Annotated in this window: 47 protein-coding genes (2 of these 47 cut by a window edge); 23 read left to right on the top strand and 24 right to left on the bottom strand. The window is 32.7% G+C overall.

Annotated features, from left to right (window positions below; translation table 11 throughout):
* Nucleotides 1-703, top strand: the 3' portion of a protein-coding gene (locus Q4Q40_RS12375; protein ID WP_303302148.1) for an Lcl domain-containing protein. 1,598 nt of this gene lie to the left of the window's left edge; the window shows 703 of its 2,301 coding nt (coding positions 1,599-2,301); the start codon falls outside the window, past its left edge; the stop codon is at nt 701-703.
* A gap of 60 nt (nt 704-763) precedes the next feature.
* Here Q4Q40_RS12375 and Q4Q40_RS12370 read toward each other — a convergent pair whose 3' ends face one another.
* The 6 genes from Q4Q40_RS12370 to bshC form a co-directional block, all read right to left on the bottom strand.
* Nucleotides 764-994 (bottom strand): DUF3820 family protein, encoded by a 231-nt coding sequence (locus Q4Q40_RS12370; protein ID WP_303302147.1) that lies wholly within the window; start codon nt 992-994, stop codon nt 764-766.
* 4 nt (nt 995-998) lie between these two features.
* Complete coding sequence (locus Q4Q40_RS12365) at nt 999-1,478, bottom strand: DUF922 domain-containing protein (protein WP_303302146.1); 480 nt, start codon at nt 1,476-1,478, stop codon at nt 999-1,001.
* A gap of 196 nt (nt 1,479-1,674) precedes the next feature.
* Nucleotides 1,675-3,606: a PBP1 and LysM peptidoglycan-binding domain-containing protein gene (locus Q4Q40_RS12360; protein WP_303302145.1), complete on the bottom strand. Its 1,932-nt coding sequence runs from the start codon at nt 3,604-3,606 to the stop codon at nt 1,675-1,677.
* A 291-nt stretch (nt 3,607-3,897) separates the two neighbouring features.
* Nucleotides 3,898-5,436 (bottom strand): glutamine-hydrolyzing GMP synthase, encoded by a 1,539-nt coding sequence (gene guaA, locus Q4Q40_RS12355; RefSeq protein ID WP_303302144.1) that lies wholly within the window; start codon nt 5,434-5,436, stop codon nt 3,898-3,900.
* A gap of 245 nt (nt 5,437-5,681) precedes the next feature.
* A complete protein-coding gene (locus Q4Q40_RS12350; protein ID WP_303302143.1) occupies nt 5,682-7,052 on the bottom strand; it encodes a pyridoxal phosphate-dependent decarboxylase family protein in 1,371 nt (456 codons plus the stop codon).
* Between the two features lie 80 nt (nt 7,053-7,132).
* A complete protein-coding gene (gene bshC, locus Q4Q40_RS12345) occupies nt 7,133-8,725 on the bottom strand; it encodes a bacillithiol biosynthesis cysteine-adding enzyme BshC (protein WP_303302142.1) in 1,593 nt (530 codons plus the stop codon).
* A 306-nt stretch (nt 8,726-9,031) separates the two neighbouring features.
* Here bshC and Q4Q40_RS12340 point away from each other — a divergent pair, with 306 nt between their 5' ends.
* From Q4Q40_RS12340 to Q4Q40_RS12330, 3 genes are all read left to right on the top strand, one after another.
* A complete protein-coding gene (locus tag Q4Q40_RS12340) occupies nt 9,032-10,558 on the top strand; it encodes a PhoX family protein (protein ID WP_303302141.1) in 1,527 nt (508 codons plus the stop codon).
* A 3-nt stretch (nt 10,559-10,561) separates the two neighbouring features.
* Nucleotides 10,562-12,361, top strand: a complete 1,800-nt coding sequence (locus Q4Q40_RS12335) for a cytochrome-c peroxidase (protein WP_303302140.1) — start codon at nt 10,562-10,564, stop codon at nt 12,359-12,361.
* Between the two features lie 532 nt (nt 12,362-12,893).
* The gene (locus Q4Q40_RS12330; RefSeq protein WP_303302139.1) at nt 12,894-14,183 is read left to right on the top strand and encodes a carboxypeptidase-like regulatory domain-containing protein; all 1,290 of its coding nucleotides are present in this window, start codon (nt 12,894-12,896) and stop codon (nt 14,181-14,183) included.
* 339 nt (nt 14,184-14,522) lie between these two features.
* Here the strand turns inward: Q4Q40_RS12330 and Q4Q40_RS12325 are convergent, their stop codons facing one another.
* The 3 genes from Q4Q40_RS12325 to Q4Q40_RS12315 are packed head-to-tail and all read right to left on the bottom strand — an operon-like array spanning nt 14,523 to nt 17,661.
* Nucleotides 14,523-16,499 (bottom strand): hypothetical protein, encoded by a 1,977-nt coding sequence (locus tag Q4Q40_RS12325; protein ID WP_303302137.1) that lies wholly within the window; start codon nt 16,497-16,499, stop codon nt 14,523-14,525.
* A gap of 12 nt (nt 16,500-16,511) precedes the next feature.
* On the bottom strand, nt 16,512-17,162 hold the full coding sequence (locus Q4Q40_RS12320) for an outer membrane beta-barrel protein (protein WP_303302136.1): 651 nt from the start codon (nt 17,160-17,162) through the stop codon (nt 16,512-16,514).
* Between the two features lies 1 nt (nt 17,163).
* Nucleotides 17,164-17,661: a T9SS type A sorting domain-containing protein gene (locus tag Q4Q40_RS12315; protein ID WP_303302135.1), complete on the bottom strand. Its 498-nt coding sequence runs from the start codon at nt 17,659-17,661 to the stop codon at nt 17,164-17,166.
* 990 nt (nt 17,662-18,651) lie between these two features.
* On the opposite strand from Q4Q40_RS12315, the gene Q4Q40_RS12310 reads away from it, so the two are divergent.
* Nucleotides 18,652-19,767, top strand: a complete 1,116-nt coding sequence (locus Q4Q40_RS12310) for a hypothetical protein (protein WP_303302134.1) — start codon at nt 18,652-18,654, stop codon at nt 19,765-19,767.
* Nucleotides 19,768-20,048: 281 nt separating this feature from the next.
* On the opposite strand, the gene Q4Q40_RS12305 is transcribed toward Q4Q40_RS12310, so the two are convergent.
* The 6 genes from Q4Q40_RS12305 to Q4Q40_RS12280 form a co-directional block, all read right to left on the bottom strand.
* Nucleotides 20,049-20,261, bottom strand: coding sequence for a hypothetical protein (locus tag Q4Q40_RS12305; RefSeq protein WP_303302132.1), 213 nt, complete (start codon nt 20,259-20,261; stop codon nt 20,049-20,051).
* The gene (locus Q4Q40_RS12300) at nt 20,251-21,090 is read right to left on the bottom strand and encodes a class I SAM-dependent methyltransferase (protein ID WP_303302131.1); all 840 of its coding nucleotides are present in this window, start codon (nt 21,088-21,090) and stop codon (nt 20,251-20,253) included. The genes Q4Q40_RS12305 and Q4Q40_RS12300 overlap by 11 nt, the downstream gene beginning before the upstream one ends.
* Before the next feature lie 673 nt (nt 21,091-21,763).
* A complete protein-coding gene (locus tag Q4Q40_RS12295; protein WP_303302130.1) occupies nt 21,764-24,424 on the bottom strand; it encodes a DNA gyrase/topoisomerase IV subunit A in 2,661 nt (886 codons plus the stop codon).
* 29 nt (nt 24,425-24,453) lie between these two features.
* Entirely contained in the window at nt 24,454-24,633 is a 180-nt protein-coding gene (locus Q4Q40_RS12290) for a hypothetical protein (protein WP_303302129.1), read from the bottom strand.
* A 2-nt stretch (nt 24,634-24,635) separates the two neighbouring features.
* Nucleotides 24,636-26,492, bottom strand: coding sequence for a DNA topoisomerase IV subunit B (locus tag Q4Q40_RS12285; protein WP_303302128.1), 1,857 nt, complete (start codon nt 26,490-26,492; stop codon nt 24,636-24,638).
* A gap of 110 nt (nt 26,493-26,602) precedes the next feature.
* On the bottom strand, nt 26,603-27,514 hold the full coding sequence (locus tag Q4Q40_RS12280) for a DMT family transporter (RefSeq protein ID WP_303302126.1): 912 nt from the start codon (nt 27,512-27,514) through the stop codon (nt 26,603-26,605).
* Nucleotides 27,515-27,805: 291 nt separating this feature from the next.
* Here Q4Q40_RS12280 and Q4Q40_RS12275 point away from each other — a divergent pair, with 291 nt between their 5' ends.
* Nucleotides 27,806-29,092: a transglutaminase domain-containing protein gene (locus Q4Q40_RS12275; RefSeq protein WP_303302125.1), complete on the top strand. Its 1,287-nt coding sequence runs from the start codon at nt 27,806-27,808 to the stop codon at nt 29,090-29,092.
* 349 nt (nt 29,093-29,441) lie between these two features.
* Here Q4Q40_RS12275 and ychF read toward each other — a convergent pair whose 3' ends face one another.
* Complete coding sequence (gene ychF, locus Q4Q40_RS12270; RefSeq protein WP_303302124.1) at nt 29,442-30,536, bottom strand: redox-regulated ATPase YchF; 1,095 nt, start codon at nt 30,534-30,536, stop codon at nt 29,442-29,444.
* 219 nt (nt 30,537-30,755) lie between these two features.
* Between ychF and Q4Q40_RS12265 the strand changes: the two genes are divergently transcribed.
* Together Q4Q40_RS12265 and Q4Q40_RS12260 are read left to right on the top strand one after the other, a co-directional pair.
* Complete coding sequence (locus Q4Q40_RS12265; protein WP_303302123.1) at nt 30,756-33,446, top strand: TonB-dependent receptor; 2,691 nt, start codon at nt 30,756-30,758, stop codon at nt 33,444-33,446.
* Between the two features lie 375 nt (nt 33,447-33,821).
* Nucleotides 33,822-34,514, top strand: a complete 693-nt coding sequence (locus Q4Q40_RS12260; protein WP_303302122.1) for a carboxypeptidase-like regulatory domain-containing protein — start codon at nt 33,822-33,824, stop codon at nt 34,512-34,514.
* Nucleotides 34,515-34,720: 206 nt separating this feature from the next.
* On the opposite strand, the gene Q4Q40_RS12255 is transcribed toward Q4Q40_RS12260, so the two are convergent.
* Together Q4Q40_RS12255 and Q4Q40_RS12250 are read right to left on the bottom strand one after the other, a co-directional pair.
* On the bottom strand, nt 34,721-35,356 hold the full coding sequence (locus Q4Q40_RS12255) for a hypothetical protein (RefSeq protein WP_303302121.1): 636 nt from the start codon (nt 35,354-35,356) through the stop codon (nt 34,721-34,723).
* A 164-nt stretch (nt 35,357-35,520) separates the two neighbouring features.
* The gene (locus tag Q4Q40_RS12250; protein WP_303302120.1) at nt 35,521-37,182 is read right to left on the bottom strand and encodes an FAD-binding oxidoreductase; all 1,662 of its coding nucleotides are present in this window, start codon (nt 37,180-37,182) and stop codon (nt 35,521-35,523) included.
* A 400-nt stretch (nt 37,183-37,582) separates the two neighbouring features.
* Here Q4Q40_RS12250 and Q4Q40_RS12245 point away from each other — a divergent pair, with 400 nt between their 5' ends.
* The 3 genes from Q4Q40_RS12245 (at nt 37,583) to Q4Q40_RS12235 (ending at nt 40,587) form a co-directional block, all read left to right on the top strand.
* On the top strand, nt 37,583-37,900 hold the full coding sequence (locus Q4Q40_RS12245; RefSeq protein WP_303302119.1) for a helix-turn-helix domain-containing protein: 318 nt from the start codon (nt 37,583-37,585) through the stop codon (nt 37,898-37,900).
* 66 nt (nt 37,901-37,966) lie between these two features.
* The gene (locus tag Q4Q40_RS12240) at nt 37,967-38,527 is read left to right on the top strand and encodes a carboxymuconolactone decarboxylase family protein (protein ID WP_303302118.1); all 561 of its coding nucleotides are present in this window, start codon (nt 37,967-37,969) and stop codon (nt 38,525-38,527) included.
* A 140-nt stretch (nt 38,528-38,667) separates the two neighbouring features.
* Nucleotides 38,668-40,587 carry an alpha-L-fucosidase gene (locus tag Q4Q40_RS12235; protein ID WP_303302117.1) on the top strand — a complete coding sequence of 640 codons (1,920 nt, stop codon included), beginning with the start codon at nt 38,668-38,670 and terminating at the stop codon, nt 40,585-40,587.
* Nucleotides 40,588-41,107: 520 nt separating this feature from the next.
* On the opposite strand, the gene Q4Q40_RS12230 is transcribed toward Q4Q40_RS12235, so the two are convergent.
* Both Q4Q40_RS12230 and Q4Q40_RS12225 read right to left on the bottom strand, forming a co-directional pair.
* Complete coding sequence (locus tag Q4Q40_RS12230) at nt 41,108-41,674, bottom strand: Crp/Fnr family transcriptional regulator (RefSeq protein ID WP_303302116.1); 567 nt, start codon at nt 41,672-41,674, stop codon at nt 41,108-41,110.
* A gap of 174 nt (nt 41,675-41,848) precedes the next feature.
* On the bottom strand, nt 41,849-42,202 hold the full coding sequence (locus tag Q4Q40_RS12225; RefSeq protein ID WP_303302115.1) for a 4Fe-4S dicluster domain-containing protein: 354 nt from the start codon (nt 42,200-42,202) through the stop codon (nt 41,849-41,851).
* Nucleotides 42,203-42,278: 76 nt separating this feature from the next.
* On the opposite strand from Q4Q40_RS12225, the gene Q4Q40_RS12220 reads away from it, so the two are divergent.
* The 10 genes from Q4Q40_RS12220 to Q4Q40_RS12175 all read left to right on the top strand — a co-directional run bounded on the left by Q4Q40_RS12220 (nt 42,279) and on the right by Q4Q40_RS12175 (nt 53,189).
* A complete protein-coding gene (locus tag Q4Q40_RS12220) occupies nt 42,279-43,337 on the top strand; it encodes an acyl-CoA reductase (RefSeq protein ID WP_303302114.1) in 1,059 nt (352 codons plus the stop codon).
* A gap of 76 nt (nt 43,338-43,413) precedes the next feature.
* On the top strand, nt 43,414-44,478 hold the full coding sequence (serC, locus tag Q4Q40_RS12215; RefSeq protein ID WP_303302113.1) for a 3-phosphoserine/phosphohydroxythreonine transaminase: 1,065 nt from the start codon (nt 43,414-43,416) through the stop codon (nt 44,476-44,478).
* Between the two features lie 134 nt (nt 44,479-44,612).
* Nucleotides 44,613-45,563, top strand: a complete 951-nt coding sequence (locus Q4Q40_RS12210; RefSeq protein WP_303302112.1) for a D-2-hydroxyacid dehydrogenase — start codon at nt 44,613-44,615, stop codon at nt 45,561-45,563.
* 116 nt (nt 45,564-45,679) lie between these two features.
* Nucleotides 45,680-46,318 (top strand): DUF937 domain-containing protein, encoded by a 639-nt coding sequence (locus tag Q4Q40_RS12205; RefSeq protein ID WP_303302111.1) that lies wholly within the window; start codon nt 45,680-45,682, stop codon nt 46,316-46,318.
* 251 nt (nt 46,319-46,569) lie between these two features.
* Entirely contained in the window at nt 46,570-46,989 is a 420-nt protein-coding gene (locus Q4Q40_RS12200; protein ID WP_303302110.1) for a hypothetical protein, read from the top strand.
* Between the two features lie 70 nt (nt 46,990-47,059).
* Nucleotides 47,060-47,503 carry a DUF6146 family protein gene (locus Q4Q40_RS12195; RefSeq protein ID WP_303302109.1) on the top strand — a complete coding sequence of 148 codons (444 nt, stop codon included), beginning with the start codon at nt 47,060-47,062 and terminating at the stop codon, nt 47,501-47,503.
* A 36-nt stretch (nt 47,504-47,539) separates the two neighbouring features.
* Nucleotides 47,540-47,842: a DUF6787 family protein gene (locus Q4Q40_RS12190; RefSeq protein WP_303302108.1), complete on the top strand. Its 303-nt coding sequence runs from the start codon at nt 47,540-47,542 to the stop codon at nt 47,840-47,842.
* Between the two features lie 374 nt (nt 47,843-48,216).
* A complete protein-coding gene (locus Q4Q40_RS12185; RefSeq protein WP_303302107.1) occupies nt 48,217-50,616 on the top strand; it encodes a TonB-dependent receptor in 2,400 nt (799 codons plus the stop codon).
* Between the two features lie 18 nt (nt 50,617-50,634).
* Nucleotides 50,635-51,207 carry a type 1 periplasmic binding fold superfamily protein gene (locus Q4Q40_RS12180; RefSeq protein ID WP_303302106.1) on the top strand — a complete coding sequence of 191 codons (573 nt, stop codon included), beginning with the start codon at nt 50,635-50,637 and terminating at the stop codon, nt 51,205-51,207.
* Between the two features lie 1,025 nt (nt 51,208-52,232).
* A complete protein-coding gene (locus Q4Q40_RS12175; RefSeq protein ID WP_303302105.1) occupies nt 52,233-53,189 on the top strand; it encodes a sensor histidine kinase in 957 nt (318 codons plus the stop codon).
* On the opposite strand, the gene Q4Q40_RS12170 is transcribed toward Q4Q40_RS12175, so the two are convergent.
* Nucleotides 53,186-53,467 (bottom strand): hypothetical protein, encoded by a 282-nt coding sequence (locus Q4Q40_RS12170; protein ID WP_303302104.1) that lies wholly within the window; start codon nt 53,465-53,467, stop codon nt 53,186-53,188. The genes Q4Q40_RS12175 and Q4Q40_RS12170 overlap by 4 nt on opposite strands.
* A 58-nt stretch (nt 53,468-53,525) precedes the next feature.
* Nucleotides 53,526-54,113 carry a GTP cyclohydrolase I FolE gene (gene folE / locus Q4Q40_RS12165; RefSeq protein WP_303302102.1) on the bottom strand — a complete coding sequence of 196 codons (588 nt, stop codon included), beginning with the start codon at nt 54,111-54,113 and terminating at the stop codon, nt 53,526-53,528.
* Between the two features lie 444 nt (nt 54,114-54,557).
* Between folE and Q4Q40_RS12160 the strand changes: the two genes are divergently transcribed.
* Entirely contained in the window at nt 54,558-55,220 is a 663-nt protein-coding gene (locus tag Q4Q40_RS12160) for an ABC transporter ATP-binding protein (protein WP_303302101.1), read from the top strand.
* A gap of 35 nt (nt 55,221-55,255) precedes the next feature.
* Here Q4Q40_RS12160 and Q4Q40_RS12155 read toward each other — a convergent pair whose 3' ends face one another.
* Complete coding sequence (locus Q4Q40_RS12155; protein WP_303302099.1) at nt 55,256-55,675, bottom strand: hypothetical protein; 420 nt, start codon at nt 55,673-55,675, stop codon at nt 55,256-55,258.
* Nucleotides 55,676-55,854: 179 nt separating this feature from the next.
* Between Q4Q40_RS12155 and Q4Q40_RS12150 the strand changes: the two genes are divergently transcribed.
* On the top strand, nt 55,855-56,619 hold the full coding sequence (locus Q4Q40_RS12150) for a TIGR02757 family protein (RefSeq protein WP_303302098.1): 765 nt from the start codon (nt 55,855-55,857) through the stop codon (nt 56,617-56,619).
* A gap of 409 nt (nt 56,620-57,028) precedes the next feature.
* On the opposite strand, the gene Q4Q40_RS12145 is transcribed toward Q4Q40_RS12150, so the two are convergent.
* Nucleotides 57,029-57,671 carry the end of a M61 family metallopeptidase gene (locus Q4Q40_RS12145; RefSeq protein WP_303302096.1) on the bottom strand. 1,250 nt of this gene lie beyond the right edge of the window, so only the last 643 of its 1,893 coding nucleotides appear in the window; its start codon lies off the right edge, out of view — the gene reads right to left on this strand; the stop codon is at nt 57,029-57,031.

Here is a 57,671-nt window from a genome sequence, read left to right as displayed (position 1 = left end):
TAACAGTCGAGATTGGGAAGCATCTTTAGCCTATGCCGAAAATCTTGAACTTGCCACGTATTCCGATTGGCGTTTGCCTAATGCCAAAGAGCTTCAGAGTATCGTAGATTACTCAAGATCTCCACAAACAACAAACTCTCCTGCTATAAATTCTATTTTTGAAACAACAGAAATTAATGATCCAGAAGGAAACGCAGGGCAATATCCATTTTTTTGGTCAAGTACAACACATTTAGATGGTGTAAATCCGTATGCAAGTGCTGTTTATGTTGCATTTGGCGAAGGACAAGGGAAAATGCATGGAAGATTAATGGATGTACATGGCGCTGGATGTCAAAGAAGTGATCACAAAAGTGGAAACATTAACAATTACCCTCAATTCTTTGGACCTCAAGGTGATGTTAGGTATGTTTATAATTTTGTTAGAGCCGTTAGAACTATAAACGCTCCTGTAAAGGTTGATACGATACAACAATCAAATCAGCAATCAAATCAACAAACCGAGCAAAAACCTAATCAAAATCCTAATTTAAATGGACCGCCTTCATTCGCAAACATGCTGAAAAAAATGGATGTTAATAATGATGGAAAGATCTCAAAATCTGAAGCTAAAGGGAAATTAAAAGAAAATTTTGAAAGACGAGATGTAAATAAAGACGGCTATATTACTGATAATGAAATGACAAAAAGAAGAAGAAGATAAGAGATTCTTACAAACTTTTATATGTAGCGATTATAACATGTTAAGAAAATTAAAGAAACACTATCGCTTAGGATATTGTTTCTTTATATTCCGAATTAAATCCTCTAATCCGTTTAATTTCAGCTCATAAACTTGAGTAAGCATATCCCCTAGTTTTCCTTTGGGAAATCCTTTATTATGATACCAAACCACATAATATTCTGGTAAATCAATTAAATAACGGTCTTTGTATTTACCAAAAGGCATTTTAGTATGTGCCAAATCTATAAGAAATTGTTTGTCTGGAAGCATGTATTTAATCTATCGATTTGTATTTAGATAGTTTCTTTAATTCATCTGCAATATATACTTTCCATGTTGCTTGACCATCAACATTTCTGGAATAATTGGTTTCCGAATCGTATCTATTTTGCATCTGTGAAAGTTCTTTATTAATAGCATTGTGCAGCTTTTTTAATTGACTTCTCACATTGTTAGACACTTTTATCTGTTCTATTCGTTGCCTAAACTTACGGGCATGTAATTCGGTAATATCAAAATGTAATTGTTCGTGCCCTAAAACATGGGCATCTGCTTGTTCTTTTTTATACCAAGATTTTTCTGGATAAAAATGGGCATGTACTTGAGATGTATAGCCTACAACCCGATCGTCTTCTTTACTTACCGAAAAGCCGAATGTGATACCCGATGCCGTTATAGCTACCGCACTAACATCCTTATCGGGTACATCTTTAAAATCTTTCCAAGATAACTTATAAGATTCGTTCCAAGACATGGCAGATTCGTCTTGTTGGATACAAAGAAAACAACATAAAATAAATAAAACTCTAATCACAGGGCTTAGTAAAATTAAATTCGTTGCTGTAACTCCGTAGTGTTTACCATTTAATCAACCTACAGATTCTCACAGCTGTACTTCCTTAACAATAGACATGTACATTTGATATAAAAACGAATGGTTATAAAGTTTATTACTTAACCTCAACAATAGTTAAATCATCATACTTTACTAAATACACTGTATTGTTATAATAACCACCAAAAAGCTTCTGCTTGTAAGCAAATTTGTTTTCTACATACTCGGTAAGTAGTGCTTTATCAGCAGACATGTATAAATCTTCTGATGATACTAAACGCAATACAACATCCATAGTTAAATCGAAACCTTTTACTGCTCTGTTGTTAGGCGTAACATTGTAAATTTTATTATACTTTTTTACAAAGGCATTATTATCATTTTCATTATACGTTTTTGAGATTGTCGTAAAATGAAATTGCAATTTTGATAAATGGGTATTATTTATTTCATCACCTTCAAAAGCAGAATTAATATTAGTAGTAACTAACATAATTTCTATAGCTTCTTTTTCTTCTTCCTTGTTTTCTTTTTGAATTAATGATGCTAAAATACTTGTTACATTAGAAGCAAATCCACCGTCTTGCGTTTCTAAAAACACAATGTTTTTTCCTGGTTTTAATTCATCTTGAATGTCTTCTTTACTCACAAAATACTTGTCTACACCCTCTTTATCCTTTCTAGAACGTATTTGCCTCGCATGAAAAAACTCTTTCTTAAGGTCTTTTGATACTGTTTCATTTTCAGTATCCGAAATAATTATAATATTAGTTGCTAGCGTATCTGTTTTTACAAAGTTTACTATCTTCTTTTTTAATAAATTATTAGACGGTCTAGACTGAAATACGTTTTCGTATAACTTTAATTTTGTTCCTATAGGCGCTACAACTGGTGTATTATATTTTCTTAATTCTGAAGCAGCTTCTTCAAAGTTTTTAACTATTAACGGCCCAATAACGGCATCAACATTTTCAAAATCATTTTCATCAATAATATCTTTTACTTCACTTAATTCATTTTTAGTATCATATACATCTACTTTAAGTGAAATCCCTAATGTTTTTAAAGAATCTATTGCCATTAAGACTCCAGAATGAAAATCTAGCGAAGCATTTAAATATGGATCTTTTTCAATACTTTTCTTTATGTCTGGGATAGAATCAAAATCTACGCGATTTAATCTAAAAGGCAGCATAACAACAAGATGCTTTGTATTAAAATCGACAATACTATCTGTAAGGTTAACACTTTCAACATTAAATTCTGTAACCTCATCAGCTAAATCAGAGTATGGTATTTTTAGTACCATGCCCGCTTTTAATCCGCCCTCTTTTAAAATGGGATTCAAAGCTTCCAGTTCTGCCTGTTCTAATTCTAATTTAATCTTTAGTCTATAAAATCCTTCTTTTGGTAATACTTTATAATAACTATACTTTTCGTCTACTTCCTTTTCTTCGTCATCTTCTATATTTGGTACATTTAAAATAGCGCCTTCTTGTAAAACGGCTCCCATCTCAGGATTAAGTTCTTCAAGTTCTTTTACTGTAATGCCAAATTTATAAGCAATACGCCATTTTCCTTCTTTAGGAAGTACAGTATACGTTTTAGTAAGTCCATTTGGTTCCTCAACTTCTGTAATTTTAAATATTGGTATTTGAAGTTTATCTCCTTTTCGTAGCGGATTTTCATATAAAAACTTATTATACTTCTTAAGATCTTCCACTGTGATTTCATAGCGTTTTGCTAGACCAAAAAGGGTTTCTTTTTTTTTGGTTCTGTGTTTTTTAAAACCCTCTAATTCTTTAACAATAGTTATTTTAGGCTCGGGAAGTTTAGATTTTGGAATAATTAAAACAGAGTTAATTCTTAGCTCCTTTTTAGCATCAGGATTTAAGCTATAAATATCTGAAGGAGTTACTAAGTATTTTTTGGCAATACTCTCGATGGTTTCTCCTTCCTTAACTTTATGTGGACTATAATTTTGGGCTTCAACTGTATTAAAACCAAATAATAGTATTAAGCATAAAACGGAAAAAAATTTATTCATGTAGTAATCTGTTTTTAAATTGCGTTTATGGGAGCAATCCCGCGATTTCATTCAAGGCAAGCAACTTTTTACTTTATGATACATATAGTATGCCAAAAAAAGATACAGCCAATAACCTGATACTGTTTTAAAACCACTTATTTATATACGACTATTTGTAATAAATAAGATGATTTCAAAAATTAAATATAGTTTATAAATATTATATCATGCAACTTAATAATATTATTTTGCCTTATCGTAACCTGTTTTTAATATGATACAAAACAGTACAAAAAGGCATTATAATTATTATTCCCACTCAATAGTTGCAGGTGGTTTAGAACTAATATCGTAAACTACTCTATTAACGCCTTTTACTTTGTTTATTATATCGTTTGATGTTTTTTGCAGAAATTCATACGGTAAATTTACCCAATCGGCTGTCATACCATCGGTACTTTCTACAGCTCTAAGCGCCACACATTTTTCGTATGTACGTTCATCTCCCATAACACCTACGCTATTAACAGGAAGTAGCATAGCTCCTGCTTGCCAAACGTTATCGTATAGGTTCCATTCTTTTAAACCATTTATAAAAATAGCATCAACCTCTTGTAAAATGCGCACTTTCTCTGCAGTTATATCTCCCAAAATACGAATCCCTAGTCCTGGTCCAGGAAATGGATGACGTCCTAAAAGTTCTGGATCGATTCCTAACGTAGCTCCTACACGTCTCACTTCATCTTTAAAAATAGCTCGTAACGGTTCTACTATGTTAAGTTTCATAAAATCTGGTAAGCCTCCCACATTGTGATGACTTTTTATAGTCGCAGATGGACCTCCAGTTGCAGAAACACTTTCAATAACATCTGGATAAATAGTACCCTGTGCTAACCACTTTACGTCTTCTAGTTTATGAGCTTCATCATCAAAAACTTCAATAAAGGCATTTCCTATGGCTTTACGTTTTTTCTCTGGGTCTTCTATCCCTGCCAAGGCATCTAGAAAACGTTGCGAAGCATCAACTCCTTTTACGTTAAGTCCCATACCTTCGTATTGATCTAAAACACTTTGAAATTCATTTTTACGAAGCAAACCGTTATTTACAAATATGCAATACAGATTTTTGCCAATAGCTTTGTTAAGCAACACTGCTGCTACAGTAGAATCTACACCTCCAGAAAGACCTAGTACCACTTTATCGTTTCCTACTTTTTCTTGAATCGCTTCAACAGTTTCTTCTACAAAAGAATCTGGTGTCCAATCCTGGTGAAGTCCAGCAATATTGACTAAAAAGTTTTCTAATATTTGTTTCCCATCTGTTGAATGATACACTTCAGGATGAAATTGAATGGCATACGTTAACTCGCCTTCAATTCTATATGCTGCGTTTTCAACATCATGTGTGCTAGCTATTAAAACACTACCAGTAGGTAATTTTTTAATGGTATCACTATGGCTCATCCAAACCTGACTACCTTCACTAACATGTTCGAAAAAAGGGTCTTCTGTTTTTATGAATGATAAATTGGCACGACCATATTCTCTGGTATTTGAAGGCGCTACTTCGCCTCCACCCGAAAAATGTGCTAGATATTGCGCGCCATAACAGACTCCTAAAAGTGGTTTTTTTCCACGTATTTGAGATAGATCTAGGTGTAATGCCTCTTCGCCTCTTACAGAGAATGGGCTACCAGAAAGTATAACTGCTTTATACGCATCTATATCTGTTGGAATTTTATTGAATGGGTGTATTTCGGAGTAAATGTTGAGTTCCCTAACTCGACGGGCAATAAGTTGTGTGTATTGCGATCCGAAGTCTAAAATTAGTACCTTGTCATGTTGCATGCGCAAAAGTAATCATTTGCTATTTTTTTGCAACTTTTAAATTATAATTTTTTACAACGAATAAAAAATTCTTGAAACTAATTAGCTCCACCTTTGCTGGCAAACAGACTATAGGGATGTTTCGCCAGTTTCATACCCAATCATGTTGCGCACAGGTTTTGCCTCACTCAGAACAGCAAAAAAGCAGTTCTGGTGGCTCTAAAGGAACGATATAATTAAAAATAGTCAAGAGCCGACTATCCATTTTACACCATAGAATCTAAAATGAGTTTTATATCTTGTTCTGTAGTATCGGGGTTTATAAAACAAAAACGAGACACCGTCTCAAAAGTATCTCCATTTTTCCATTTTGTTGGTGTCACTAATGCAAACCCTTTACGGTGGTTTTCGTAAGTCCAATTAGTATAATCTTCTGGTTGCCATCCTATTCTTCTATATAACACACAAGACAGGCTTGGTTCTCTAACAAGTTCTACATTAGGATCTTCGGTTATCAGTTTTCCTGCTATTTGAGCTAATTCTAAACCGCGCTCTACTGCTTCTTTATAGCGATCTGTTCCATGAGTTGCTAATGAAAACCATAAAGGCAACCCTCTTACACGACGTGTTAATTGTATTTGGTAATCTGTTGGGTTAAAACCTTGAGACCCTTCATCTTTAAAAATATCGAGATACGACCCTTCTTGTGAATGCGCCTGTTTAGCCAGTTCTGGATTCTTATAAATAACAGCGCCACAATCGTAAGGTGAAAACATCCATTTATGTGGATCGATGGTGATGCTATCTGCTTTTTCAATACCATTAAATAAATGCCTTACAGAATCGGCTGCTAATGCACCGCCTCCATAAGCAGCATCTATATGAAACCATAAATTTTCTTTTTCGCAAATAGCGGCAATACCCTTTAAATCATCAATAATACCAGCATTGGTAGTACCTCCTGTAGCTACCACAGAAAATAAGCGTTTACGTTCACTTTCTGTTAAATTTTTAATAGCATTCTGTAATTCTTCTCCTCGTAATCGATCCTCTGTATCTACTAATAAAACGTCCACATCAATCACCTTAGCCATGGCTTTAATGGAAGAATGTGCCCCTATTGAAGTAATTATAAGTCCTTTTTCTCTTTTAAAAGCATCATTCTTTCTCCAATGTTCCCGAGCAGTTACCATGGCCGAAAGATTTGCTGCCGTACCACCACTTGTAAACACACCAAATGCCCCTTCTGGTAATCCTGTTAATGACACAATCCATCGCATAGCTTCATTCTCGCAGAAAATACCACCAGCACCTTCCATCCAATAGGCTCCATGTATACTAGAAGCAGATGTTACTAAATCAAACATGATGGATGCTCTGGTTGGAGATGCAGGTACAAAAGCTAAATTCCTTGGATGGTCTACTGGTACAGTTGCCTTCATTAAATGTTTTTTCCACAAATTAAAAGCGTATTCACCTCCCACACCTTTTCCTGTAACGGTTTCCCCTATTAGCTCTTTAAGTTTGGCTTCACTTTTAGGTTTTCCAATCTTACTTTGGGTTGAAGAAAGCCTATCGATGGCATATTTCATGACGTCCATAGTCATTTCAACTAATTCTATATCAATTTTATGCATTAATTAGATATTTAATATTAATAACTTGTCTTTTATGAGTATCTGTTTTAAAATATATTGTAAACCTTATAAAAGACCTCTTATAAGATTAATATGATAAAATCTTTTTTTAACGGCTCTAAATTTTCAACAAGTTTAGGAATTAGCGCTTCTCCATATTCCAAATAAATCTCAGAGAAATTAGCATTCCGTTCTTGTAAACTTTTATTAGGAAACAATTGTTCTTGCAATTCGGTAATTCTTGAAACCTGATCTGCTAACACTTTTTTTTGAGCCTTAAGTAATCTTTTTTCTAATTTTTCTAAGCCTTTTAATTGTTTTACTTCTTGAGCTTTTACTGTTCCCAAAAAAGACTTATCTGTTTGTTCAGCCAACTTAAATAAACCTTTAAATTGGGCTTCTAAATGTGCTTTTTGATCTGAAAAATCAATATCAATATTTGATATCTCTCTCACTTTTTTATTGATAAACGCATCTCTTTTTAAAAAGATGTCTTCATTAGAAATATTCAGCTTTTTTAATTTATCAGCCTGTTGTTCTGTCTTAATTAAAACTGAATTACGTAATAGTAATATTGGAAATGGTACATTAACAGTGTTAAAGAATTGTTTTAACTGAAACCAATAAGCTAATTCGCCACCACCGCCAATATAACATAGATTGGGTAATATGACTTCTTGATATAAAGGGCGCATAATCACATTTGGTGAGAATCTTTCTGGCATCTCATAAAGATGTTTTAACAACTCATCTTTGCTCCATGAGATATCGGTATTGTTTACCTTAAATACATCATCTTCAAAAACAATCCGTTCCCGTAAGTTTGCTTTTATATAAAATACATTAATCGCTCTTGGATTTACCTGAATACTATAATTTTTAGAAAGACTTTTGTTTGTTTCAGAAACTGACTTAAAAGATTTTTGGCTCAACAATTCATCTTCCACATAAGGAGCAAATTGTTTTTTTAAATCAGAATCGTTAGCATCAATTATCACTAAACCATAATCTTTAAATAACTCATTAGCAAGATAGCGTGTGGCATCTGCTAAATTAGTATGATTTAAATACGCATTACGAAATAAATGCCTTAAGTAATCTGCATTTTTACTAGCTCCTAATTCTTTTGAATATAAATTAAATACGTCCTCTAAACCTTCTACCGATAATTCCCCTACAGCACCTAGAGAATCTCTGTTCCACTGTACCTTCTTGCCTTTAAAATTAAAATAATTGATTTCATCAAAATCATGATCCTCTGTCGCCATCCAATAAACTGGTACAAAATTAGATTCTGGATGTGTTTCTTTTAATTCTTTTGAAAGGTTAATAGCAGATACTATTTTATATAAAAAGTATAAGGGACCTGTAAATAAATTAAGTTGATGTCCTGTAGTAATCGTAAATGTATTCTCTTGTTGTAAGCTATCAATATTTTGCTGCGTCAAATCTGATGCCTCAATATCCTTATATTGTTGTTTTAGACTATTTACTAAAACAGTTCTGGAATGCGCTTTAAAAGACACCCTTTTTTCTTTTATCTGATTTTCAAAATTTTCAAGCTTAGGGAAGTGATGATAAAACGCTTTTAACTCTGGTTTCTCTTCCAGATAATCACAAATTAGCGATGAAAAGTAGCCTGTTTTTTTAAATAAGATACCGTCTGATGACATAAATAATATTGAAAGATTAGATGTGTAAAGATACAGATATTCAATTTCGGAAATCTAAAAAATTCGTTAAGAGTTTATACTTAATCCTAGTTATTGCATTAGTCCTTTTAATTTAAAAAAGCATTACAAAAAACCTTATTTAATTAGTTGATAATATTAGCCCAATTCTATTAATACTTTTTTAACCTTGTTAACATTATTGTAACTCTAAATTAATAAAACAACATTAATCCCTTAACAAGTTTTACACGGTCTAGTAATAGTTTTGAGAACTAATAATAACCACAAAAATTATAATTTTAGATTATGAAAAAATTACTTAAACTTTTTTTATTACTACTAGTTTTAACGACTCCCTGTTTAACAGTAATAAGCTGTGACATTGAGGATGGAAAAGATGGCGCTAACGGTGCTAACGGTGAAGATGGCATTGACGGAGAAAATGGAGAAGATGGTGAAGATGGCCAAGACGCTTCTGTTTATTTAATAGCATCTAAAACACCAAACTTTTTAAAAGTAACGAGTGAATTTTCTAACTTAAAAATTACTCCAATTCTATCTTCTGAAGATGTTATCCCTAATTCACCAGATTTTGTTTACGGTTCTATGGCAGATGGGGCTGGTTTATTAGCAGAAGACGATGGAACTTTTACACTAATTAATAATATTGAAGCAGACTTTTCAATCGCAAGAATTACATTAAATAAACATTTAAGACCCGTTTACGGAGAGTATATTTTAAATGCAACAGCTACGGCGTCTACTGCTCAATGTTCTGGTTCTATGATTACTCCAGAAGAGCACGGATTTGGTCCATTATACCTTTCTGGAGGCGAATGGGGTGGTTCTTCACAAGGCGTTTTTGTAACAGATCCATATAAAGATGCTGCTAACGCTGATATAGCTGAAATGCTACCAACTATGGGACAATGGACTACAGAAAATGCAGTAGCAATCCACCAAGATGCTTATGCTGATAAAACAGTTGTTTTTATAGGAGACGATCAAGGTGAAGATGATATTCCTTCTGGGCAATTAGGCATGTATGTAGGTGATAAAGGGGACTTAAATGGAGGTAAGTTATACGGCTTAAAAGTAACTACAGCAGGTATAACTTATGAAGTTGACATGGCAGAAGGAACTGAATATGATGCTGAGTTTGTTGAGTTAGAAGAAACAGAAATTAATGCTTTAGATGCAGAATGTAAAGCAAAAGGATTAATGGGATTCTCTCGTTTAGAAGATATTGACTGGAGAAGAGGTTCTGCTGCCAATAATAGAGAAATTTATTTTGCTGTTACTGGTCGTGACAAACCAGATTTACACGGTAAAGGCACCATTTCTGGTCGCATTTATAAAGTAACTTTAAATGATACAGATCCAACTGGTGCTGCAAAAATTACTTGTGTATTAGACGGTGATATTGTTGGAGGAACTGCTGAAGAATTCCTCTCGCCAGATAATATTTTGGTTACCGAAAACTATGCATACATCCAAGAAGATCCTGCCATCGCAGGAACTGGTAATAAAGCACATTATGCAAGATTATACCAGTATAACTTAAATTCAGGAGAGTTAAAAGTAGTTGCCGAATGTGATCAAATAACTGCAGAAACGAAAGGATATGGTTTTGCTGCCAATAGATGGGAAATTACAGGAATGATTGATATTACAGATATTGTAAACAATGGAAAAAACACATTTTTGGCTATGACACAAAATCACAATTGGAATCCAGCAGATGGAACTTCATTTACAGATCCTTTGGCAATCACTGAAGCATATAGAGATGAAGGCTCAATTTTACACTTAATTACAGGATTAGACAGATAGAAAATGACTCATAAAATAATAGGTCAAGCTAAGACATGCATTTATGTATGTCTTTTGCTTTTATTAGTAGCTTGCAATAAAAAAGAAGATAAAAACAAATACAAATCAATCAATAATTCTGCAAAAAAGATTGAAAATTTGTATATCAATTATTTAACAAATACCATCAATAACTTAGATAGTATAGATGGAAAATCAATAACAGAACAAAAGAAGTATTACGTTTTAGCTAGAAAAAACTTTAAACTATTAGAGCCCATTTTAGCATATTCTAATAAGGGTAACTACAAATCTTTAAATGCACCTAACATTCCAATAATCAAAGAAGATATCAATGATGTAAAAGTAATAAATCCCATAGGGTTTCAAGTAATCGAGGAAGCACTATATGATGAAAATTTAGATACAATGGCATTAAATCATGCACTTCATGTAACAAGAGATCGATTAAAATTGATTAAAAAAAATCCTTTACTTAATTTAAAAAATTATCATATAATTTGGCTGCTTAGAGATCAATTGGTTAGAATTGGAACTACTGGTATTACTGGTTTCGATTCTCCTGTTTTAAATCAATCTTTATTAGAAAGTAGTTATACATATCAAACAATTATTGATATTTTACAATTTAATGAAGCCAACTTCACATCAAAAGAATTATTAAATACATTCATTACATTAGTAAAAAAAGCACAAAAAGATTTACAATACGATTTTGATGCTTTTGATAGGTTTGAATTTATAAAAAATCATATTCATCCCCAATTGGAAACATTAGTAAACATCCAAAAGGATTGGAATGTTAAGTTCCCTTTTGAAATGGCATTGTCTAATGACCTGACATCTCTTTTTTCTAAAGAAACTATAAATCAAGATTACTTTACAGATCATTTAAGTGATACCACACAGATACAAAAGAAAAGAGCTTTAGGTAAAGAGTTATTTAATGACAAATCACTTTCTAAAGACTATTCTATGGCTTGTGCCACATGCCATGTTAAAGATTTAGCGTTCACCGATGGAAGAAAAACCTTTGATAATCGCCAAACAAGAAACACACCTACCGTTACCTACAGTGCTTATCAAAAAGCATTTTTTATGGATGGAAGAGCAGGAAGTTTGGAGGGACAAATATTAGGCGTAGTAAAAAATCACAATGAGTTTAATATCTCCATGGATTCTATTATAAACCGATTGATGAAAAACGAAAAGTATAAAGAGAAAATAACTACCCTATACAGTAATAAAAGAGTAGATTTTAATATCCGTCATGCAATTTCATCATATATACGAACTTTAAATACGTTCAACTCTAAGTTTGATAGAAACATAAGAGGCGAAGAAAATACTTTAACTGCTCAAGAAAAACTAGGGTTTAATCTATTTACAGGAAAAGCTTTATGTGCAACGTGTCATTTTGCGCCTGTTTTTAACGGAACAGTGCCTCCTTATTTTAATGATACAGAATTAGAATTTATAGGAGTACCTGCAACAACAGACACAATTAATCCAAAAATTTCTCCAGATTTAGGACGCTATAACTTGTTTAAAACAGAAGAGCGCAAACATTTTTTTAAAACTCCAACCGTTAGAAACATAGCAAAAACAGCCCCATACATGCATAATGGTGTTTATAACACTTTGGAAGAAGTCATGGAGTTTTATAACAAAGGAGGAGGTACAGGTTTAGGTATTGAAAATAAATATCAAACCCTGCCTTTTGATAATTTACAGTTGTCTGAAGCAGAAATACAAGCTATTATCGCTTTTATGAAAACACTCACCGATGATAATAATATCTGAAAAACATTAAACAACCTGATTTCGATTTAATAATAAACATATCTAAATAAAAATCAACACATTAAATTTAGATGTCTGAAGCGCAGTTGAAACCTCTTTATTTGTTAGAATGATGAGTTTTCGACTGCAAACAGACATAAACAGTTTGGTCATTATATCTAAACTAAATAGGTACAAAATTGAACTAAACCACTCCTGGACTTCCAGTCCATAGGTTCGTTTTGGCAGACTGAAAGTCTGCTTCGTGAAATATGGTAAAACTGAATTCGTGTGAATTCGTGAAACCTGCCAGCCGGCAGGCTGGTTCGTGTCAAAAGTTTTTAGAAACTGAAAACGAAATACACTAAAACACATAGTTTTAACTCCATTTAAAACCAATAAAAAAGAACGCTTTGTAGGGAATTTATGAACAAAATATGACGTGAAAAGAAATATACTTTTCTTAATTTATACCGACTACAAAACACTTAAGATCAAATAGATAACAATTATTCATGCTTTTTTTGTATCTTTCAGTATAAATTATAAAATCATGAAAAATTTTCCCCTACTAACATTAAGAACTTTAGCCACTCTTTTTATTTTTAGCGTGTTCACTATAAACGCACAAGATAATCAGCTCGGAAAAGAGATTAAAGGCACCGTTGTTGACCAAAATACTAATGACATTTTAGTTTTTTCAGACATCGTTATTACTAATTCTAATATCAGCACTGTTACTAATACAGATGGTGAATTTCTTTTAAAAATACCTCAAGATTTATTAGATGGTACGTTAATTATTTCTCACTTGGGTTATGAAAAGAAAGAAATTAAAATTTCAACCATAAAAAATAAAATAAAAGTAACATTAACACCAGCAATTACTGAGTTAAATGTTGTTGAAATTGATACATACAAAGACGCCAAAGCACTTTTAGAAGCAACACTTAAAAACAAAAGTTTGTTATACAATAATGACAATACGTTAATGACGGGTTTTTATAGAGAAACTATTAAAAAAAGAAAAAATAATGCATCGCTATCTGAAGCTATTGTAAAAATACATAAACGCCCATATAGTAGCAATAAAAGAGATGCTATAGAACTCATTAAGTCTAGAAAAAAAACAAATTATGCCAAGCTTGATACCCTTGCTCTTAAATTACAAGGAGGTCCCTTTAGTAATTTGTACACAGATATTATAAAGTACCCAGAATATATTTTTACTAAAGAAGATATTCCGCTTTACGATTTCACTTTTGGTAAATCAACTCAAATAAATGAAAACTTAATTTATGTTATTCATTTTAAACAAAAACCAAATGTTCTCACCCCATTATATTATGGTAAACTTTATATTGAGTCAAAAACGTTGGCACTTACAAATGCTGTTTACAGTTTAAATGTTGAAAATAAAAAACTAACCAGCGAAATGTATGTACGTAAAAAACCTGGAGCAGCACAGGTATACCCAACCGAAGCTAGTTATAGGGTAAATTACAGAACTAAAAATGGCAAATGGCAGTATGCATATAGTAATATTTCATTAACCTTTAAAGTGAATTGGAAAAGAAAACTATTCAACAATATCTATACTCTTAATAGTGAAATGGCTATTACAGATTGGCGTATTAAAGATGCAGATATTGAAAAACCCAGAAATAAAATGATGCGTCCAACAACAATCTTAGTTGATGCGACTTCTGGTTTTACCGATCCTAAATTCTGGGGGGTGTATAATATTATAGAACCAGAAAAATCTATAGAATCTGCTATAAAGAAAATACAAAAACAACTCTTAAAAAAAGCTAAAAAAAACAAGGAAGCAAACAAAGTATAAATAAGAGTCTTCAATTTGTTCTTAATGAAAAATGCTATGACAGCCTTTGAACAAAAAGGAGTTCCCATCTCGTCCTATTGTTTGCAAAGGCTAGTCAGAGGGTTAGTGTCATTCAGAAGGAGGTACGACTGAAGAATCTTTAGAGATTAATAATAAAGATTCTTCGCTGCGCTCTGAATGACAAACAATTGGAAGTTAGCTATTTATAGAACATGTCAATGGTAGGCTATCGAAAACAAAATATATTTTGTTTGAAGATATAAGCGAAGCTTAGGACTGAAGAATCTCTTAAATTTTAACGCTATATTTTAGAGATTCTTCACTTCGTTCTGAATGACATTACCGTTTTTTAAGTGCATTAGGATACCTTTTCTCAAATGATTTCCATAAAGCTGGTAAATACGCTCCAGAATTCATTTTCTTAATCGTTTCTATGGGATTATTTACAATAGCTTCAACTTCTGGAAACAACTTTAAATTAACATTTCTATTTTTAAAATTCTCTTTTAATTGATTCATAGAAATTTCAAAAATGTAGCCATATTTAGAAACCCATTCCTCAAGCTCTACATCTGTTAATTTAATAGAATCCATTGATTTAGTAGGTGATTTTGCTTGCGTAGCCACTAATCCTTTATTATCTGTATCAACAGATTCTCCATTTAGCTTTTTTAAAACAAGATTTAATTGATGCTTTATTTCTTCAATTTCTTTTTCTTGTTGTAATACTTTCAAAGCTATATCGTTAGTATTTATTCCAATAGCTACATTTATATAGCCAAATGTCTCATTTCTTGAAGCTTCCCAAGCTACACCTAAAATAGATTGGTAATCATCAATATTCATATTATTTGGCGATACGGCAATACCTGTACCATCATGACTTCCTGATGGTAAAATATAATCACCTATAGCAACTTTCCCAACAACACGAACGGGGACTTGACCCAAAAAAGCCACTTTTTCAAAATTGTTTTCATTCCCTTTAACCATATTTCCTAATACTATAGGATTAGTAGAAATAACCATAATATGGTGGGCGCCATTTATATTTTTACTAATCTTACCTCCTTTCACTCCTACTATATCTCCTTTAGTAAACGTTTCGGAATGATTTTCTTTTTCTAACCATTCTGCATAATCGGCGCCTCCAGATTCGTAAGACACCCCAACATTATTTTCTGCTGCTACTGTTAATTCTATCCATTTTGCTCCTAAAACAAAATTATTTACTAGCATAACTCCAGATTCGGCCAAATCTAACTGTGAACCACAAGCTATTTGTTCTGCTAAGGTAAACGCCTGTTCTAATCCTGCCATAGCTTCATCCCAAATATATCTAAAACTACCATGCAACTCACTTAATGTTTGCCCCTCTATAGCTCCATGAATGCCAGAAGCATCTCTAAAAGTCACAAAGTTTTTACCCGTATTTCTACCGCCGTTTACTTGAATAACGACACCTTGGTCACTACCTCTTACAATTAATGGATACGCATTATTGCTAGATTGTCCGCCACTAAGAGAAGCATCTATAGTTACTTGTCCGTTTAAATTACTTACTCCCGATGTTGTTAATGTATTTAAATTAGAACTTTGGGCAACTGTAATATTTTGAAAATTACCATCTTGAAACGTCCCTATACCTTGTACCGTTATATCACCAGAAAGATTGGTTGTTGCCCCATTATTGACAAATAAATTATTATTTAAATTAGTGATCCCATCAACCGTTAAATCTGCATACAATTGGGTATCGCCACCAACTTCCAGGGGACCATCAAAAGCTACCAAACCATCTACTGTTAAGTCGCCCGTTAAATAGGTTGGACTTTGGTTATTTACGGTTAAATTGTTATTTAAATTAGTTGCTCCATCGACATCTAATGTAGAAGTTGCAATAATTTCACGGTGTCTCACATATGGTATATAAGTTAGCTCCTGATAGCTAAACTCTACCATACCATCTCCTGTATTCAAATCTATTTCTACTCTTAAAAACTTTGAATTATCCCAATACACTTGATCAAATGCTCCTATTACTGGAGTCCCTTTTCCTATAAGCAAATTAATCATACCATAGGGATCGGTTGTTGTGTTATGTGTTTCTTGATATTCTGAACCACCAGCAGCATCAACTATAGTAAACCTAACTTGCAAATCTGTATTTGGTAAATTATTAGATGGTATATTAACGCCCGGAATTTCTTGAGGGCTATTATCAATTATTACTGCTTGATAAGTAATTCCATCTGTTTGAGAAAAGCTTAAAAAATAAAAAAAAGTGACTAAAAGAGTTAAAAATATTTTTTTCATAAGTTCATCTATTTAAAAATCGCAATCACAGTTTGGTAGATTTACAATAAAACCAATTCCAAATTGGTGAGTATTTAAGTTTAATTTTTCTGCGTTAATTCCGCTATTAAGCAAGACTGTTTTTCCGTAAGTATAATTTGCAAAAATGGCTGTATTATTAGAAATAGGATATTGCATCCCAAAACTTCCTTTTACAAAAAAAATAGTGTTATTAAATTCATCCTCACCAACTAAATTGTATACTTGGTTATTTATAGTTTGATTGCCTCTAATTAAGAATTCTGTAGCTATAGTTCCCTTTAAGTAGAATGAGAAATCCCGTAATTGAAATAAATAGGTATCTAAATCTGCATGAACTCCCAAATAACCAACATCCCATTCAAAATAATTATCTAACCTATTGTCGCTTCCTATAGTACCATAGCCAGAATACGATGCACCTAAAGACAAAAACAGGGTTTTAGCACTATTAATATTGTCTCTATACCCCATACCTATGTAGGTTTTAGATTGTGATAAAATATTATCTAAAGGTTCTCCTTGCGAATTTTTATAGTCAAAAGATGAAATGGTAGTTCCATATTCCATGTACAATTGCTGACTAAAGCCTGAAATACTTGATATTAATATTAAAATGAGGCTAATTAGTAATGGTCTCTTCATATTAACGTTTAATAATTTTTGCTTTTAACAATTTAGATCGCATCCTAATGTGAACCAAATAGCTACCTGTATTTAAATGGTTTAAGTCCAAAACAATAGATGGCATTGGGCTATATTCTTTATTTAAAACAATTCTACCTAAAACATCTCTAACTGTAACTTGTAATATATCTATAACAGGTTCTTTAAATTTAATTTGAACCTCTGAAGGAAATGGATTTGGAAAAATAACTGCTTTAAAATCTGTATTAAAATCGCTAGCAATAATAGAAGCAGAAACAGGTTGTAGGTACCCCTGTCTTAAAGAATAATCGTTAGCATTAAAAGTATTAATAATACTAGCTTGTCCAATGCTTTCAATAATATAATAGCTTTTATTATTAGCGTAAACGACATGTGAAGACCCTTGAATTGCCAAAGTTTCCTTCCTTAACATTTGCGCATTGCTTAAATGAAAAACACATACAAAAACAATAAAAAACAAGTAATTCTTTGGCATAGTAAATGGTTAAAACGCGACCAAAATAAATTGTAACTTACTATAAAACAAATAAATACTTCAATATGCATATTTAGTCTGTTAAAAATATTTTCTGCTTCAAAATTCTGACATAAACCACATGAAATTAAACACTTAAATAGATTTTTCTGCTTACACACGTAAGCAAGAACTTATATAAAAAACATAAAACCCTCACTCAATTCTAATATAATAATAGTATTAAAATCTAATTTTTTTAACTGCAAAATATTAAACATAGATTCTATTAAAAATCGGAATGGTTTCAACTTACAATTTTGACTAAATAAAGAATTTCTTGAAACCAACTATCCTCTGCAGAGCTATAGAGGTATTTCGCTGGTTTCATACCTAATCAAGTTTCCCACAAGGTTTTGACCTAAAAAGGTCAAAAACCAAAATTCTGTATTTTTCCTCTCCCAGAACTGCCAAAAAAGGCAGTTATGACTTCTCCAAAAGAGCTACGGTGTACCCACATCTTTTAAAGAAGGTTTCTATTTTATTATTTACTTTTAGTTCACAAATCTTATTTGATAAATAGGAGTTCATGAATCTTCGATTTCTTTGCTCGTCCAAAGAAAAGTAACAAACCTGCCTAAAAGACGGCAAGCAGGAGAAAAGACACCCCTTCGAAGGAATTTCTTCTCGCGCTGCACTTAAGAAGAACCAAGAACAAAATTTCGCGTCGCCCCATCACAGCATCCAAGGCTATGCTCCTGGGTTTCGAAATTTTGTTCTTTATTCTTACGAAGGGTCTGGGCTTGCCCTATGGTCTGTTATTAACGATTATTTTTGAGCCTTTAAAAATTTATAAATAGCTTTCCTACTCCAATATTTGTGGGTACACCGTAGCTCCAAAAGAGAGGTGACATCGGAAACCCCGACGCAGAGCCTCGAGGGATTCTTTAGATTAAACATAATCTAAAAACAATCTTATTAACGTATATATCTTTTTAACACATATTATAGATGAAAAACTTAACCTGCAAAATCATCAAGAGTCTATTTATTATAACTCTTGTTTTTACTTTTACTAATTGTTCTAAACAGAATGATGACGTTTTAGCTTCCACGCACAACCCTCTAGAAGCCCCCGAAAATGGTCCTGCTGCTGGAAATCCTGATGGGAATTCAGCAATTCCAGTCGAAGCCAGCTTAGAAGACGTTACAAATCCTGATATTGTTATAGGAGACGGCACACCAGAAAGTTGTACCTGTGAAGCTGTTGTAGACGCAGTAGCTCAGGGCGGAAAAATAGTATTTAATTGTGGGCCAGACCCATATACTATTGTTATGGACAAACCAGCAAAAGTAATTAATGATGCGAATCCTGTTGTTATTATAGATGGAGGTGGATTAATTACTTTAAGCGGTGGCGGGAGCTCACGTATTTTATATATGAATACTTGTGATCCCGATCAAGTATGGACAACAAATCATTGTCAAAACCAAGACCATCCAAAACTCACAGTACAAAATATCACTTTTGCAGATGGGAACTCAACGGCTGAAACCGAATACGATGGCGGTGGGGCTATATGGGTTCGCGGTGGACGATTTAAAGTGGTAAACTCACGCTTTTTTAATAATCATTGCAAAAGTACTGGACCAGATGTTGGCGGTGCTATTCGGGTTTTTAGTCAATATAACAACCAACCTGTCTATGTTGTGAATACTACTTTTGGAGGTGCCGAAGGCTATGGCAATGTAGGATCTAACGGTGGTGGCATAAGTAGTATTGGTGTATCCTGGACGATTATAAACAGCTTTTTTTCGCATAATAGAGCCATAGGAAATGGTGGGAACCCAGCAGAGTCTGGTACCCCTGGTGGTGGTAGTGGTGGTGCTATTTATAATGATGGCAATACCATGACTTTAACGCTACTTGGAACACGTATTGAAGAAAATGAAGTAAACGCCTTTGGTTCATCCATTATGTTTGTTAGTAATGATCATTCTGGAAATATCGTTATTGATAATTCTACAATACAAAATAACATTGGTGGGTCCTGGTATCCTGTTTATCCTAGCATTTCTATGCATTCTGATACACCAATTGATGTAACCAATTCGGTAATAGAATAGTAAACAAAACCATAAGTTGAAAGTCCATAGGTTAGTTTTGGCAGACTGAAAGCCTGCTTTATGAAATATGGTAAAACTGAATTCCTGTAAATTCGTGAAAATCATGTCAAAAATTTTTAGAAACTAAAAACGAAATCCACTAAAGTACAGTTAAAACCAATAAACTTTAGATAAATAAAAAACCTCTTAACTTATTCTATTTGCTAGAATAAGTTAAGAGGTTTCATTTTAATGAACTCACAGCTAGGTTTAGTACAAAAAACCTATGCTTTATACATATATTACCTCTTTTTATTTTTCCTCTTTGTGGTTTTTATAAGGCTATAATTACAAGCTCTATTTTCTACATTTTCAATTTTATATTCAGATAGAAGTTGAACAATTATTTTCCTTGTTTCATCCTCACTAATACCCATTTTTTCTCCAAGGTCTATTTCATTCAACTGACCATTATTCGCAATCAAAGCTTTAAAATATTTATTTTTATTTTCCATACCTGTTTTGTTTTTTTACTGCGATCATCATATGCGGGCTAAAAGGTAAAAGATAGCTGTCGTTTTCTGTGACTTTTGTGAGTTCTATTAATGTTTCTTTCTTTGTATCGTTTAACATATTGGAAAAATAATCTTTATCTAACCAAGCCATTCCTTCAACAGCATAAGTATTGAGATAGGTTAATTCTTGATTTATAAACTCCTCTTTCAATTGTTCTGGTTTGTGATAATATCCTTCTGCTAATAGCCAAGGGAAATTACTTGGCGGATTGTGTATTCCAGTTGTTAATTCGTCCTTACACATTTCAAAAAAGGTTTTTTTATGAATTAAACCATTTAAGAGACCAACCAAAGTGGATGCTGTATAATTAATAGCAAAACCCAAAATAATTCCATCATTTTTAAGAACACGTTTGGCTTCTTTAATACTTAAATCTCTATCTTCTTTTTTTTGAAGATGATAAAGAGGTCCGTGTAGAATTATTAGGTCGGCAAAATTATTTGGAAATTCTAACTTTCGGGATTCACCTAATTGAACAGAGAACTTATTCTTTAATTTATTAGTTCTATTTTCTGCGATTCTTATATGTTTAGAAACAGGTTCTACTAAATAGACCTGATGTCCTTTTTTAGCAAGCCATTCCGAATACTTTCCTGTTCCGCCACCTATATCAATTATTTTTGAAGATGTTGCGGGGATATATTTTTCAATGAGTGATTTAATTCTTTCAAATTCAAATACGCCCATTCCTTTTTCAAGTCGGGTTTCTTCGGATGCTTTATTATAAAATACTTCTATATTTCTACTTATTAACTGTTTACTTTTCATTTTAAATTCATTGTATGATCATCACATTTTGAAATGTTCAATACATTACAAAGTGATAAGCCAATCGATTTGATAATCAACTGTTTTTGTTTAAGGTTTGATAAAATAAATGGATATAACTATCTGTGCATTAGTAATCAAAAGATTTCCATGCATCAATGACTCGTTTTTATCGAGATTGTCTTTTTTGAGAAAGACTCAGATAATATGTTTGACTTAGTGTAACAGACTATAAAGATAGAATTTCTAAATTAATTCTTTTCGGTTTGTTGGTTTTTAATTACGAATAACAAACTTGTATAAGGTTAAGACAAACTGAAAGTCTGATTCGTGTTTATGTTAAGCATGGAAATCTTAAGTACTAGAAACTCAATTTGTGTAAATTCGTGCAATTCGTGTCTTTCAAATACAATGTAAAGAGCGCAGTCGAAGTAACTACCATTGACGTGTTTTATAAACAACTAACTTTCAATTACTTGTCATTCAGAGCATTCCGACAATTGTCGGAGTCGAAGAATCTTTATCATTAATTTCTAAAGATTCTTCAGTCGTACCTCCTTCTGAATGACATTCCAATTACGTCATTTCCTCCGCTATTCAGACTGACATTTCAGCCTTAATGATATAGATCTGCCGTTTCAGGAAATATACAAAATCAAGATAAGTTCAATATTTAAAACAAGCTTTTTTGTCCATCTTCATCAGAATCCTCTTGGGATAATTTAATATTATCTGAATTTGGAGTATCATTCTCGGGAGTATCAGCAGAAACTTCCGTTTCATCAATAACCTCTATATCCTCTGCATGTACTTCTTCTGGAGCCTCGTAAGGTATTGGATCCAACAAATTAACTTGATTTACTCTATCTTTTGTTAACTGATTTCCTAAAGCAGCTATCCCTTTAATAGAAATAAATTCTTCAAGGTTTATTTCTAAATTGTCTTTTCTATCTTTTCCGCGTTCTTTAACAAATACGACTTCTGCAATCGGTTTCCAATCTGTAGAGACGATTTCTAGTTTCGAATTAGGATGGTCTGATATAAATGATTCATCCCGACCTTCATTTTCAATTAAAAAACGTTTGACATAATAGATCTTTTTTTCACCATTAAAGTAAATAGCAGATATTGGTTTTTTAGGTACCCATTTTTCCATAATGATCATATCATTATCAAAATGCATGGTAACTTCTGGCGTAACCGTTTTTACTATCCCAGATTGGTTGATAATAAGCAATTTATCTTCGCCTCTAAATTCTCCAATCAACTCACCTCTACCATCAACATTTAAACGTTGCACAGCATCATCAAACCATATTTTACGTGGTTTTAATGTAGACACACCTTTCTCTTTTAATTCAACTCGTTTTATTGAATATTTAGTAACCAGATTTCCTTTAGAAACTCTACCTTTTATGAGTATATCGGCAAAGTCAATATCCCATTTTAATTTTTTAATGCTTCCAGCTTGTCGTAACAATATTGTGATAACCTCGGCTTCACCATTCTGGTTTGCAGAAAAATAAAGCAGCGTAGACCCTTTATTTCCTTTAGTTAGATCATAATCCTTATCTCTTGTCACACCAGTAACGGCGAACCTTTTTATATATGAAGGACCACTTTTACCATCACGATAAATTAAGTTATAAATAGTACGCTTATCCTTCTTTTTAAAGACAGCAACATGTATAATGTCTTTCCCAATAAATGTTTTTGTTCCTACCTTGGTAATCATCATTTTACCTTCTTTGGTAAATACAATGATATCATCTATATCACTACAATCTCCCACATATTCGTCACGACGGAGCGATGTTCCAATAAAACCTTCTTCTCTATTTACATAAAGTTTCGTGTTTCTTATCACTACTTTGGTAGCATCGACATCATCAAAAATACGGATCTCTGTTTTACGTTCTCTTCCTTTGCCATAATCCTTCTTCAACCTTTTAAAATATGCGATTGCATAATCAATAAGGTTCGCTAAATGATGTTTTATTTCGGCTATTTGCTCTTCTAAAGCCTCTATTTTTTGTTGCGCTTTATCAATATCAAATTTTGAAATCCGTTTAATTCGAATTTCTGTTAGTCTAACGATATCGTCTTCTGTAACAGCGCGTTTTAAGTGTTTTATATGCGGCTGTAACCCTTTATCAATAGCTTTTATAACACCTTCCCAGGTTTCTTCTTCCTCAATTTCCCGATATATTCTATTTTCAATAAAAATACGCTCTAAACTTGCAAAGTGCCACTGTTCTTCAAACTCCCCTAGTTTAATTTCAAGCTCATCTTTAAGAAGCTGCACCGTATTATCTGTAGAGCGACGTAACATTTCTGAAACACCAATAAATAAAGGTTTGTTATCTTCAATAACACAGCCTAAAGGCGAAATAGACGATTCGCAACTAGTAAATGCATACAAGGCATCAATCGTTTTATCTGGTGATAATCCTGCAGGTAAATGCACTAAAATCTCTACCTCTGCTGCAGTATTATCCTCTATCTTTTTAACCTTTATCTTTCCTTTTTCATTCGCTTTTAAAATAGATTCTATAAGCGACGATGTGGTGGTTCCAAATGGAATCTCTGAGATAACAAGCGTATTTTTATCCAACTGTGAAATCTTAGCACGTACACGTGCTTTACCACCTCGTAATCCATCATTATAATTAGAAAAGTCGGCGATTCCCGCAGTTGGGAAATCTGGTAATATGGTAAAACCTTTTCCTTGTAAATGCTTGATGGAGGCATCTATAAGTTCTATAAAATTATGCGGTAATATTTTTGTTGACAACCCTACTGCAATACCTTCTCCCCCTTGTGCTAATAGCAAAGGAAACATTACAGGTAAGTTAATAGGCTCCTTACGTCTCCCATCATAGCTAGCCTGCCATTCGGTAATCTTTGGATTAAATACCACATCTAACCCAAATTTAGAGATACGAGCCTCTATATAACGTGATGCTGCTGCGCGATCTCCTGTTAGTATATTTCCCCAGTTCCCTTGAGTATCTATTAATAAATCTTTCTGTCCGATTTGTACCATCGCATCAGCTATACTTGCATCACCATGTGGGTGATATTGCATCGTATGACCAACAATATTTGCTACTTTATTGTAACGTCCATCATCCAGATCTTTCATAGAATGCATAATACGACGTTGTACTGGTTTAAAACCATCTTCAATAGCTGGTACGGCGCGTTCTAAAATAACATAAGATGCATAATCCAGAAACCAATCTTTATACATCCCCGTAATTCGGGTAATGGTCTCTTGAGGCTCATCTTGTTCGTTAATTAAATCATCGTTTTGGTCTTCGTCTTCGGTCATTTTTTATATCAGTTCTAAGTAGGAGAATTTTATTTCTTATTTTTTGCTATTTGTTTGACACCAAAAATGATCAATAGTATCATTATCAAAATGCCAAGATAAGCTGTGCTATTATTTTTATAACTTAGATCGTTATAATCTATTTTAAAAAGCCATGCGATCAATAAAATAACCGATATTATAGTAATCGCAGATCGTGCTTTATTCATAATTAATTTGTTTCTTCAATGATATCTAACTCAACCTTTAGATTATCAATAATAAACTCTTGTCTGGTTGGTGTATTCTTACCCATATAGAAGGATAATAGCTCTTCTATAGACATATTATCATCTAACATAATAGGATCTAATCGGATATCGTCACCAATAAAATGTCTAAATTCATCTGGTGAGATCTCACCCAATCCTTTAAATCGAGTTATTTCTGGTTTTGGTTTTAATTTTTCAATAGCACTACGGCGTTCTTCCTCTGAATAACAATAAATGGTCTCTTTTTTATTTCTTACTCGAAATAATGGGGTTTGTAAGATATACAAATGCCCTTCTTTTATTACTTCTGGAAAAAATTGAAGAAAGAATGTAATCAATAATAAACGAATATGCATCCCATCCACATCGGCATCTGTTGCGATCACTACATTATTGTATCGTAAATCTTCCAGAGACTCCTCTATATTCAATGCTGCTTGTAACAGATTGAATTCTTCGTTCTCATAAACAATTTTCTTGCTTAATCCATAACTGTTCAGCGGTTTTCCTTTTAAACTAAAAACGGCCTGAGTATTAACATCACGAGATTTTGTAATACTACCTGATGCCGAATCTCCCTCGGTTATAAAAAGGGTAGTTTCTAAATTACGTGCATTTTTAGCATCACCAAAATGAACCCTGCAATCACGTAATTTCTTATTATGTAAACTTGCCTTTTTAGCACGATCTTTTGCTAATTTCCGAATACCTGAAAGTTCCTTACGTTCTCTTTCTGCCTGTAATATTTTACGTTGAATAGCTTCTGCAACATCTTGATTTTTATGCAGGAAATTATCTAAATTCGTTTTTACAAAATCATTTATATACGTTCTAACCGTTGGCAGGTCACCTCCCATATCGGTTGAGCCTAATTTTGTTTTGGTCTGACTTTCAAAAACAGGTTCCATAACCTTAATCGCTATAGCACTTACAACCGATTTTCTAACATCGGAGGCATCATAATTCTTACCATAAAACTCACGTACGGTCTTTACCAACGATTCTCTATAGGCATTTAAATGCGTTCCTCCTTGCGTAGTATTTTGTCCATTTACAAACGAATGGTATTCTTCACTATACTGTGTTTTACTATGTGTTAACGCGACTTCAATATCATCGCCTCGTAAATGAATAATAGGATAAAGTCTATCTGACTCATTAATATTTTCACTTAATAAATCTTTTAATCCATTTTCACTATAGTATTTTTCACCATTAAAAACGATGGTTAATCCTGGGTTTAAATACACATAGTTTTTTAACATCTTAACGATGTACTCGTTCCTATATTTATAGTTTTTAAAAATGAGTTCATCTGGAATAAAAGAGACCTTCGTTCCTTTTCTTCTCGAAGTCTCTAATAAATCTTGATTGATCAAGTTACCTTTCTCAAATTCTGCAGAAGCAGATTTATTATCACGCGTAGATTCTACTCTAAAAAATGAGGATAACGCATTTACTGCTTTGGTACCAACACCATTCAATCCTACAGATTTTTTGAATGCTTTAGAATCATACTTTCCACCAGTATTCATTTTAGAAACCACATCAACTACTTTTCCTAAAGGAATTCCACGTCCGTAATCACGGACAGTGATCTTAGTTCCCTGGATGGCTATTTCGATGGTTTTTCCTGCTCCCATGACATACTCATCAATGGAATTATCTAAAACTTCTTTTAATAAGATGTATACACCATCATCTGGAGACGACCCATCTCCGAGCTTACCAATATACATTCCTGGTCGCATACGAATATGTTCTTTCCAGTCGAGTGAGCGTATATTATCTTCGGTATAATTGGATTGTTTGGCCATAGAATTGAGCAAAATGTTATGATAGAATGCTAATATAAGACAACGTTGCAAAAAATGAAACCTCAGCTACACAAAGTAATTAACAATATAAAATTGTTTTTGTTGAGAACCTATTCTTTTACTTTTGGCTTGTTTAAAGACACTAACATAATGCCTGCTATAACTACCAGTGCTCCAAAAAATTGTAATATCGTTAGCTTTTCACTTAAGAACACAGAGGCCAAAATAATAGTCGAAATGGGTCCGACACCTGCTACAATTGCAAAATTCGACGAACTGATCATTTTTATAGAAGCCGATACTAAAAAGGACGGAATCACTGTCGCAAAAACAGCAATTAAAAATCCAAGAACATAAACTTCCCATGAAAAACCAAACAGGTCGTCATGACTCATAATACTATAATGTACAAATACGCAAACACATGAAATAATCATGGCATAGGCTGTAAATTTCATAACTCCAAATTTTGGAATTAGCCAGCCACTACCTACCAAATAGGATGCGTATGTTATAGCACTTAGTAAAATAAAAAAGCCTCCTATATAAGTATCATTTCCAGACATAGCAACCTCATGCCAAAAAGCAATAACAATACCTAAATAAGTTAAAGCAATGGCTCCCATTTGAATTTTTGTTATGGGTTGTTTTAAAAAGAATCTGTTTAAAAGAATAACAACAGTTGGATACAAAAATAAAATAATACGTTCTAAACTTGCTTTAATATAAGTAAGCCCAACAAAGTCGAAATAACTCGCCAGATAATACCCAACAAATCCGAAAAAAACAATCCAAGCATAATCTTTATTTTTTACAGTAGTACCCGTATTTTGGTTCCGATACAAATAGGCAATAATAATATAAAAAGGTAAAGAAAACAGCATTCTAAGTAGTAAGATACTAATTGCATGCACTTTATATTGATACGCTAGTTTTACCATGACAGCTTTTGAGGAAAATAGAACAATCCCCAGAATTCCTAATGCTATTCCGTATATAAATGTTTTTGTTGTTTGTTTCATAAAACGAATATATAAGGCGTAGATTTAATTCGTTTTTGTCTTACTAAAATAATACGATGTCCAGCATACATCTTAATGCAATCAAACCTTCAATTATTACGTTTTTTATAAGAAACTGTTTAAGTTTTGTTTTTGGAACATCTGATATATCATTTATATCATTAATTTTTATCATGTACTAAGCGTTTTTTATATATTGCGACATCTGAACTCTTATTTTACATCTCTATTAAGACTTCCTAAATATTATAAAAAAGTGGTTTAAATGTACCTCAATAAATATATAAACAAATGAAAAACCTATTGTTCCTTTTTATCTCTTTCTATATCGTTACAGGGTGTCAATCAAAATACCAGGATATTCCAGAGATCTACCATGCCCTTTTAGACACTGCGCTTGTAAAAGCAAATACAAATGCGCCTGAAATTTTAAAAGTATTAACCGATGCTCCTAAAAACCAAAAAGAAGGCGTCGCATTTCTTATTAGCTATATGCCAGAAAGAGATTTAACAACGCTATCTGCTTCATTTCTTTTAGAAAATGCAGAATATGCTTATAAAACAAGAGAAAAATACCCCTGGTGCAAAGCGCTACCAGATTCTATTTTTTTTAACGAAGTGCTCCCTTATACAAATGTTGCTGAAACACGAGACCCATGGCGAAAAGATTTTTACGAACGCTTTTCAAAGTACGTAGAAGGTAAAACCAATTTAAAAGATGCCATTTTAGCGATTGCAAAACCAATTAAAAACGAGGTTAATGTTTCATATAATGTGAAACGTTCTATAGTAGATTCCAGTCCCAAAGAGGCGATGGCAGAAAATATGGCTACTTGTACAGGTTTGTCAATTATTTTAACAGATGCTTTCCGCTCTGTAGGAATTCCGTCAAGACTAGCTGGAACGCCCATGTGGACTAATATGAAAGGCAATCATACATGGTCTGAAGTCTTTATAGATAATGAATGGAAATTTATAGAGTATTACCCCGAAGACCTTAATAAAGCTTGGTTTTTAGCAAATGCTGGAAAAGCAGATCCTAATAACCCGATACATTGGATTTATGCTGTTTCATACAAACCGACAAATCAATACTATTACGCTGGAAAAGCTTTTAAGCATTTGATAAAAAAAATGGATAGTAGCAGTTTACCTCCTAAACTAAGAAAAAGGCATAAACGCTATAAAGAAAAAAATGATATAAATAAAAAACCTTATATCTATGGTGTTAACGTAACGCAACGATATATAGATTTATATGAAAACTCTCTGGAAAATAGTAAACTTGCGGACGATGAATTAATAGCTGGTTTTATAATATTTAAAGATAAAGACCTGACTAAAAGCGATTCGAGATTAGATTGTCGTGTTGATGTTTTTATGGAAGATAAAAGAATTAATTTTGGTTATTCGCCCAGTGCTACTGATGACATGAATAAGTTTTTAAAATTAAAGTTAAAAAGAAATAGCGATTACAAAGTAACCGTTAGTCACTCCAAAAATAATGTTGAACAGTCTTTTTCAATAAAAACTGGAAACACTTCTTTTGATGAATTTAAATTGATATTGGAAAACTAAAATAGGCAAACAACACCTACACCACTAATAAACAGCTATTTGTCATGTCGACAGAGCGAAGCATGAGTGACGAGACATCTCATAAAAAAAAGATACCTCCTTAAAAAGCTACACTTCAACCTTAAACTAAACCGCCCTGAACAGGAAGTCCATAGCTTCGTTTTGACAGACTGAAAAGTCTGCTTTGTGAAATATGGTAAAACTGAATTCCTGTGAATTAGTGAAACCTGCCAGCTGGCAGGTTGGTTCGTGTCAAAAATTTTTAGAAGTTATAAGATACGTTCCTGTAAAAAATGACTAGTCTGTGACTTAGTCTATGTTCAAAAATAATTTCTAACTCCTAACAAAACTATACGTTAAACAAGAAATGCATCACATCTCCATCTTTAACAACATAGTTTTTACCTTCTACACGCATTTTCCCTGCCTCTTTTACTTTGGCTTCACTTCCAAAAGACACATAGTCTTCATAACCAATAACCTCAGCACGAATAAAGCCTTTTTCGAAATCGGTATGTATAACACCTGCTGCCTGTGGTGCAGTAGCTCCTACGTCAATAGTCCAGGCGCGAACTTCTTTTACACCCGCAGTAAAATAGGTTTGTTGGTTTAATAACTTATAAGCAGAACGAATTAATTTAGCAGCCCCAGGTTCTTCTAACCCAATATCTTGTAAAAACATTTGACGCTCTTCATAATCATCCAATTCATTAATATCAGCTTCTGTACCAACTGCCAAGACTAAAACCTCAGCTTTTTCATCTTTAACAGCCTCTTTTACCTGGTCAACATAAGCATTACCAGAAACGGCTGCACCTTCATCAACATTACAAACATACATCACTGGCTTATCGGTAATAAATTGTGATGGCTTTACAAAATCGATATAATCATCTTCGCTAAATTCTAAAGCACGAACCGATGTTCCTGCTTCTAAACCAGCCTTTATTACTAATAATATAGCCTCTTCCTTTTGAGCTTCTTTATTTCCTGTTTTTGCGGCACGCTTTACCTTATCAAGCTTCTTATCGACCGTTTCTAAATCTTTAAGTTGCAGTTCCATATCGATAGTTTCCTTATCTCTTATAGGATTTACATTGCCATCTACATGTACAATATTATCATTATCAAAACAACGTAGCACATGCAGAATTGCGTCTGTTTCTCTAATATTTGCTAAAAACTGATTTCCTAAACCTTCTCCTTTACTAGCTCCTTTAACCAAGCCTGCAATATCCACAATCTCAACAGTTGCAGGTTGTACACGTTCTGGAGTAACCAATTCTTCTAATTTTTCTAATCTTGGATCTGGTACATTTACCACACCAATATTAGGCTCTATAGTACAAAAAGGAAAGTTGGCACTTTGTGCCTTCGCATTAGATAAACAATTAAATAAAGTTGATTTTCCTACGTTTGGTAATCCTACAATTCCTGCTTTCATTAAAAATTTGTTTTCATTCCCGCAAATACGAGAACTTATTTTAGCGAGTGCAAAGATATACTATATTAATAGTATTTTATAATTTTTATATAATTCAATGATTATAAAGGAAAAAGCTATTAATAAGGTGGTTTCACCCCTCTTATTGTAAGTAATTATTTATAACAACAGCATTATTATAGTATATTTACTATAACTAATTCTAATAAATAATAAATTATGAAAAGCATTTTTACATGTACGCTAAGTTTATTTAGCATTATTTTTTCATTTGCACAACAAGAAGTATCGGGTGTTGTTTCTGATGTTTCTGGATTACCAATTGCGGGTGTGAATGTTTTAGAAAAAGGAACAACCAATGGTGTTGTTTCTAATTTCGATGGGAAATTCACAATTGCTGTCGATGGAAATTCAACTATAGTTTTTAGCTATATAGGCTATAACTCTTTAGAAATTCCCGTTAATAATCAGGCGATAATTAATGTTACCTTAAAAGAAGGTGTTAGTCTCGATCAAGTGCTTTTAGTGGGGTCTCGGAGTCCCAGACGAACCGCAACAGACACGCCTGTTCCTGTAGATGTTATAGATATTGCAGACATTGCATCTACTACGGGTAAGGTTGAAGTTAATGAGATATTACAATATGCCGCTCCCTCTTTTAATGCCAGTAAACAATCTGGATCAGACGGAGCAGACCATGTGGTACCTGCTTCTTTACGTGGTTTAGGACCAGACCAAACCCTCGTTTTAATAAACGGAAAACGTAGACACCAATCTTCTTTGGTAAACATTTTTGGAACCAGAGGCCGTGGTAATTCTGGAACCGATCTTAATGCTATTCCTGCAAGTGCCATTAAAAGAATAGAAGTATTAAGAGACGGTGCTTCTGCTCAATATGGGTCTGATGCTATTGCTGGTGTTATCAATATTGTTTTAAAAGATAATACCGATGGCTTTTCTGGTGGTGTTACCTACGGTGCTTATAGTACTGCTATTGGTGATGGCTGGGAAGATGCTACTGGCGAAACGCTTAGTAATGTTGAAGGTAAAAACCGATTGGATGGTGATGATAAAAGCTGGGATGGTGAAACCGTTAAAATAGATGCCAATTATGGTGTTACCTTAAATGATCAAGGTGGTTTTATGAATTTTACAACAGAATTTTTATCAAGAAAAAACACTTTAAGGCCAGGTTTTGCTTGGAGAAAAGGATATGGTAGTGCTGGAGTTGAAGGTTTTAATTTTATGATTAATGCTGCTTTACCTGTAAACGATCATACCGAAGTATATGCTTTTGGCGGTAGAAATTTTAGAGATACCAATGCCTATGCTTTTTCCAGAGATAGTTTCGCTGAAGGTGATAACAGAGCCGTTCCTAGTTTATATCCAAACGGTTTTACTCCAAGAATTACTTCTAATATTACCGACGTTTCTGTTTCGGTTGGTGTAAGACATGAAATGGATAATGGTTGGCATTTAGATTTTAATAATACCTACGGAAAAAATAACTTCCACTATTTTATAAAAAATAGTAATAATGCGTCTATGCAAGATGCTTCTCCTACCGACTTTGATGCTGGTGGACACTTTCTTTCTCAAAATACAACAGGGTTAGATTTTAATAAATATCTGGAAGATGTTGCTTCTGGACTAAGTTTAGCTTTTGGTTTTGAATATAGAACAGAAAACTTTGGCATTTTTGCTGGTGAAGTGCCTTCTTACGGACTTTATGATGTAAATGGGGTTGTTATTACAAATCCTAGTGTACAAACGGTTGCTTTCGATTCTAACGGTGATGATTTACCAGGCAGTTCACAAGGATTCCCTGGATATAGCCCAGATAACGAAGTAGATAGAAGCAGAACTAATTATGGTATTTATTTCGATACAGAACTTAATGTAAGTGACCCTTTTATGCTAGCTGCTGCAGTTAGATATGAAAGTTATAGCGATTTTGGAAGCACTTTTAATGGAAAACTAGCTAGTAGACTAAAAATTAACAATGACCTTTCATTAAGAGGCTCTGTCTCTACAGGCTTTAGAGCACCTTCCCTAGCCCAATTGTATTATAACCTAATCTTTACCAATATTGTTGCTGGTGCATCTGTGCCTTCCTTATTATCTGCAAATAATAGTACGGTTACAAAAGCATTTGGCATTGGTCAATTAAAAGAAGAAAAAGCATTTAATGCCAGTATTGGTTTTACTTATAAAAAAGGTGGGTTTACAGCAACTGTGGATGCTTATTCTATTACTGTGGATGATAGAATTATTTTAACCGATAATTTTACAGACCAAGCTATTTTGGGTCCTTTAAATGTAGATGCCGCTCAGTTTTTTGCTAATGGTGTGGATACCAGAACCAATGGTTTGGATATTGTTTTAGGTTATGATACTAAAATAGGAGAAAATAGCAATATTAAGGTTGCTGTGATTGGTAATATTAATGATTTAGAGATTAAGAATATTAATAACGGTAACTTAAATGAGTTTACCTTCTTTGGTCCATTCTCACAGGCTTACCTTGAAGCTGCAGCTCCCGATTATAAATTTGGGCTTAATTTAGGGTATTCATGTAAAAAGTTTGATGCTACAGTTTCCTTAACTCAGTTTAGTGAGGTTACCCTTCAAGATTTTCAATGGGTAGATACGCCTGCAACAAATCAAGCAGAAGCAGATGCTCTTTTTCCTGTAGCGACTGATGTGTATGAGGCAGCTCTTGTTGTAGATCTTAGTTTGGGATATCAATTAACCGAGAAAATTAAATTTAGCTTAGGAGCTAACAATTTGTTTAACCAATATCCGACCCCTCAATTTGATGGGTGGACAGACCAAGGTGGTTTAGCCGATTCTGTTCAAATGGGATCTGATGGTACTTATGTGTTTGGAAGACTTAATTTTAAATTATAATAATTATATCCCTTAATAAAGAGGAGGTTGTCTAAAAAGTGTCATTCTGAATATTAGACAAATAAGATGCTTCGCTTTGCTACTATTGACGTTTTTTATAAATACCTAATTTATAATCGTTTGTCAGAGCACAGCGAAGAATCTTTATCATTAATCTCTAAAGATTCTTCAGTCGTACCTCCTGAATGACACCCCAATTATGTCATTTTATACGCTAGTTAAAATTTTTAACACAGGTCTCTGTAATGACAAAGTTCATCACTTTTTAGACAGCCTCCTCTTTTTTTATACCTATTGTTAAACTTTTTATAAAGCCCTCGATCCCTCATGTAACATTCTTGTAATGTATTCGTCAATCTTATGTAATCATGAATTATGAAAAGATCGATCTTACTTATTACATTTTTCTTTATTACCATTGGTATCCAGGCTCAAAATATCACAGCCAAACTAGTTTCTAAAAGTAATAATACGCCCATACCCTATGCGACCATTAAAACAGGTGAACTTAGCGGTGTTATTTCTAATGAAGAAGGTTACTTTAGCTTAAACTCAGAAGATATTCAGCATAAAAACGTTACCATTTCTTGCCTGGGCTATCAAAACAAAACACTTAGCATTAAAGACATTAAGGCTTTAAATTATGTGATTTCTCTAGAGGAAGCCATCAACCAACTTAGCGAAGTTTATATAAGTAACAAAAAACCACATGTGGATTCCATTATCGCTAAAGTAACAATGAATCTTAGCGAGAACTACGATAGTAGTCTTAACAAGTACACTATCTTTTACAGAGCTACAGACTATGCTAATTTTAAAAGTTTAGATTTTGAAATTGAAAAAGCATCTCATGTAAAATCTAAAAACTTAGAAAAAGCGAATACCAGTTTAGACTCTCTTTCCAAACATATTATTTCCAGCAATATTATTGATTTTTCAGATTTTAAAGGCGAGTTATTCAATTTAGATAAAGATAGTAGCAAACTTGTTGTAAATAAAGCAACCAAACTTATCGACTACAAAAAAGACTTCTCTATTGAAGCGGTACAAGAAAAAGCGCAAACATAAGAACAAAAGACGAGTATAATTATAGTTCTCTAATTCAAAATCATTAAATCCTTCTTTAATTGTACCAGTTACAAATTGGCACTAACATCATAGCATGAGCATAGAACAACAAGGTCTTTTTAGTTAAATTCTATATTTTTGGGTCTTGCGCAACGATTACTGGTATTAGTTTTAGTACTTTTTTCGATTATAATTCTTTTCTTTTTCTATACGTTTTCAAAAAACTTAACTGCATATTTACAATATTCTATGATTAAGTCTTTATCAGTATCAAATTCCTTCCGTTTTTTTAAAAAATTATTAGAAGTTAAAGTGATTTCTTTTCCTTCACTGAGTTCTTTATATGAAATACACTTTATATGCTTTTTGGAAACAAGAACAAATAGAGTGTTTTCGAAAGGGTAGTCACCATATTTAGTAATATCCTTTAATTTTAGTTCTCCACTTGCTCGATATTTGACTTCAATAAAATGTGCTTGATTGTCTTTGAATACAACAAAATCAGGCATTTGTCGAATATTTTTAGAAACATCTCCCCTAACTCCTTTTAAAAGATCTTTTATTCCTGGAATCGAGTTTTCCATTCCGTAACTGAACACTTGAAAGCCGAGTGAACGGAAAAGTTCTTCAACAATTGTCTCCGCAATTCGACCTTTTATAACTCCTGAAATCCAAGGGTTTTCTTTCGATTTATGTTCTCCTTTTTTGTTTTTATTTCCTTTTTTTTCAGGTTCCTTTTCTGCAACCAATACTTCTTTAGATTTTTCGTCTTTTTTATAACATGAAAAACAAAGTCCACCATTAAATTTTGTGTATTCTCCGCAAGTTATACATTCAGCCATATTTATTCTTTTTTATTAAATATTCGTTTTTTTCATTAAGAAATTTCGATTCTGCAAACTTGCTCTCATAATAAAACTAACGGTTTAAATTGTGCTTCAATACCGTTTAGGTTTGTTAGTAATCGTTTCATGTAAGTTACATATAGATAAATTGATATCATACATTATTCAATAAGTGGAGGAATACTCATTTTAAACTTAAACAACTCATTAGGGTCTTGTTCCGCCTTGATTTTACGGAGGCGAGACAAATTATTTTCGCCATAATAAATCTCTAAAAGTTCCAATAAACCTTCATGAGTTTCTGGATGGTCTACTAGAGATTGGTCTACAAAATTAATAAATGATCCTTCTGTAAAAGGAGCTATATTCAATCTAAAATCTTTTACCCATTTAACATATTCATCATTTCTAGATTGATTATCAAATGCATTACTAATATCATCCCACCAACCTTGAATTTGCAAAAGATAAGGTTTATCAGAAAAAGCAAATACTCTTTTATCTACGTTCTTTTTTACAGCGCCTCCCAGACAATGGAAACTCATGTACTTGCTTACATCTCCATAATAGCAACATTTAGATAGGAAATCATAAATGCGTTCTGTCATCTCTGAATTATCATCGCATGTATATTTTTTCGGAAAGCTTGATGAAACTTTATGCGGATGTGGTTGGTCGCAAGTTGATGTAGGTGCAACTGGAAGGACTCTATAATTTCGATGTTTACACTCGTTAGTCGCCCTAATTTCTTGCTCTGGTGTACTTGTCGGATTTAGGAAATTAGCAAGAATCGATTGATGCCTGGCTAATGAAGCATGTGTTTCTTTTTCCGACTTGGCTAAACTTTTCTTTTTTGAAGCATAGCACACTTCTTTTAATAATGTAAATTTTGAATCTTCAGGGATAAGGTCTTCTCCAAAACATTTTTTGAGGAGTTTTATTAAATCAGTTTTGGTTCCATAGAACTGACCTCCCATTCTACCATCTACAAAACTTTTTTGACCTTCTTCTAATTCTCTTATCCCATCACAATCGAGGTCTTTTTCATCTGGATTTGCTAGTATCATAGTACAAGATGAAGAAAGCGCTGGGTCTAATTCAACCTCTGTGGATGCATGTAAATTCATCCAGACCCGAATAACCTCTTTTACATCTTCTGGATGCTTCCATGTTAATCCAAATGTAGTAACATAATCAGTTAAGGCAGATAATTGAAACTTGAATCGGGTTACTACTCCAAAATTTCCACCTCCTCCACCTTTTAATGCCCAAAACAACTCTGGCTGATTTTCTTCCGACACTATTTCAATGGTTCCATTTGCCAAAACGATCTCTGCCGCTAAGATACTATCGCAGGTCATTCCAAACTTACGAATGGAATACCCCCAACCTCCTCCTTGCGTTAACCCTCCAACATTTACAGATTGACAACCTCCTCCTGGAATAATTTGTTTTTCTTTTTCGAGTTCTGTGTATACACTATCTAATTGTTTCCCAACTGGTATCCAGGCCTGGTTAGGTTGATTATCAATATATTCAATTTTATTCATCTCAGACAAATCGATAATAATCACGCCATTTCCAGAGCACATCCCTTCATGCTGATGTCCCCCCGATCGTATTCTAAAAGCTTTATTATTTTGACTGCAAAATTTAACGCAGTATTGCACATGACTTGCGTCTTTACAATATGCAACCGAAACTGGTTGGTATCCAAATCGCGTATTGGAGATCACCCGTGCGTAATGGTACAAGCTATCTGTTTGCTCGATTATCCTTAAGCCTTTAGGTGCTAGGTTTTTAAAATTAGTAGTGTTAGACATATATGGTTAATTGTTTGGTTAATATTTATCTTGAAGCTCTAGCACTTCAGGATCAATAAATGAGGTCATGTGTAATGACATTTAATGCTTACTAACAACTTGATATAAAACGGTTTTTATGTTTTATATCTAATTACAAACGAAGTTACAATTCTCATGCAAGAAAAACAATACAAAAAATTTAAGAGATGACACAGTCTGTGAGCGAAACCGAAAGGCTCGACCAGACATATAAAAGTATTTGATAATTTTTGTCATGTACTAAACCATTTTGTAAAACATAACAGGAATAATATACCTATTTTTATACTTTAAAATCCCGAATAGGCTATTATAAACTAACAGCGTAAAATTCAGTTTTAACCTGTAGCCCTATTTTAGGACGAAACATTCGATAAAAATGGAACTATTAGAAAAATTTAAGGCATTAGTTGATAAACATTTCATTGAAGAACACAACATTTCTTTTTACGAAAGGCAAATGAAAATAAAACCAAAATATTTAAGTAAATTATCTAAAAAACTTAATCTGGCACCGCCTTGTCAAATATTGCTTCAAAAACAGATTGATCACAGTCAACACCTTTTATTGGATACAGAAAAAACCGTAAAAGAAATTGCTTACGAAATGAATTTTCAAGACCCTTATTACTTTAGTCGCGTTTTTAAAAACAAAACAGGAGTATCACCTACAAAATATAGAGAAATTAATAAGTGAACCTTTGTCTATTGTTTCCCCTCTTTACTAATATTAATTTTACGTGATAATTTTAATCGTTAGAAAATGAAACAATTTATTAAGCACACTATTGAAAGTGCTCCAGAAGCATCCAAAGATTTACTAAAATATGGAGAAAAAAAATACGGAATGCTACCCAATTTATTCCGTTATATGGCGGGAGCTCCAGCTGCTTTAGAAGGCTATGTTAATCTATTTAATACGTTTTCTAAAACATCCTTCTCTGGAGGCGAACAACACCTTGTTTTATTAGCGGTAAGCATAACTAATGAATGTGACTATTGTACTGCTGCACATACGCGAGCTGCAAAAGCTAATGGTATTTCTTCTTCTATTTTAAATGCAGTACGAAAAAAAAGGGTGTTAGAAGATGACCGTCTGAACACTTTAATTAACACCACTAAAAAACTAACAGAAACAAGGGGAAATATTGATGCTGAAGACTTAAATAAGTTTTATGATGCAGGGTTCTCTCCTGAGAATATTATGGAACTCATAGTAGGGATTTCATTAAAAACCATAGGTAATTATATTAATCACGTTACAGAAAATATAATCAACGATGAACTGCAACCTTTTGCGGTTGGTAAAGAAATAGGAGATTAAAAAAACGGATTTGTAGCATCAAATTTAGTCTTTAATTTTTGCATATAAATTTGTATTATATTTGAGAATATATTAATTGGATATAGACAATTGTCTATATCCAATTGTTAATATGTATATATAATACTATAATTATGCAAATGAAAAACAATATAAAAACAGCCTTAATAACGGTGTTTTGCATTGCCATATCATTGGTATTTGTTCAATGTAATAATACGGTAAAGACGGATAAGCAAACTAGTCATAAGCCAATTATTCCACCAAAGCCACGATTACAGATGGATATAGCAACGGGTAGTCCTGATCTACAATGGTGGAGGGATGCTAAAACCACTCGTGACCAACGTTTAGAAGACTGGCGTGATGCGCGATTTGGTTGTTTCATTCATTGGAATGCTTCTGCATTGCTTGGAAGTAACTGGAAAGGAAAAGCCTATCGTGGTTATGGAGAGCACATACAACGAATGGCAAAAATACCTTGTGAGGAATATCGACGAGATGTAGTTGGTAAATTTAACCCTACTGAATTCAATGCCGATGCGTGGGCAAACACTATTCGGAAAGCAGGTATGCGATATGTAATAATCACAGCCAAACATCACGATGGCTTTGCTGTGTACAATTCGGATGCTAGTGATTATAATATGCTAAAAGCCACTCCCTTTGGGCGTGATCCAATGGCAGAACTAAAGGCTGCTTGTGATAAAAACGGACTGGATTTTGGATTTTATTATTCTCATGCTTTCGACTGGGGAGAACCTAATGGACCAGGTAATGATTGGGATTATAAAAATCCAGGTGGTGACAAACATTTATTTGCATCAAAAAAAACGAAATGGTTTGATGAGCACCCAGAAATCGCTCCTCGAATTCGTAAATATGTTGATGAGAAATCAATACCGCAAGTTCTAGAACTCATCAAAAAGTACGATCCCGATTTCTTATGGTTTGATACCCCACATAAGCTACCTCCCGAAGAGAATCTTCGTATAATGGAAGCTGCCCGTGCCGCCAAACCAAGCATCGTAATCAATAGTCGTGGTGTACAAGGTTACGATGGTGGTCCAGACCATTTTGGTGATTATGAGAGTACTGGCGATCGCGCAGTTGATTTCCCAACAAAAGATGGGGATTGGGAAGCCATTCCTACTACCAATGAATCGTATGGTTATAGTGAGTCCGATCGTAGCCACAAAACACCTGAATACCTTGTTCGTGTTTTGGTAAAAGCAGTAGCAAGAGGAGGTAACATGCTTCTCAATATTGGTCCTAAAGGAGATGGTTTAATTGATGGTGCTGATATTAATATACTTGAAGGCATAGGCCAATGGATGGATGTTAATGAAGCGAGTATTCGTGGTACAGTTCGTACAACACTCCCAGTACAAGCATGGGGTGAGTCTACTAGAAAGAAAAATACATTTTACTTACATGTCTTTGATTGGCCTACTAACGGAGTTCTTCAATTAGGAGGTTTTTTAGGTAAAGTGAATAAAGCATGGCTTTTGTCTGATAAAAATCAAATTGCGCTATCACTTAAGCGTACAGATAATATGACCGTACAATTTGAGATCCCATCAAAAGCTCCAGATGCAGCGAGCAGTGTGATTGTTGTTGAGGTGGATGATGCTAAGAATGTCGATTCTCACCGTCTAATATCAACAAGCCAAGACAATACACTTCGTGCTTTCGATGGAATAGCAGTTGGCGGTGAATTTAAATATGGAAACGGTAAATCAACGAATAACGGTGTTTCTGGCTGGAAAAATAGTGATCAAGCTATAACATGGCCAATATATCTTTCTGAAGCTGGTAAATTTAAGGTCATTGCCGAATACAAACCTTACAAGCAATCAAATAAGTTTGTTGTTGAGGTTGGCGGGGCAACACTATCAGATAATACAAAGACCAACGAAAAAGGTTATATTAAACATGATCTTGGAAACATGGATCTTTCATCAGGAAATCAGATAATTAAAATACATGCTGATGGTATCCCTGAAGGGGATATTATGGAATTACGTGCTTTACATTTTACACCAATTTCAGAGAAATAACTAAATCGCTTTTGCAGACTGAAAGTCTTCTTCATGAAATACCGAAATGTAAAAGAATAATCATGGCAAAACTAATTTAGTGTAAAGTCTAATCTTTAACTTGTGTAAACTATGTCCCTTAACGAACATTGGGTACGTTGAAACGTGAATTCTACGTAAATCAAAAAGGCAAACAATATTTTGTCAATTCCGAGGTCTGTGTTAAAAATTTTAACTAGCGGATGAAATGACGTAATTGGGGTGTCATTCAGAAGGCTATCGAAAACAAAATATATTTTGTTTGAAGATATAAGCGAAGCTTACGACTGAAGAATCTTTAGAGATTAATAATGAAAGATTCTTCGCTTTGCTCTGATGACAAGCAATTGAAAGTTAACTATTTAAAAAAACGTCAATGGTAGCGAAGCGAAGAATCTCTATAATTAACTTAACATGGCAAAACTAAATTTGTGTGAATTTGTTAAACTTTTCAATCGGCGTGGTTCATTTCAAAAGTTTTAAAAAGCTGAATTAATTCACTTTAAGAATGTATTTTTTTTCTAATTCTGCTTAAACTTTCGGGATGAATTCCTAAATATTTAGCTATTTTATTAACCGGAATATGAAAGATATAATCTGGTTTGTCTTGGAACATTTCAACATAACATTCTTCGGCTGTTTTTGTTAAAAGAGCCTTTTCTCTATTAGATTTTCTTATATAACCATGTTCGGTCATAATTCTTCCAAACTTATTTAAATCTAATGAATGCTCATAAGCTTGCATCAAGTCTTTATGCCTAATAACTTCTACTTCGCAATCCATTAATGCTACAATTTGAACATCTGTAGGACGCTGATCTAAAAAGGATGTAAGTCCACAAAAAAAATCTTTTTCAAAAAAGAAATCAATTACTTTTTCAGACATGTAACTTTTAATAGTCATTTCAACAATACCATTGTTTATAAAATATAACGAGTCCTCTACCTGCCCATAAACAGTAATAATTTCTCCTTTTTTAAAATGCCTTTTTTTTACAGGAAAAAGGAATTCTTCATAGGATGCTATAGAAGTGCTTAAAACGGCATTATAAAACTCTAAAAAAGTCATGTCTTGATTGCTATAAAATGATGATTAAATGTCTTAAACTCTTTTATATAGATACCTTTTTTAGCTAGTGGTTGCGTTAAATTATCTACAACCGTAAAAATATTTTATTCTTTCAAAAAAAAATCCCAAGCAAAAGCCTGGGATTCATTTTATTATTATAAGATCGATTATAAACTATCCTTCAGGATGCATAAAACGTTGTTTAGCTAATAACTCTTCTTCCGTTTCTACAATATCCTCATCTGGTACACAACAGTCTACTGGGCAAACCGCAGCACATTGTGGTTCATCATGAAACCCTTTACATTCTGTACATTTATCTGGAACTATGTAATAAATCTCATCACTTACTGGTTCTTGCGCCTCGTCTGCATCTACTTCGGTTCCATTAGTTAATACAACAGCACCTTCCAAGCTAGTACCGTCTTTATAACGCCAATCATCGGCGCCTTCATATATTGCTGTATTTGGGCACTCGGGTTCGCAAGCACCACAATTTATACATTCATCTGTTATTATAATAGCCATAGCATTTTTTCTCTTGAGTTTGCTTAAATTTGCTGACACAAAAATAACGCCAAAACCATTCATAACCAAATACAGAATGAATTTACAACAAAGAATTAACGCTTTTGTAAAATTAGGAGATTTTTTAAGCCAATTCTCTAATGAAGTTATTGTAAATAAAGATAATATTAAACACAACGATATATTTTTTGATGGTTTTAAGCATCAATTAAAACTGGCCGAAGAAAACAATGGTTGGTTTACTCAGGAGAATATTCGGTTTTCGCTTCAAGGTTGGATAGAGTCCTTAGCGTCAGACAACTTAAACAAATGGTTAGAATCTTATCAAATTAAAATTACGAAGCCTAAACAAATTGCTATTATTATGGCGGGAAATATACCTTTGGTAGGTTTTCATGATTTTTTATCAGTGCTTATTTCTGGGCATCACGTCTTGGTAAAACAGTCGTCAAACGATAAACACTTACTCCCCTATTTAGCAAAATATTTAGAATGTATTGAACCAGAATTTAAAGGTCGTATCGTTTTTACAGAAGATAAAATAGAAGGTTTTGATGCCGTAATTGCAACTGGTAGTAATAATACAGCGCGTTATTTTGAATATTACTTTAAAGACAAGCCTTCCATTATAAGAAACAACAGAAATTCGGTGGCAGTTTTAAACGGAAAAGAATCCAAAGAAGAACTCGAAGCGCTTTCTGAAGATATTTTTAGATATTACGGTTTGGGCTGTAGAAATGTATCTAAACTATTTGTTCCAAAAAATTATAATTTCGATGCTTTTTTTGAAGCCGTGTATCATTGGCATCCAATTATTAACAAAGCAAAATATGCTAATAATTATGATTACAATAAAGCTGTATATTTAATGAGTGAATTTGATATGCTAGAAAATGGCTTTTTAATGATAAAAGAAGATGAAAGCTACGCCTCCCCTATTGCTACTGTTTTTTATGAATATTATAATTCTACAAAACAATTAAAAGAAAAATTAGATGCAGAAAAACACCAAATTCAATGTATTGTATCTAATGGATTTACAGAAAATGAAATCACATTTGGCGCCACTCAAAAACCGCAACTTTGGGATTATGCAGATAGTATTGATTCTATTGAATTTTTATTAGCAATTTAGCCAAAAAATTATTGATTTTTTAACATATAATACCCAATTAATTAGGAACTTTGCATCTTAAATTTTTTTACAAAAAATGAAGAAACATAACTTTAGTGCAGGACCAAGTATTTTACCACAAGAAGTTTTATTAAAAGCTTCTGAAGCCATTGTTGACTATGATAATAGTGGTTTATCTTTAATAGAAATTTCTCACAGAAGTAAAGCTTTTGTCGATGTTATGGAAAAAGCTAGAGCATTAGTTTTAGAATTACTTGGCTTAGAGGGAAAAGGCTATAAAGCTTTGTTTTTACAAGGTGGAGCAAGTTCTCAATTTTTAATGGTTGCAATGAACCTTTTAGAAAAAAGAGCTGGTTATTTAAATACAGGTGCCTGGAGTCAAAAAGCAATAAAAGAAGCCAAACTTTTAGATGATATATATGAAGTAGCATCTTCTGGAGAAGCTAACTTTAATTATATCCCAAAAGGATACGATATTCCTTCAGATTACGATTATTTTCACTGTACCTCTAACAATACCATTTTCGGAACGCAAATGAAGGCATTCCCTAAATGTGATATTCCAATGGTATGTGATATGAGTAGCGATATATTTTCACGTCAGTTAGATTTCTCACAATTTGATATCATCTACGCTGGAGCACAAAAAAATATGGGTCCTGCAGGAACAACCTTAGTTGTTGTAAAAGAAGATATTCTAGGTAAAGTATCTCGCAAAATCCCTTCAATTATGGATTATAAAATCCATATCAAACAAGGAAGTATGTTTAATACACCTCCTGTATTTGCTGTTTACACATCTATGTTAACATTAGAGTGGCTAAAAGGGCTTGGTGGAATTCCTGGAATTGAAATAGAAAACGAAAAGAAAGCACGATTAATGTATTCTGAAATTGATTTAAATCCGTTGTTTAAAGGATTTGCGATGAAAGAAGACCGTTCAGACATGAATGCCACATTTAACTTAGTAAATGATAATTTAAAAGATACTTTTGAAACTATGCTTAAAGAAGCTGGTATTAGCGGTGTTAATGGTCATAGAAGTGTTGGTGGTTATAGAGCATCTATGTACAATGCACTCCCTTTAGATAGTGTAAAAGCATTGGTTGAGGTGATGAGTGAATTAGAAAGTAAAGCGTAAATTATAGTTTCCAGTAGGCAATAGCAATTTTAATTAAGTGCTTACTCGAACTCTAAAAATAAATTTAATAAAATATAAAGCTAACAGGTTCTAATAACTTTAAACTTTATATTTTTCAACTTTAAACTTAAAGAATGAAAGTATTAGCAAACGATGGTATTTCGCAAAGTGGAATTGATGCACTAGAAAAAGGTGGTTTTGAGGTTATCACAACTACAGTAGCTCAAGAACAACTAATTAATTACATCAACGAAAAAGATATTACTGTTTTATTAGTACGTAGTGCCACTACAGTACGTAAAGACTTAATTGATGCCTGTCCTAATTTAAAAATTATTGGTCGTGGTGGCGTTGGTATGGATAATATCGATGTTGCATATGCAAGAGAACAAGGACGTAGTGTTATTAACACACCTGCAGCCTCTTCTCACTCGGTTGCAGAATTAGTATTCGGTCATTTATTTGGGTTGGCACGTTTTTTACATAACTCAAACAGAGAAATGCCGTTAGAAGGAGATTCTAACTTTAAAGGCTTAAAGAAAGCTTATGCAAAAGGAACCGAATTAAAAGGAAAAACTTTAGGTGTTTTAGGATTTGGTCGTATTGGTCAAGCTACTGCAAAAGTTGCTATAGGTGCTGGTATGAAAGTTGTTGCTTTTGACCCATTTATAGAAAATGCAAATTTAGAATTAGACTTTTTTGATGGTCAAAAATTGAATTTCGATATTAAGACAATTTCTAAAGAAGACGTTTTAAAACAAGCAGATTTTTTAACATTACACGTTCCTGCACAAGACGATTACGTTATTGGTAAATCTGAATTAGAGATCATGAAAGATGGTGCTATACTTGTTAATGCTGCTCGTGGTGGTGTGGTTGATGAAGTTGCCCTTGTAGAAGCGATTTCTAATGGAAAAATATCAAGAGCTGCTTTAGATGTTTTTGAAAAAGAGCCTAAACCAGAAATGCAATTATTAATGAATTCTGCATTGTCGTTAACACCTCATACAGGTGCTGCAACAAATGAAGCCCAAGATAGAATTGGTACAGAATTAGCAGAACAAATTATAAGCATATTAAAATAAGTCACATAAATGTGTGACTATACTGTTATATTTGAGTCCTAACTATATGTTAGGACTTTTTTTGTACATTGAACAATCAATTTAACTAACTAATTTTCAATTAAAAATAAAACAATATGGCAGGAATTTTAGACTTATTAAACAGCGATTTAGGAAAAACAATCATTAGTGGTGTAGCAGGCCAAACAGGACAAGATGAGAGTAAAACAGGAAGTGTATTAACTATGGCGATCCCTGTATTAATGCAAGCAATGAAACGTAATACGGCCACACCTCAAGGAGCAGAAGGCTTACTTAGCGCATTAAATGGTAAACACGACGGAAGCATTTTAGATAACCTAGGTGGTTTATTTAATGGTGGCGTAGATTCTAATGTATTAGATGATGGTGGAAAAATACTAGGTCACGTTTTAGGAGGCAAGCAACAACATGTTGAAAATGCTTTAAGTCAGAAATCTGGTATGGATGCTGGATCTATAGCTCAAATATTAAAAGTGGCAGCACCAATTTTAATGGGTGTTTTAGGAAAACAAAGCAAACAACAAAATGTAAGCAACTCAAGTGGTATTGAAAGCCTTTTAGGTGGTTTGTTGGGTGGCAATTCTCCTAAACAAGAACAAAGTTTTATAGAATCTATTCTCGATGCTGATGGTGATGGAAGTGTTATTGATGATGTTGCTGGTATGGTATTAGGCGGAGACAAAAAGAAAGGTGGTCTTGGCGGATTACTTGGTGGGCTTTTTGGAGGTAAATAAGTCAATAAATCATATAAAATATCAAGCGTCGAACATGAGTGTTTGGCGCTTTTTTGTTAAAATCATTCAAAAAAAGCTATTTAAGGTATGATTTTTGTAAATTTAGTTTGGCGAATTAAATAAAAAACCTTGAATTTTATTATTTTTTCCTCACCCAGAATTGCCCCAAAAAAAAGCAGTTCTAACTTCGCCAAAGGAACGATGTAATAGGAAACCCCGACCCAAGAGTCGAAAAATTTTTAGATTTTAGAATGAAGATTATTTTAAGAATATTATTTTTTGGAATTATTTTTCCTTTTTTGTCCTTTAATAATGAACCGACAGATAACCTAACAGATAAATTAATTGGGAGCTGGAAGTATAATAAGACCATGAAATTATATGTAAAAGTTAATAGCTTAGCGCCTAAAGAAACAGGATACGAATTCAAAGCTAATGGAAAAGTAGCTATTAAGCGTTTTTATGTAAATAAATGTGGTAATTCTAAAATATATAATAAGAACTACGATACGACATGGCAAACAACATCAGATTCAACATTAGTTATAAAATATCATTATAAGGATAAAATCACAAAAAAACATTTATTAATAAAAAAACTAACCACAAACTTTTTAGCATTTAAATATATCCCCTTAAATGCCAGCTCACTCAATGATAATGGGCATTAACTCATTCTTGTTTTTTTAACACAAGGCTATATAATACTTTTGAAGAATAAATCGAAATCCATTGAACGCTATGAAAAAAGTTATTTACATATTACTGCTATCCGCATTTGTTTTTAATTGTAATACATCCAAACCTATAGTATCAAATAAAAACAAATCTGAAAAAGAACTCGCGAAAACTGACAATGATACAGTTACTATTGCTAATGACGCGTTAGAATACGAGATTATTATTATAGAACCAGGTTTTAATACCTGGCTATTAAGTAGAGCCAGACCAGAAGGCTTCTATTCTCAACAATATCTAGAAACCAGAAACTATATTTATGTTATAGAATGGAATCAAAGAGTGCTTCAACCACAACGTTTTGATCCCAATTTATACGAATTGCAAATCGATTATAGACCTGATATAGACTATGGATACGAAGTTAATTACAAGCTTTTTAATTACTTTACCTATTTCCAATTAACATATAAACAGCGATTAGCAGGTTTTGTTCCTAGAATTTAAAGTCTTTTTATTTACTTTTGCATTTAAATTGCATTTGTGGAAAAATTAAAAAAACGCTGGGGTATTGACCATAATTGGCAAATTATTGTCATTTTATTTGTCTTTTCTGTTACTGGGTCTACAGCTTCCTATATTGGAAAGCCTATTTTAAACTATTTAAATATTACTACAGACGTACTTGGTAGTTTTGGATATTGGACCATCCGAATCCTTTTATTATTTATCATGTACCAATTTATGTTGGTTTTCTTTGGATGGATTTTTGGGCAATACAAGTTTTTTTGGAATTTTGAAAAGAAAATGCTTCGCAGAATAGGTTTAAAGCGCTTTGTAGATTAGTGAATCAAATAAAACAACATATTATATTCAAAATAGCAACCTTGTTACTGGTTGCTACTTTTCTTGTACCTACTGTTGTTAAATTTCATCATATTTTCTCACACCATGATCATGAGTATGAAGTTTGCTTAGGAGAAAAGTCAACACATTTACACGAAATAGATTTAGATTGTGAGTTTTATAAGTTTCAGCTTAATAAAAATTTCGTCTATACCTCTTTTAATGCTGATCTATTTCAGATACCATTATATCATAAAACATCTTCTTTAACATACAATTATCTTTATAATCATCGGCGATTATCTTTAACTCTAAGAGGACCACCCGTTTTAGTTTAAAAAATAGCTCATTTTTTAAAACTAAAAATCTTAACAATGAAATACTATGCATTGCTAATAGCTTGTGTTATATATAACTTAGCTAATGCTCAAGAATGCACATCAAAACTGTCAGGAAAAGTTAATGATTTTCATGATGGTTCTAATATAATTGGAGCAATCCTTCACATTAAAGAACTAGATATTTATACCACAACAGATCTAGATGGTGGTTTTGTGTTTCAAAATCTTTGTGATGGAAAAATAACAGTAACTATATCCCATGTGGGTTGTGACACCAAAGAATTGGATGTTGTGATTAAAGGTGATACCCAATTTAAAATAAATTTAGAGCATCACATAGAACAACTTAATGAAGTTACTGTAAATGGTCATCTTGTAGGAAAGCAATCCAAAACAAGCCAAGAAACGCTGTTAAAAACTAAAGATTTAGAGCTGTTTAGTTCCGGTAGCTTAGGAGATGTGTTAAAAAAAGTTAGCGGCGTATCATCCTTAAATACAGGTAGTACCATTGTAAAACCCGTTATAAATGGTTTGCATAGTAGTAGAGTTATTGTTATGACAAATGGTGTTAGGTTGCAAGATCAAGAATGGGGTGTAGAACATGCTCCAAATATTGATATTAATGCTTCTGGAAGTATTTCTGTAATAAAAGGCTCGGGAGCTTTAGCTTATGGTGGTGATGCTATTGGCGGTGTTGTAGTTTTAAACTCAAGCCCCACTATTTTAAAAGATTCGTTATACGGAAAAACCATTGTTAGTGGGCAAACCAACGGAAGAGGTTTTAGTTTAAGCTCTTCTTTATATAAAACCTACGCAACGGGTTGGTATATAAATGGGCAAGCCACAACAAAATATTATGGCGATTTTAAAGCTGCAGATTACAGCCTCACTAACACGGGTTTGAAATCCAATGGGTTTTCAATACATACGGGTTATAAATCTTTTGAAAAAGGCTTTAATATCTATTACAGTTATTTAAACAACGAAATTGCTATTTTAGAATCGTCTCATATTGGTAATGCTGAAGATTTAATAAACGCTATTAATACCCAGCAGCCCCTTGTTATTGATGATTTTAGTTATAATATAGGTTTCCCAAAACAAGATGTAACGCATCAATTAATAAAGGCAGATTTTTACAAGCGTTTTAAAAAGTTTGGGAAATTAAAAGTACAGTATGATTTTCAAAATAACCAGCGTTATGAATACGACCTACGCATAGGTGAAGATAGGTTTAAGCCTGCTATAGATTTAACACTAAAAACACATAGCATCAAAACCGATTTAAAATTAGACAGTAATATTGGAAATACATACGAAATTGGACTTTCTGGAAGCTCCCAAAATAACTTTGCAAATCCAGATACAGGTGTTAGAAGATTAATTCCTGACTATGATAAATACGATTTTGGGGTGTTTTTGCTTTCAGACTTTACACTTAATAAAAATGTATTTTTAGATTTTGGTGTGCGTTATGATTTTAATAAATATGACGCTAAAAAGTTTTATAAAATAAGTCGGTGGGAAGAGCTTGGGTATGATGCTGATTTTAGTAATTTAATTATTGATGAACAATCAACCCAGTACCTTACCAATCCTATTTTTGAGTATCACAACATATCTGCTTCAGCTGGTGTTGCTTATAATTTAAACACTAACAGTAAACTTATAGCAAACTACAGTTTATCTAGTAGAGCTCCAAATCCATCAGAATTATTTAGTGATGGTTTACATCATTCTGCTGCGCGAATTGAATTGGGAGATTTACGTATTTCACAAGAAAAATCCAATAGAGTATCTGCTAGTTATATCTACAATACAAGTGTTTTAAATTTAAGTTTTGAAACCTTTTACAACCATATAGACAATTACATTCTTATAGAACCCACGGACACAGAACAAACCATTAGAGGCGAATTTCTTGTTTGGGAATATAAACAAACTAATGCATCGTTGTTTGGAGTTGATTTAGATGTGCATTATCAATATAATAAACATTGGTTCGCAAGTAATAAATCCTCTATTGTAAAAGGACATGATATTTCTAAAGACAGACCTTTAATTGATATGCCTTCATTTAAAACAGTAAATGCGCTTAGTTATTCTAATAAAAAATGGTGGCATTTTAATAGTGAATTGCAAAGTGAATTGGTTTTAGCTCAAAATGAATATCCAAACAATAATTTTGAAGTATATATCCCCACAACAGACGAATTTGAATTATTAGATATAAGCACACCGCCACCAACCTACCATTTATTGCATTTTAACAGTGATATTACTTTAAATATATCACAAAAAACAAACCTAAACATAGGTTTACGAATTACTAACATTTTAAACACTTCTTACAGAGAATATCTTAACAGATTGAGATATTTTGCCGATGATTTAGGGAGAAATATTATGTTGCAATTAAAATTAAATTATTAACAAATTTAAAAATCTATTATGAAAATATTAAAAAAAATAACAATCTTATTATTTATATCAGCTTTAATTTTTAACAGTTGTTCTAGTAACGACGACAACCCTGAACTTGTTATAGAAGAAGAAGTAATTACAACAGTAACAGTAACATTAACACCTGAAGCTGGCGGTACTGATATTGTTTTAGAGTCTGTAGATTTAGATGGTGATGGTCCTGACGCTCCAGTAGTTTCTGTTTCAGGTAATTTAGATGCAAACACAACTTACAATGGCAGTATTGTATTGTTAAATGAAACCGAATCGCCTGCGGAAAATATTACTGAAGAAATCGAAGAGCTAGATGAAGAACATCAATTTTTCTACTCTACAACTAGTGGTATTGCAACATTTGAATATAATGATACAGACGCTAATGGAAATCCAATTGGTTTAGATTTCTTGTTAACAACAAGTACATCTGCTGCCAGTGGCACTATAACTATAATTTTGCGTCATCTACCTAATAAAGATGGTGAAAATGTTAGTGATGGAGATATTACAAATGCTGGAGGAGAAACTGATGTTTCTGTTACATTTTCGGTATCAGTTCAATAATATCCAAAAACATTTTTAAAATGCTCTCTTTTCTATAAAAGGGAGCATTTTATTTATTCTTAGTTTTTTTTAAACATAAATATATAACCACATCAATGTAAAAGCTGGTATAACATCTAACCTAGGAAGTGCTTCTTTAACAAAAGTTATAACACCCTGCATTTCTACCTAGTTTTCCTTTATAAAGTTTTGTCATTAAGCAACCTAAAACGGGAGATCAAGCAATAACTGATACAAAAACAGATGGTTATAATCTAATAAAAAAATTCTTGAAACTGACTATCCCTGAGGCTAGCCATAGGAGTATTTCGCCAGTTTCATTTTGCCTTTATAGAGGCAAAAATCGAATTTTGTTATTTTGCCTAACCCAGAACTGCCTTTTTTTGCAGTTCTGACCTCTACAAAGGAGCTACCGTGTACCCACATCTTTTAAAGAAGAGGTATATTTTATTATTTACTTTTCTTTGCTCGTCCAAAGAAAAGTAACAAACCTGCCTAAAAGACGGCAGGCAGGAGAAAAGACGCCCCTTCGAAGGAATTTCTTCTCGCGCTGCGCTTAAGAAGAACCAAGAACAAAATTTCGCGTCGCCCCATCACAGCATACAAGGCTATGCTCCTGGGTTTCGAAATTTTGTTCTTTATTCTTACGAAGGGTCTGGGCTTGCCTTATGGTCTGTTCTTAACGATTATTTTTGAGCCTTTAAAAATTTATAAATAGCTATTTCTTCTCCAATATTTGTGGGTACACCGTAGCTACAAAGGAGAGGTTAATTGGAAACCCCAACCCAAGAGTCGGAGAATTTTTAGATTAAATGGAGTCTTTGGAGGTCGTTTTAAATTATTTAAAAATGACTTGGAAGTTTCTATCTCTGGAACAAATCTAACTAATAAAAGATATATTAATCACCTGCCACGATTGAAACCTGATGGAATATTTAATATAGGTAAAATATTAGTTTGGGACTTACCTATTCTATAATGTAGAAAAAATCTTATATTTGAATACTACATAAACACAACATCCATTGAATAAATATTTATTTTTCATCGCATGGCTTCTTATTATTTTTAACATAAATGCACAAAACAATAGTTTAGATGTTATGTTGGATAGCATCCAAAAAAATGAAAGAGCAACAAAAAACAAATCTATCATAAAACAATATGAAACAGATACTTATATTAATAAAACAAAACATTTAACAACTCAAAATATTTTAATTGTTGTTATTGGGCTTATCGTTATTTTAATCTTTACACTAATTTTTATTATAAAAGTCCAAATTACTAAAAACAAAATCTTACGTTTTGAGAGTGAACAACAAAAAGCCAATGAAGAGATTTATACACTCATGCTAAGACAACAAGCCAAAGTTGAGGAAGGCCGCCTTTTAGAACGTCATCATATTTCTGAAGAGTTGCATGATGGGATTTTAAATAGACTTTTAGGGGCTCGATTGGGATTAGAGTTTTTATCGTTAGATCAAGGTAAAGACAAAGATAAATACACTTTCTATATTAATGAAATACAGTCTATTGAACTAGAAATAAGAGATCTTTCTCATGAATTAAAATACACACAATTAGATACTAACAAGGATTTCATTACTATTCTGGAAGGTTATATTAGTAATCAAAGTAATCTACATAGTTTTAATTATAGTATTAACCAAAACTGCAACATCTTTTGGGAAGATATTAATGATTATATAAAAGTGAATCTATACAGAATTATTCAAGAGTCCATTCAAAATGTTATTAAACATGCCAAAGCAAATACCATTACTATTAATTTCTCCTTAAATTCTAATAAATTGCTTTTAGATATTACAGATGATGGTATTGGCTTCAATTCCAATAAAGAAAGCGACGGTATAGGTTTATTGAATATAAAATCTCGAGTATCAAAACTTCAAGGTAATCTGAAAATTAAATCTGAAATTAAAAAAGGTACCCTATTAGCTATAAATGTACCTCTTTAAGCCTTATCTATAACATTGTCTTTCTTATTAAAAACATATGTATATAACCACATAAGTGTAAAAGTTGGTACCACATCTAAGCCAGGTAATGCCTCCTCAACAAAAGTTATAACACCAGCAATTTTACCAGGCTTTCCTTTGTAAAGCTTGGTCATTAACCAACCAGACATTGGAGCCCAGACTATATCTGAAAACTCACCAATTCCTGGAATTAGAAAAGACACATATCCAATAGCATCTAAAACAATACCAATTAATAGTTTTTTATATTTATTCATTAAGTAATATTTAATACAATTAGGATAAGCAAGAAACATACCAAACCCCACAATAAAACTACTTCCCTATCAACTTTAAAAACTCATTTCTAGTTTCAATTTTTTCAAATTGCCCTCTAAACCCAGAGGTGGTCGTAATAGAGTTTTGTTTTTGTACACCACGCATCATCATACACATATGGGATGCTTCTATCACTACAGCAACACCTTGTGGTTTTAAAGTATCATTTATACAATCTAAAATTTGTTCTGTTAAACGCTCTTGTACCTGTAAACGTCTTGCAAAAACATCTACAATTCTTGGTAATTTACTTAATCCGACAATTTGTCCGTTTGGAATATAAGCAATGTGAACTTTTCCAAAAAAAGGTAAAATATGGTGCTCGCAAAGAGAATACAATTCTATATCTTTTACAATAACCATTTCATTATAAGACTCTTTAAACATCGCGCTTTTTAGTATTTCAACAGGATCCTGATGGTATCCCTGTGTTAAAAACTGCATCGCTTTTGCTGCCCGCTCTGGAGTCTTTAATAGTCCGTCACGCTTAGTATCTTCCCCTAAGTCTTTAATAATATTTTCATACCTATTCTTAACATCATCCGTTACTTGAATATTATATTCTTCAAACTTCTTATATGGCATATTATTTTTTTATTTAAGCAATCTTATTTTCATTATTTTTTAAAGTTAAGCAAATTTCAACTTTTAACAACAAAGTAATTATGAACACGCTTAAAGAAATGGGAGTCGTTGAAAAAAATCATCAAAAAACTAATGTAAAATCAGAGACTGCAATAATCTAAAAAAATAGAAATAAAAAGTATTAAAACTCAAGGCAAGCCCTGAATTCAATAATAATAATAATAATAATAATAATTGCCCCAAAAATCGAGGTATTAAGTCTAGATTCCATTAAAAAAGTAGGATTAGTTCAACTTACAATTTTGAATGCGTCTTGCAGACTTTTCAAAATAGAGTTTCATTAATAAAAGAAATAGCTAATCTTTGCTCATAAATCCTTAAAGTAGTATTTTCACTGAAAAACAAGAATGATTCCATTTAGAGGTTTAATAGATTTATTTAAAAATGATTAAAGCAAAAAACATTCATAAGTATTACAATGATTTACACGTATTAAAAGGTGTCGATATTCATATTAAAAAAAGTGAGGTTGTCTCTATTGTTGGAGCTTCTGGAGCTGGAAAAACTACCTTATTACAAATACTGGGAACTTTAGATTCTGCTTCTTCTAACGAAAATTTTGAGTTAAATATAAACGATGTTAACATCCAAACTCTTAATGATAAAGGCTTAGCAAAGTTTAGAAACGAGCATATCGGTTTTATATTTCAGTTTCATCAATTACTTCCAGAATTTACGGCATTGGAAAATGTATGCTTACCTGCTTTTATAAAAGGCACTAAAAAAGTTGATGCAGAAAAACGTGCTATCGAGCTTTTAGATTTTTTAGGTCTATCACATCGGTATGATCATAAACCAAATGAATTATCTGGTGGAGAACAACAACGCGTTGCCGTTGCAAGAGCATTAATAAATAATCCCGATTTAATTTTCGCCGATGAACCTTCTGGTAATTTAGATAGTGAATCTGCCGAGACATTACACAGTCTCTTTTTTAAATTACGTGATGAATTCGGACAAACCTTTGTAATTGTTACTCATAATGAGGAATTGGCTAATTTAGCCGATAGAAAACTCACTATGGTAGATGGTAATATTTTAGTCTAAGAAATTAGCAATTCTTTAATTTGTTAATTTTATTCTTAATTGCTTATTTTTTTGAATTTATAACTACAACCCTCAACACATATTATAGTTGTTGGTATTAAAGTCAAGAAGTTTGATTCAAAACTCAAGCTATAAGAAATAAGACCATTATAATCTTGAAACTTATCACAATCATACATTAAATTTAATGTATTTGACTCTAATTCAAATTCGCCTGTTGTACAACCAAAAAAATCATCGGATACAAAATCACCATTGTTCGAAAAAGAATACTCAGCCCCATTCTCTACATCAACCTTGTATTGTGGGCCACCAGCGCTTAAATATTTTTCAACTAGCTTCCATTTTCCAAAAATAGAATTAGCATCAGTTGGATTATTTAAATTTTGTTCACTACTACACCCTATTAAAGAAATTAAGAAGATCGCAACAATACCTATTTTAAAATCATTCATTATTATGGGTTTATTAATTAGATGCTAATGTTTCTATATGGTTGCGTATAATGATATAGAATAATTAAAAATAAAGAATTTCTTCAAACCAACTATCCTTGGTAGAGCCAAAGGGAATTCTTTTTGATTAAACAAATTAGCACTCAACAAGAATACTTACTTTTGAAAAAAATATTGTTTTGAATAAAAAAGACCTCAAAGATTTCCTAGACGCTAAAGTCATCCAATATAACAACCCTAAATTTATTGAAAGTGACCCCATTCAAATTCCGCATCAATTCAGTAAAAAAGAAGATATTGAGATCTCAGGTTTTTTAACAGCTACCATTGCTTGGGGCAATAGAAAAAGCATTATCAATAATGCAAAACGTTTAATGGAATTGTTAGACAATTCTCCTTATGACTTTATTTTAAATCATTCAGAAACTGATTTAGAAAAGTTAAGTCCTTTTGTTCATAGAACCTTTAATGGTCATGATTGCATACAGTTTATAAAATCCTTAAAACATATTTATAAAAATCATAATGGACAAGAATCTGTTTTTTCAAAACATATAAAAACGGAATCACTACAAGTATCTATCTCTAAATTTAAGTTGGCTTTTTTTGAAATTGAACATTTACAAAGAACTCAAAAACACGTAAGTGATCCTTTAAAAAATTCGGCAGCAAAACGTATTAATATGTTTTTACGTTGGATGGCTAGAAATGATAACGCAGGTGTTGATTTTGGTATTTGGAAAAGCCTCCCTCCTTCTAAGTTATCTTGCCCTTTAGATGTGCATTCTGGAAATGTTGCCAGAAAACTAGGGCTATTGCAACGTAAACAAAATGATGCGAAAGCCTTATTAGAATTAGATACTGCTTTAAGAGAATTAGATGCAAACGACCCTGTTAAATATGATTTTGCACTTTTTGGATTAGGGGTTTTTGAAGGATTCTAGGATTTGTTTTGTTTATTCTTTTACTTCAACTTCTAAAAATTTCTGATCCAAATTTTCATAAAAAATGGTCTTAAAGTTTTTAGTATTAGTCTCTTGGGCAACATCATAAAAAACGATGAAGCTGTCTAAAAAGTGTCCTTCAGAAGACTATCAACTACTTATCATTCAGAGCATTCCGACAATTGTCGGAGTCGAAGAATCTTTATAATTAATCTCTAAAGATTCTTCAGTCGTACCTCCTTCTGAATGACACTCCTATTACGTCATTATATACGCTTGATAATTTTTTTTATCTCAATCCTTTTACAAACATAGGATGACATTAACTTTTCTGAATGACATTAACTTTTTGCAAACATAGGATGACAAAGTTCATCACTTTTTAGACCGCCTCATCGTTACTATAAAATTATCCTTTTAACCAAGCATTACGCAATGTCTTTTGTGCCTCTGTAGCATTAGCCTTTTCTATAATAGCTTTACCCGTAGCATAAGCTTGCGTAGTAGTTGTTTTAACAAGAACCTCTTCACCATTTCTGTCTAATACGACTTCAATATCTTTACCTGGTTTCCACATAAAGACTTTTTGTAAAATGCTATTAGCATTTTGCATTGTTAAAGCCTCTCCATCAACAGATTTAATAACATCGTTAGCTTGTACACCTTGCTCTACCCAAAAACTATTCTTTAATACCATCTCTGTAAAAAATATGGTTCCTTTTTCTGGATCTCCACTCACAATAGGAGCCCCATCCATTAATATATAATTAGTTTCTACCTTTCCTTCTCCAACTTCTAAGCCAACTTTTTCAAAAAACTCATTATAATTTATTGGTAAATCTCCAATAACATGCGTATTAAAAAATTCACGTAGAGAAGGATATGTCATGGCTACAATTTCATCAATAAGTTTATCATCTTCAAACGGTTTATTTTTCCCATATTTATTCGATAACTCTTTCATTAAAGATAAAATACCTCTATTCCCATTGCTCGCTTCTCGCATTAAAATATCAACACACATCCCTATTAACGCTCCTTTTTGATATACG

It is taken from the genome of Flavivirga jejuensis (assembly GCF_030540765.1).
GTDB classification, from domain to species: domain Bacteria; phylum Bacteroidota; class Bacteroidia; order Flavobacteriales; family Flavobacteriaceae; genus Flavivirga; species Flavivirga jejuensis.
The sequence above is the reverse complement of the archived record's forward strand: the minus strand, read 5'-3'. Positions and strand labels throughout refer to the sequence as shown.

What these genes read in the sequence shown, in the direction of transcription:
- Q4Q40_RS12340 (WP_303302141.1), top strand. Translation starts at nt 9,032, where the DNA reads ATGAAAAAATTACTTAAACTTTTTTTATTACTACTAGTTTTAACGACT.
- Q4Q40_RS12245 (WP_303302119.1), top strand. Translation starts at nt 37,583, where the DNA reads ATGGAACTATTAGAAAAATTTAAGGCATTAGTTGATAAACATTTCATT.
- Q4Q40_RS12160 (WP_303302101.1), top strand. Translation starts at nt 54,558, where the DNA reads ATGATTAAAGCAAAAAACATTCATAAGTATTACAATGATTTACACGTA.
- Q4Q40_RS12260 (WP_303302122.1), top strand. Translation starts at nt 33,822, where the DNA reads ATGAAAAGATCGATCTTACTTATTACATTTTTCTTTATTACCATTGGT.
- Q4Q40_RS12210 (WP_303302112.1), top strand. Translation starts at nt 44,613, where the DNA reads ATGAAAGTATTAGCAAACGATGGTATTTCGCAAAGTGGAATTGATGCA.
- Q4Q40_RS12305 (WP_303302132.1), bottom strand. Translation starts at nt 20,261, where the DNA reads ATGGAAAATAAAAATAAATATTTTAAAGCTTTGATTGCGAATAATGGT.
- Q4Q40_RS12155 (WP_303302099.1), bottom strand. Translation starts at nt 55,675, where the DNA reads ATGAATGATTTTAAAATAGGTATTGTTGCGATCTTCTTAATTTCTTTA.
- Q4Q40_RS12310 (WP_303302134.1), top strand. Translation starts at nt 18,652, where the DNA reads ATGAAAAACTTAACCTGCAAAATCATCAAGAGTCTATTTATTATAACT.
- folE (WP_303302102.1), bottom strand. Translation starts at nt 54,113, where the DNA reads ATGCCATATAAGAAGTTTGAAGAATATAATATTCAAGTAACGGATGAT.
- Q4Q40_RS12285 (WP_303302128.1), bottom strand. Translation starts at nt 26,492, where the DNA reads ATGGCCAAACAATCCAATTATACCGAAGATAATATACGCTCACTCGAC.
- Q4Q40_RS12290 (WP_303302129.1), bottom strand. Translation starts at nt 24,633, where the DNA reads ATGAATAAAGCACGATCTGCGATTACTATAATATCGGTTATTTTATTG.
- Q4Q40_RS12370 (WP_303302147.1), bottom strand. Translation starts at nt 994, where the DNA reads ATGCTTCCAGACAAACAATTTCTTATAGATTTGGCACATACTAAAATG.
- serC (WP_303302113.1), top strand. Translation starts at nt 43,414, where the DNA reads ATGAAGAAACATAACTTTAGTGCAGGACCAAGTATTTTACCACAAGAA.
- Q4Q40_RS12330 (WP_303302139.1), top strand. Translation starts at nt 12,894, where the DNA reads ATGAAAAATTTTCCCCTACTAACATTAAGAACTTTAGCCACTCTTTTT.
- Q4Q40_RS12220 (WP_303302114.1), top strand. Translation starts at nt 42,279, where the DNA reads ATGAATTTACAACAAAGAATTAACGCTTTTGTAAAATTAGGAGATTTT.
- bshC (WP_303302142.1), bottom strand. Translation starts at nt 8,725, where the DNA reads ATGTCATCAGACGGTATCTTATTTAAAAAAACAGGCTACTTTTCATCG.
- Q4Q40_RS12235 (WP_303302117.1), top strand. Translation starts at nt 38,668, where the DNA reads ATGAAAAACAATATAAAAACAGCCTTAATAACGGTGTTTTGCATTGCC.
- Q4Q40_RS12365 (WP_303302146.1), bottom strand. Translation starts at nt 1,478, where the DNA reads ATGTCTTGGAACGAATCTTATAAGTTATCTTGGAAAGATTTTAAAGAT.
- Q4Q40_RS12325 (WP_303302137.1), bottom strand. Translation starts at nt 16,499, where the DNA reads ATGAAAAAAATATTTTTAACTCTTTTAGTCACTTTTTTTTATTTTTTA.
- Q4Q40_RS12320 (WP_303302136.1), bottom strand. Translation starts at nt 17,162, where the DNA reads ATGAAGAGACCATTACTAATTAGCCTCATTTTAATATTAATATCAAGT.
- Q4Q40_RS12250 (WP_303302120.1), bottom strand. Translation starts at nt 37,182, where the DNA reads ATGTCTAACACTACTAATTTTAAAAACCTAGCACCTAAAGGCTTAAGG.
- Q4Q40_RS12265 (WP_303302123.1), top strand. Translation starts at nt 30,756, where the DNA reads ATGAAAAGCATTTTTACATGTACGCTAAGTTTATTTAGCATTATTTTT.
- Q4Q40_RS12195 (WP_303302109.1), top strand. Translation starts at nt 47,060, where the DNA reads ATGAAAAAAGTTATTTACATATTACTGCTATCCGCATTTGTTTTTAAT.
- Q4Q40_RS12205 (WP_303302111.1), top strand. Translation starts at nt 45,680, where the DNA reads ATGGCAGGAATTTTAGACTTATTAAACAGCGATTTAGGAAAAACAATC.
- Q4Q40_RS12180 (WP_303302106.1), top strand. Translation starts at nt 50,635, where the DNA reads ATGAAAATATTAAAAAAAATAACAATCTTATTATTTATATCAGCTTTA.
- Q4Q40_RS12280 (WP_303302126.1), bottom strand. Translation starts at nt 27,514, where the DNA reads ATGAAACAAACAACAAAAACATTTATATACGGAATAGCATTAGGAATT.
- ychF (WP_303302124.1), bottom strand. Translation starts at nt 30,536, where the DNA reads ATGAAAGCAGGAATTGTAGGATTACCAAACGTAGGAAAATCAACTTTA.
- Q4Q40_RS12225 (WP_303302115.1), bottom strand. Translation starts at nt 42,202, where the DNA reads ATGGCTATTATAATAACAGATGAATGTATAAATTGTGGTGCTTGCGAA.
- Q4Q40_RS12170 (WP_303302104.1), bottom strand. Translation starts at nt 53,467, where the DNA reads ATGAATAAATATAAAAAACTATTAATTGGTATTGTTTTAGATGCTATT.
- Q4Q40_RS12230 (WP_303302116.1), bottom strand. Translation starts at nt 41,674, where the DNA reads ATGACTTTTTTAGAGTTTTATAATGCCGTTTTAAGCACTTCTATAGCA.
- Q4Q40_RS12240 (WP_303302118.1), top strand. Translation starts at nt 37,967, where the DNA reads ATGAAACAATTTATTAAGCACACTATTGAAAGTGCTCCAGAAGCATCC.
- guaA (WP_303302144.1), bottom strand. Translation starts at nt 5,436, where the DNA reads ATGCAACATGACAAGGTACTAATTTTAGACTTCGGATCGCAATACACA.
- Q4Q40_RS12360 (WP_303302145.1), bottom strand. Translation starts at nt 3,606, where the DNA reads ATGAATAAATTTTTTTCCGTTTTATGCTTAATACTATTATTTGGTTTT.
- Q4Q40_RS12335 (WP_303302140.1), top strand. Translation starts at nt 10,562, where the DNA reads ATGACTCATAAAATAATAGGTCAAGCTAAGACATGCATTTATGTATGT.
- Q4Q40_RS12275 (WP_303302125.1), top strand. Translation starts at nt 27,806, where the DNA reads ATGAAAAACCTATTGTTCCTTTTTATCTCTTTCTATATCGTTACAGGG.
- Q4Q40_RS12255 (WP_303302121.1), bottom strand. Translation starts at nt 35,356, where the DNA reads ATGGCTGAATGTATAACTTGCGGAGAATACACAAAATTTAATGGTGGA.
- Q4Q40_RS12295 (WP_303302130.1), bottom strand. Translation starts at nt 24,424, where the DNA reads ATGACCGAAGACGAAGACCAAAACGATGATTTAATTAACGAACAAGAT.
- Q4Q40_RS12315 (WP_303302135.1), bottom strand. Translation starts at nt 17,661, where the DNA reads ATGCCAAAGAATTACTTGTTTTTTATTGTTTTTGTATGTGTTTTTCAT.
- Q4Q40_RS12300 (WP_303302131.1), bottom strand. Translation starts at nt 21,090, where the DNA reads ATGAAAAGTAAACAGTTAATAAGTAGAAATATAGAAGTATTTTATAAT.
- Q4Q40_RS12185 (WP_303302107.1), top strand. Translation starts at nt 48,217, where the DNA reads ATGAAATACTATGCATTGCTAATAGCTTGTGTTATATATAACTTAGCT.
- Q4Q40_RS12200 (WP_303302110.1), top strand. Translation starts at nt 46,570, where the DNA reads ATGAAGATTATTTTAAGAATATTATTTTTTGGAATTATTTTTCCTTTT.
- Q4Q40_RS12350 (WP_303302143.1), bottom strand. Translation starts at nt 7,052, where the DNA reads ATGCATAAAATTGATATAGAATTAGTTGAAATGACTATGGACGTCATG.